This window comes from Amycolatopsis acididurans, from assembly GCF_012328925.1.
In the GTDB taxonomy this organism is placed as follows: domain Bacteria; phylum Actinomycetota; class Actinomycetes; order Mycobacteriales; family Pseudonocardiaceae; genus Amycolatopsis_E; species Amycolatopsis_E acididurans.
On the sequence record NZ_JAAXLS010000022.1, the window covers coordinates 1 to 55215 of the forward strand.

General features: G+C 69.3%; 64 protein-coding genes (1 of these 64 only partly in view). 7 read left to right on the top strand and 57 right to left on the bottom strand.

Annotated features, from left to right (window positions below; genetic code table 11):
- Window positions 1-624: 624 nt before the first annotated feature.
- From HFP15_RS25870 to glmS, 10 genes are all read right to left on the bottom strand, one after another.
- Window positions 625-1623, bottom strand: coding sequence for a zinc-dependent alcohol dehydrogenase (locus HFP15_RS25870; RefSeq protein ID WP_168519359.1), 999 nt, complete (start codon window positions 1621-1623; stop codon window positions 625-627).
- Window positions 1620-2069: a tRNA (adenosine(37)-N6)-threonylcarbamoyltransferase complex ATPase subunit type 1 TsaE gene (gene tsaE, locus HFP15_RS25875; protein WP_168519360.1), complete on the bottom strand. Its 450-nt coding sequence runs from the start codon at window positions 2067-2069 to the stop codon at window positions 1620-1622. The genes HFP15_RS25870 and tsaE overlap by 4 nt, the downstream gene beginning before the upstream one ends.
- Window positions 2054-3151 carry an alpha/beta fold hydrolase gene (locus HFP15_RS25880; RefSeq protein WP_168519361.1) on the bottom strand — a complete coding sequence of 366 codons (1098 nt, stop codon included), beginning with the start codon at window positions 3149-3151 and terminating at the stop codon, window positions 2054-2056. The genes tsaE and HFP15_RS25880 overlap by 16 nt, the downstream gene beginning before the upstream one ends.
- A 2-nt stretch (window positions 3152-3153) precedes the next feature.
- Window positions 3154-4275 carry an alanine racemase gene (alr, locus tag HFP15_RS25885; RefSeq protein WP_168519362.1) on the bottom strand — a complete coding sequence of 374 codons (1122 nt, stop codon included), beginning with the start codon at window positions 4273-4275 and terminating at the stop codon, window positions 3154-3156.
- A gap of 27 nt (window positions 4276-4302) precedes the next feature.
- Window positions 4303-5370 (bottom strand): ABC transporter ATP-binding protein, encoded by a 1068-nt coding sequence (locus HFP15_RS25890; RefSeq protein ID WP_168519363.1) that lies wholly within the window; start codon window positions 5368-5370, stop codon window positions 4303-4305.
- Window positions 5370-6788, bottom strand: a complete 1419-nt coding sequence (gene xylB / locus HFP15_RS25895) for a xylulokinase (protein ID WP_168519364.1) — start codon at window positions 6786-6788, stop codon at window positions 5370-5372. Before xylB ends, HFP15_RS25890 begins: the two co-directional genes overlap by 1 nt.
- Window positions 6785-7564 (bottom strand): DeoR/GlpR family DNA-binding transcription regulator, encoded by a 780-nt coding sequence (locus tag HFP15_RS25900; protein WP_168519365.1) that lies wholly within the window; start codon window positions 7562-7564, stop codon window positions 6785-6787. Before HFP15_RS25900 ends, xylB begins: the two co-directional genes overlap by 4 nt.
- A complete protein-coding gene (locus HFP15_RS25905) occupies window positions 7557-8564 on the bottom strand; it encodes an NAD(P)-dependent alcohol dehydrogenase (RefSeq protein WP_210717860.1) in 1008 nt (335 codons plus the stop codon). Before HFP15_RS25905 ends, HFP15_RS25900 begins: the two co-directional genes overlap by 8 nt.
- A gap of 66 nt (window positions 8565-8630) precedes the next feature.
- On the bottom strand, window positions 8631-10076 hold the full coding sequence (locus HFP15_RS25910) for an NAD(P)H-hydrate dehydratase (protein ID WP_168519367.1): 1446 nt from the start codon (window positions 10074-10076) through the stop codon (window positions 8631-8633).
- Between the two features lie 9 nt (window positions 10077-10085).
- Entirely contained in the window at window positions 10086-11948 is a 1863-nt protein-coding gene (gene glmS, locus HFP15_RS25915) for a glutamine--fructose-6-phosphate transaminase (isomerizing) (RefSeq protein WP_168519368.1), read from the bottom strand.
- Window positions 11949-12031: 83 nt separating this feature from the next.
- Here glmS and HFP15_RS25920 point away from each other — a divergent pair, with 83 nt between their 5' ends.
- Complete coding sequence (locus HFP15_RS25920; protein WP_168519369.1) at window positions 12032-12892, top strand: dienelactone hydrolase family protein; 861 nt, start codon at window positions 12032-12034, stop codon at window positions 12890-12892.
- A 3-nt stretch (window positions 12893-12895) separates the two neighbouring features.
- On the opposite strand, the gene HFP15_RS25925 is transcribed toward HFP15_RS25920, so the two are convergent.
- From HFP15_RS25925 to rplM, 6 genes are all read right to left on the bottom strand, one after another.
- Window positions 12896-13285 (bottom strand): hypothetical protein, encoded by a 390-nt coding sequence (locus HFP15_RS25925; protein WP_168519357.1) that lies wholly within the window; start codon window positions 13283-13285, stop codon window positions 12896-12898.
- A gap of 6 nt (window positions 13286-13291) precedes the next feature.
- Window positions 13292-16153 carry a hypothetical protein gene (locus HFP15_RS42250; protein WP_210717856.1) on the bottom strand — a complete coding sequence of 954 codons (2862 nt, stop codon included), beginning with the start codon at window positions 16151-16153 and terminating at the stop codon, window positions 13292-13294.
- Between the two features lie 2 nt (window positions 16154-16155).
- Window positions 16156-16461, bottom strand: a complete 306-nt coding sequence (locus HFP15_RS25935) for a hypothetical protein (RefSeq protein WP_168519370.1) — start codon at window positions 16459-16461, stop codon at window positions 16156-16158.
- A 120-nt stretch (window positions 16462-16581) separates the two neighbouring features.
- On the bottom strand, window positions 16582-17916 hold the full coding sequence (gene glmM, locus HFP15_RS25940) for a phosphoglucosamine mutase (RefSeq protein WP_168519371.1): 1335 nt from the start codon (window positions 17914-17916) through the stop codon (window positions 16582-16584).
- Window positions 17917-18072: 156 nt separating this feature from the next.
- Window positions 18073-18549, bottom strand: coding sequence for a 30S ribosomal protein S9 (rpsI, locus tag HFP15_RS25945; protein WP_168519443.1), 477 nt, complete (start codon window positions 18547-18549; stop codon window positions 18073-18075).
- Window positions 18550-18563: 14 nt separating this feature from the next.
- A complete protein-coding gene (rplM, locus tag HFP15_RS25950) occupies window positions 18564-19016 on the bottom strand; it encodes a 50S ribosomal protein L13 (protein ID WP_168519372.1) in 453 nt (150 codons plus the stop codon).
- A 182-nt stretch (window positions 19017-19198) separates the two neighbouring features.
- On the opposite strand from rplM, the gene HFP15_RS25955 reads away from it, so the two are divergent.
- Complete coding sequence (locus HFP15_RS25955) at window positions 19199-20077, top strand: hypothetical protein (RefSeq protein WP_312871745.1); 879 nt, start codon at window positions 19199-19201, stop codon at window positions 20075-20077.
- Window positions 20078-20495: 418 nt separating this feature from the next.
- On the opposite strand, the gene HFP15_RS42950 is transcribed toward HFP15_RS25955, so the two are convergent.
- Window positions 20496-20720: a hypothetical protein gene (locus tag HFP15_RS42950; protein WP_246272040.1), complete on the bottom strand. Its 225-nt coding sequence runs from the start codon at window positions 20718-20720 to the stop codon at window positions 20496-20498.
- A 345-nt stretch (window positions 20721-21065) separates the two neighbouring features.
- On the opposite strand from HFP15_RS42950, the gene HFP15_RS42955 reads away from it, so the two are divergent.
- Complete coding sequence (locus tag HFP15_RS42955; RefSeq protein WP_312871746.1) at window positions 21066-21344, top strand: DUF4333 domain-containing protein; 279 nt, start codon at window positions 21066-21068, stop codon at window positions 21342-21344.
- Between the two features lie 60 nt (window positions 21345-21404).
- On the opposite strand, the gene HFP15_RS25965 is transcribed toward HFP15_RS42955, so the two are convergent.
- The 4 genes from HFP15_RS25965 to eccCa all read right to left on the bottom strand — a co-directional run bounded on the left by HFP15_RS25965 (window position 21405) and on the right by eccCa (window position 28339).
- Window positions 21405-21701: a WXG100 family type VII secretion target gene (locus tag HFP15_RS25965; RefSeq protein ID WP_168519374.1), complete on the bottom strand. Its 297-nt coding sequence runs from the start codon at window positions 21699-21701 to the stop codon at window positions 21405-21407.
- Window positions 21702-21751: 50 nt separating this feature from the next.
- Entirely contained in the window at window positions 21752-22069 is a 318-nt protein-coding gene (locus HFP15_RS25970; RefSeq protein ID WP_168519375.1) for a WXG100 family type VII secretion target, read from the bottom strand.
- A 260-nt stretch (window positions 22070-22329) separates the two neighbouring features.
- Complete coding sequence (locus tag HFP15_RS25975; protein WP_168519376.1) at window positions 22330-24189, bottom strand: type VII secretion-associated protein; 1860 nt, start codon at window positions 24187-24189, stop codon at window positions 22330-22332.
- Between the two features lie 139 nt (window positions 24190-24328).
- Complete coding sequence (eccCa, locus tag HFP15_RS25980; protein ID WP_168519377.1) at window positions 24329-28339, bottom strand: type VII secretion protein EccCa; 4011 nt, start codon at window positions 28337-28339, stop codon at window positions 24329-24331.
- 290 nt (window positions 28340-28629) lie between these two features.
- Here eccCa and eccD point away from each other — a divergent pair, with 290 nt between their 5' ends.
- Together eccD and mycP are read left to right on the top strand one after the other, a co-directional pair.
- Window positions 28630-30024, top strand: coding sequence for a type VII secretion integral membrane protein EccD (eccD, locus tag HFP15_RS25985; protein ID WP_168519378.1), 1395 nt, complete (start codon window positions 28630-28632; stop codon window positions 30022-30024).
- A gap of 32 nt (window positions 30025-30056) precedes the next feature.
- Window positions 30057-31499, top strand: coding sequence for a type VII secretion-associated serine protease mycosin (gene mycP, locus HFP15_RS25990; protein ID WP_312871747.1), 1443 nt, complete (start codon window positions 30057-30059; stop codon window positions 31497-31499).
- 79 nt (window positions 31500-31578) lie between these two features.
- Here mycP and eccB read toward each other — a convergent pair whose 3' ends face one another.
- A complete protein-coding gene (gene eccB / locus HFP15_RS25995) occupies window positions 31579-33162 on the bottom strand; it encodes a type VII secretion protein EccB (protein ID WP_168519380.1) in 1584 nt (527 codons plus the stop codon).
- A 630-nt stretch (window positions 33163-33792) separates the two neighbouring features.
- Between eccB and eccE the strand changes: the two genes are divergently transcribed.
- Together eccE and HFP15_RS26005 are read left to right on the top strand one after the other, a co-directional pair.
- Window positions 33793-34971, top strand: coding sequence for a type VII secretion protein EccE (gene eccE, locus HFP15_RS26000; RefSeq protein WP_168519381.1), 1179 nt, complete (start codon window positions 33793-33795; stop codon window positions 34969-34971).
- Window positions 34968-35690, top strand: a complete 723-nt coding sequence (locus HFP15_RS26005; RefSeq protein WP_168519382.1) for a hypothetical protein — start codon at window positions 34968-34970, stop codon at window positions 35688-35690. The genes eccE and HFP15_RS26005 overlap by 4 nt, the downstream gene beginning before the upstream one ends.
- Before the next feature lie 107 nt (window positions 35691-35797).
- Here the strand turns inward: HFP15_RS26005 and truA are convergent, their stop codons facing one another.
- From truA to tuf, 35 genes are all read right to left on the bottom strand, one after another.
- The gene (gene truA / locus HFP15_RS26010) at window positions 35798-36634 is read right to left on the bottom strand and encodes a tRNA pseudouridine(38-40) synthase TruA (protein WP_210717865.1); all 837 of its coding nucleotides are present in this window, start codon (window positions 36632-36634) and stop codon (window positions 35798-35800) included.
- 56 nt (window positions 36635-36690) lie between these two features.
- Window positions 36691-37272, bottom strand: a complete 582-nt coding sequence (gene rplQ / locus HFP15_RS26015; protein ID WP_168519383.1) for a 50S ribosomal protein L17 — start codon at window positions 37270-37272, stop codon at window positions 36691-36693.
- Window positions 37273-37343: 71 nt separating this feature from the next.
- Window positions 37344-38408, bottom strand: coding sequence for a DNA-directed RNA polymerase subunit alpha (locus tag HFP15_RS26020; RefSeq protein WP_168519384.1), 1065 nt, complete (start codon window positions 38406-38408; stop codon window positions 37344-37346).
- Between the two features lie 91 nt (window positions 38409-38499).
- Window positions 38500-39105 carry a 30S ribosomal protein S4 gene (gene rpsD, locus HFP15_RS26025; protein WP_168519385.1) on the bottom strand — a complete coding sequence of 202 codons (606 nt, stop codon included), beginning with the start codon at window positions 39103-39105 and terminating at the stop codon, window positions 38500-38502.
- Between the two features lie 23 nt (window positions 39106-39128).
- Window positions 39129-39533, bottom strand: coding sequence for a 30S ribosomal protein S11 (gene rpsK / locus HFP15_RS26030; protein WP_144747664.1), 405 nt, complete (start codon window positions 39531-39533; stop codon window positions 39129-39131).
- 16 nt (window positions 39534-39549) lie between these two features.
- On the bottom strand, window positions 39550-39747 hold the full coding sequence (locus HFP15_RS26035; RefSeq protein WP_168519386.1) for a hypothetical protein: 198 nt from the start codon (window positions 39745-39747) through the stop codon (window positions 39550-39552).
- Window positions 39744-40124 carry a 30S ribosomal protein S13 gene (gene rpsM / locus HFP15_RS26040; RefSeq protein WP_168519387.1) on the bottom strand — a complete coding sequence of 127 codons (381 nt, stop codon included), beginning with the start codon at window positions 40122-40124 and terminating at the stop codon, window positions 39744-39746. Before rpsM ends, HFP15_RS26035 begins: the two co-directional genes overlap by 4 nt.
- Window positions 40125-40330: 206 nt before the next feature.
- On the bottom strand, window positions 40331-40444 hold the full coding sequence (rpmJ, locus tag HFP15_RS26045; RefSeq protein ID WP_004558882.1) for a 50S ribosomal protein L36: 114 nt from the start codon (window positions 40442-40444) through the stop codon (window positions 40331-40333).
- A 35-nt stretch (window positions 40445-40479) separates the two neighbouring features.
- Complete coding sequence (gene infA / locus HFP15_RS26050) at window positions 40480-40701, bottom strand: translation initiation factor IF-1 (protein WP_004558881.1); 222 nt, start codon at window positions 40699-40701, stop codon at window positions 40480-40482.
- A gap of 192 nt (window positions 40702-40893) precedes the next feature.
- Complete coding sequence (gene map / locus HFP15_RS26055; protein ID WP_168519446.1) at window positions 40894-41688, bottom strand: type I methionyl aminopeptidase; 795 nt, start codon at window positions 41686-41688, stop codon at window positions 40894-40896.
- Window positions 41689-41713: 25 nt separating this feature from the next.
- The gene (locus HFP15_RS26060; protein WP_168519388.1) at window positions 41714-42268 is read right to left on the bottom strand and encodes an adenylate kinase; all 555 of its coding nucleotides are present in this window, start codon (window positions 42266-42268) and stop codon (window positions 41714-41716) included.
- Window positions 42265-43572, bottom strand: coding sequence for a preprotein translocase subunit SecY (gene secY / locus HFP15_RS26065; RefSeq protein ID WP_168519389.1), 1308 nt, complete (start codon window positions 43570-43572; stop codon window positions 42265-42267). Before secY ends, HFP15_RS26060 begins: the two co-directional genes overlap by 4 nt.
- Before the next feature lie 176 nt (window positions 43573-43748).
- Window positions 43749-44330, bottom strand: coding sequence for a hypothetical protein (locus HFP15_RS26070; protein WP_168519390.1), 582 nt, complete (start codon window positions 44328-44330; stop codon window positions 43749-43751).
- A gap of 84 nt (window positions 44331-44414) precedes the next feature.
- On the bottom strand, window positions 44415-44858 hold the full coding sequence (gene rplO, locus HFP15_RS26075; RefSeq protein WP_168519391.1) for a 50S ribosomal protein L15: 444 nt from the start codon (window positions 44856-44858) through the stop codon (window positions 44415-44417).
- Complete coding sequence (gene rpmD, locus HFP15_RS26080; protein WP_168519392.1) at window positions 44855-45040, bottom strand: 50S ribosomal protein L30; 186 nt, start codon at window positions 45038-45040, stop codon at window positions 44855-44857. Before rpmD ends, rplO begins: the two co-directional genes overlap by 4 nt.
- Before the next feature lies 1 nt (window position 45041).
- A complete protein-coding gene (gene rpsE / locus HFP15_RS26085; protein WP_168519393.1) occupies window positions 45042-45686 on the bottom strand; it encodes a 30S ribosomal protein S5 in 645 nt (214 codons plus the stop codon).
- 35 nt (window positions 45687-45721) lie between these two features.
- On the bottom strand, window positions 45722-46132 hold the full coding sequence (gene rplR, locus HFP15_RS26090; protein WP_168519394.1) for a 50S ribosomal protein L18: 411 nt from the start codon (window positions 46130-46132) through the stop codon (window positions 45722-45724).
- Between the two features lie 3 nt (window positions 46133-46135).
- The gene (rplF, locus tag HFP15_RS26095; RefSeq protein ID WP_168519395.1) at window positions 46136-46675 is read right to left on the bottom strand and encodes a 50S ribosomal protein L6; all 540 of its coding nucleotides are present in this window, start codon (window positions 46673-46675) and stop codon (window positions 46136-46138) included.
- A gap of 16 nt (window positions 46676-46691) precedes the next feature.
- Window positions 46692-47090, bottom strand: a complete 399-nt coding sequence (rpsH, locus tag HFP15_RS26100; RefSeq protein WP_168519396.1) for a 30S ribosomal protein S8 — start codon at window positions 47088-47090, stop codon at window positions 46692-46694.
- 68 nt (window positions 47091-47158) lie between these two features.
- Entirely contained in the window at window positions 47159-47344 is a 186-nt protein-coding gene (locus HFP15_RS26105; RefSeq protein ID WP_091505019.1) for a type Z 30S ribosomal protein S14, read from the bottom strand.
- Entirely contained in the window at window positions 47344-47940 is a 597-nt protein-coding gene (gene rplE, locus HFP15_RS26110; RefSeq protein WP_168519397.1) for a 50S ribosomal protein L5, read from the bottom strand. Before rplE ends, HFP15_RS26105 begins: the two co-directional genes overlap by 1 nt.
- Window positions 47940-48254 carry a 50S ribosomal protein L24 gene (gene rplX, locus HFP15_RS26115; RefSeq protein WP_168519398.1) on the bottom strand — a complete coding sequence of 105 codons (315 nt, stop codon included), beginning with the start codon at window positions 48252-48254 and terminating at the stop codon, window positions 47940-47942. The genes rplE and rplX overlap by 1 nt, the downstream gene beginning before the upstream one ends.
- 1 nt (window position 48255) lies before the next feature.
- Window positions 48256-48624, bottom strand: a complete 369-nt coding sequence (rplN, locus tag HFP15_RS26120) for a 50S ribosomal protein L14 (RefSeq protein ID WP_027940992.1) — start codon at window positions 48622-48624, stop codon at window positions 48256-48258.
- 75 nt (window positions 48625-48699) lie between these two features.
- Entirely contained in the window at window positions 48700-49002 is a 303-nt protein-coding gene (gene rpsQ / locus HFP15_RS26125; protein WP_168519399.1) for a 30S ribosomal protein S17, read from the bottom strand.
- Window positions 48999-49247, bottom strand: a complete 249-nt coding sequence (gene rpmC, locus HFP15_RS26130) for a 50S ribosomal protein L29 (RefSeq protein ID WP_168519400.1) — start codon at window positions 49245-49247, stop codon at window positions 48999-49001. The genes rpsQ and rpmC overlap by 4 nt, the downstream gene beginning before the upstream one ends.
- Window positions 49247-49666, bottom strand: a complete 420-nt coding sequence (rplP, locus tag HFP15_RS26135; RefSeq protein ID WP_168519401.1) for a 50S ribosomal protein L16 — start codon at window positions 49664-49666, stop codon at window positions 49247-49249. Before rplP ends, rpmC begins: the two co-directional genes overlap by 1 nt.
- A gap of 3 nt (window positions 49667-49669) precedes the next feature.
- On the bottom strand, window positions 49670-50533 hold the full coding sequence (gene rpsC, locus HFP15_RS26140) for a 30S ribosomal protein S3 (RefSeq protein WP_168519402.1): 864 nt from the start codon (window positions 50531-50533) through the stop codon (window positions 49670-49672).
- The gene (rplV, locus tag HFP15_RS26145; RefSeq protein ID WP_168519403.1) at window positions 50533-50937 is read right to left on the bottom strand and encodes a 50S ribosomal protein L22; all 405 of its coding nucleotides are present in this window, start codon (window positions 50935-50937) and stop codon (window positions 50533-50535) included. Before rplV ends, rpsC begins: the two co-directional genes overlap by 1 nt.
- Before the next feature lie 28 nt (window positions 50938-50965).
- On the bottom strand, window positions 50966-51247 hold the full coding sequence (gene rpsS, locus HFP15_RS26150) for a 30S ribosomal protein S19 (protein WP_027940998.1): 282 nt from the start codon (window positions 51245-51247) through the stop codon (window positions 50966-50968).
- An 18-nt stretch (window positions 51248-51265) separates the two neighbouring features.
- Window positions 51266-52099, bottom strand: a complete 834-nt coding sequence (gene rplB, locus HFP15_RS26155; protein WP_168519404.1) for a 50S ribosomal protein L2 — start codon at window positions 52097-52099, stop codon at window positions 51266-51268.
- 15 nt (window positions 52100-52114) lie between these two features.
- Entirely contained in the window at window positions 52115-52426 is a 312-nt protein-coding gene (rplW, locus tag HFP15_RS26160; protein ID WP_168519405.1) for a 50S ribosomal protein L23, read from the bottom strand.
- Window positions 52423-53106, bottom strand: a complete 684-nt coding sequence (gene rplD, locus HFP15_RS26165; RefSeq protein WP_168519406.1) for a 50S ribosomal protein L4 — start codon at window positions 53104-53106, stop codon at window positions 52423-52425. The genes rplW and rplD overlap by 4 nt, the downstream gene beginning before the upstream one ends.
- Window positions 53103-53759 carry a 50S ribosomal protein L3 gene (rplC, locus tag HFP15_RS26170; RefSeq protein ID WP_168519407.1) on the bottom strand — a complete coding sequence of 219 codons (657 nt, stop codon included), beginning with the start codon at window positions 53757-53759 and terminating at the stop codon, window positions 53103-53105. Before rplC ends, rplD begins: the two co-directional genes overlap by 4 nt.
- A gap of 31 nt (window positions 53760-53790) precedes the next feature.
- Window positions 53791-54096 carry a 30S ribosomal protein S10 gene (gene rpsJ, locus HFP15_RS26175; protein WP_003883485.1) on the bottom strand — a complete coding sequence of 102 codons (306 nt, stop codon included), beginning with the start codon at window positions 54094-54096 and terminating at the stop codon, window positions 53791-53793.
- A 293-nt stretch (window positions 54097-54389) separates the two neighbouring features.
- Window positions 54390-55215, bottom strand: the 3' portion of a protein-coding gene (gene tuf, locus HFP15_RS26180; protein ID WP_168519408.1) for an elongation factor Tu. The gene runs 368 nt beyond the window's last position; the window shows 826 of its 1194 coding nt (coding positions 369-1194); its start codon lies off the right edge, out of view; its stop codon occupies window positions 54390-54392.

Sequence of the window (55215 nt, forward strand, 5' to 3'; positions counted from 1 at the left end):
ACCCGGCACCACCCGCCCCAGAACAAGCCCAGAGACCACGGTCGCGCGAGTCGCCCCTTCCACGCCCCCGAGTCGAGGCTTCCGGTTGCGCGAGTCGAGGTTTCCATGCGCCCGAGTCGAGCTTTCCGGTGGCGCGAGTCGAGCGTTCCGCGCGCCCGCGAGTCGGGCCATCCGCGCGCCCGCGAGTTGAGGTTTCCATGCGCCCGAGTGGGCCTTCCGCGCGCCCGAGTCGAGCTTTCCGTCTGCGTGCCCGAGCCTGCTCGTCCGGCTTCATGAGTCCCGACCAGATCGCGGACCGGTTCGCGGGTCTCGAGCCGAACTCGCGCACACGGAAGGCTCGACTCCCGCGACCACCGAGCCCGACTCGGGCACATGGAAAGCCCAACTCGCGGACGCGGAAGGCTCGTCTCGGGCGACCAGAAAGCCCGACTCGCGCACGCGCGGGCCGCCGAAAAGCCCAACTCGGGCCACCAGAAACCTCGACTCGGGCAACCGGAAGCCCCGACTCGGACGCATGGAAACCCCAACTCGCGCCACCGGAAGCCTCGACTCGGGCGACCAGAAAGCCCGACTCGCGCAACTGGAAACCCCAACTCGCGCCGCCGGGGAGCTGGGCTTGGGTGGTTAGGGGTGTAGGAGGATTTTTCCTGTTGGTGCTGCTGGGTCGGCGAGGGCTGACAGGGCTTGTGCGGCGTCCTCCAGGACGAACTCGTGCGTGATCAGCGGTGCGGTGTCCAGCAGGCCGGCCGCGAAGGCGCGTACCGCGTGCGACCACGCCCGCGAAGGTGCGCCGAACACGGTGTGCACGGTGACCGCCGACGCGACCAGGTCCGCGGGCGCCAGTGGCGTCGTCTCCGTCCCGGCAAGGCCGGTCAGCACCACGCGGCCACCCCGCCGCGCCAACCGCACCGCCAGCGCACCGGTGCCCGGCGCGCCCGCGGCCTCGACCACCACGTCGAACCGCTCCGGAGCCTGCTCGGGCGAGCACAGGCGCGCCCCGTACCGCTCGGCGAGCGCGGCTCGATCCGTGCGCGGGTCGACCACGACCAGTTCGGCGGGGCTGCTCGCGGCGAGCAACTGCGTCACCAGCATCCCCAGCGTCCCGCCACCGACGACGGCCACCCGCTCGCCGGGCACCACCGCCGCCTTCAGGCTCGCCTCCGCCATGCACGCGGCCGGTTCCAGCAGCGCCGCGGCGCGCAGGTCCGCTCCCTCGGGCAGTTCGTGCAGCAACCGGGCGGGCAGGCACAGTTCGTTCGACCAGGCGCCGGGCTGGGTGAAACCCGTTTCGTCATAGGGGGCTTCGCACAGTGTGGTTTCGCCGCGGCGGCACGCGTCGCAGTGGCCGCAGTTACGAAACCCTTCCCCCACAACGGCTTTCCCGAGCAGCGATTCGTCGGCACCCTCGCCCAGCTCGACCACCGTGCCGGACCATTCGTGCCCCGGCACCACCGGATAACGCACATACGGCTCGGCGCGCGTGCCCGCGAACAGTTCGCTGTCCGACCCGCAGATGCCCGACCACGCCACGCGCACCACGGCCTCGCCGTGCCCCGGCTGCCTCGGCGCCGCCGGCGTGATCCGCAGACTGCCGGGCTGCTCGATCAGCACCGCGCGGCTCATACCCGCGACTTCCACTCCCCGTGCGGTTCCAGCGTCGCGATCCGCACGTCGTCCGGGCGGCGTTCCAGGCGCACCACCAGGAAATCGTCCGACAGCCGCTCCGCCGAACCCTCGCCCCACTCCACGACGATCGCCGAGGACTCCAGGTCGGTGTCCAGGTCCAGATCGTCGAGCTGGGCGAGGTCCCCGCCGAGCCGGTAGGCGTCCACGTGCACCAACGGCACCCCGCGCTCGCCCGCCGGATGCACCCGGGCGAGCACGAACGTCGGGGAGCTGACCCGGCCGGACACGCCGAGCCCGGCCGCGATTCCCCTGGTCAGCACGGTCTTTCCGGCACCGAGCGGGCCGGCGAGCAACACCAGGTCACCCGCACGCAGGGTTTTCCCGAGCGACTCGCCGAAAGCGACCGTGTCCTCGGGTGTTGCCAGTATCAGTTGTTCAGCCATCGCCAGATCCGTCGCGAAGAACTCATGTCGTCCACTCCAGCACACCGTTGCAGCAAATCGATCAGGTGACTGTTGACCAGCTCGGGCTGCTCCAACTGCACCATATGTCCCGCGCCGCGCACCCGCGCCAGTTCCGCGTCCGGCAGCTCCGCCGCGATCCGCTCGGCGTGCGAGTACGGGGTGAGCCGGTCGGCGTCGCCGCCGATCACCAGCACGTGCGCGTGCTTGAGCCCGGCCAGGGCCGCGTACCGGTTGTGGCTGCCGAGCGTGTCGACGAAGTTGACCAGCCCGCGCACCGGCGTGACCGCGAGCATTTCCAGCAGGAAGTCCACGATCTTGGGGTGCACGTCACGGGAACCGAAGGCCAGCCGCCGGACCGCGGGGCGAGTGAGCTGCCCGCCCGCCGCGCGCACGAACTCGACCAGTCCCGGCTGCCAGCCCGCGAGTCCGCCGACGCTTCGGGTCAGCGGGTTGTACTTCGACAGCAGGCTGCGCGGCAGCCCCCGGCCGCCGACCTCACCCGCCGCGGTGGCGATGAACGCGACGCCGCAGACCCGCTCGGCGAACAGCTCCGGGTTCTGCTGGGCCAGCTCCATGATCACCATGCCGCCCATCGAATGTCCCATGAGGACGATGGGCCCGTCGGGCGCGACAGCACGCAGCACGGCGTCGAGATCCTGCGCCAGCTGCTCGATGGTGCTGGCGTCCTGGTTGGCGGGCCCGGAGGCGCCGTGCCCCCGGTGGTCGTAGTAGACCTGCCGCACGCGCGGCAGCCGCAGCGCCGAAAGGTGCTGCCGCTGGAAGTGCCAGCTGCGCTGCGACAGCGCGAACCCGTGCACGCCCACCACGGTGAGTTCCGGTTTGCCCTCGTCGGGCAGGATTTCCGAGACGTTGAGCGGGGTGCCGTCGTCGGCCGCGACCGTGGACACCCGGTCCGGTTTCAGCTCGCCGAGCGGTCCGTCCGTGCTCAGCCCGTCGGAGAGCCTGCGTTGCTGTGCGGTGACCGCGATGGTGGCGGCGGCCGTGCCCGTGACGAGCGCGGCGGCGCCGGCGACAACGGTGAGCAGGCGGCGTGAAGCCATGATCACGTCTCCCCCAGGTAGGCCCGCCGGACGCGGGGCCGGTACATACCGGTGACGATCTCGTAGTCGATGGTGCCGATCGTGTCCGCCCATTCCCGCGCGGTCGGCTCGCCGCGTGTGCCCGCGCCGAACAGGATCACCTCGGCGCCGACCGGCGGTTCGTCGTCCCCGCAGTCGACTACGAGCTGGTCCATGCACACGCGCCCGGCGACCGGACGCCGTTTTCCGTGCAGCCACACGTCCATCCGCCCGGACAGCGTCCTCGGCACCCCGTCGGCGTATCCGGTGGGCACCAGCGCGAGCGTGGTGTCCCTCGGCGCGGTCCAGGTGTGTCCATATGAGACGGACTCACCGGCCTCGATCCGTTTGGTGAGCACGACCGTGGACTTGAACGTCATCGCGGGCCGGAGATCTTCGGCCTGTGGCACGGGATTGAGCCCGTACATCGCGATGCCCGGCCGCACGAGGTCGAAATGCAGATCCGGCCGCGTCAACGTCGCGGCCGAGTTCGCCAGGTGCCGCAACGGCTCCAGCCCCGCCTCGCGCGCGATCTCGTACGCCGTGTGGAAACGGCCGGCCTGCATGTCGATCGAGGGATGCCCCGGTTCGTCGGCGCACGCGAGGTGTGACCACAGGGCCACCACCTCGACCGCGGATTCGGCCTTGGCGGCCTTGACCAGTGCCGGCCACGCGTAGGGCGGGCATCCGTTGCGGGACAAGCCGGTATCGATCTTCAGATGCACCCTGGCCCGCTTGCCCGCCCGGTTCGCGGCAGCCGCGACCCTGGCCAGCTCGTCCGCCGAACTGACCGAGATGTCGATGTCGGCGGCGACTCCCGGGGTGAAGTCCACATCGGGCAGATCGAGCCAGCTGAACAACCGGGCGGTGATTCCCGCGTCACGCAACGCGATCGCCTCGGCGAGCGAGCACGCACCGAGCCAGCTCGCCCCCGCCTCCAGCGCGGCACGCGCCACCGGCAGGGCGCCGTGTCCGTAACCATCGGCCTTGACCACGGCCATGGTCGAGGCACCGGACTGCGACGCCCTGCCGGCCAGCAGGCGCAGGTTGTGCCGGATCGCGTGCAGATCGACGACAACCTCGGCGCGGGAAAGATCGGGGCTCATCGAACCCCATTTTCCCACGGATAGGTCTCAGCCCAGCCGCTGCCCGGTGCTGCCGGAGAAAACGTGCAGCTCGTCGGGACGGATCCGCAGGCGGAGCGTGTCGCCCATGGTCGGCGTCTTGCGCGGATCCACCCGTGCCACGACCGAGTTCCCGTCCGCGGCCTTGCCGTAGACGTAGGCGTCCGAACCCAGTTCCTCGACCAGGTCCACGACCACCGCGAGCCCGCCGTCGTCGGACAGTTCCAGCGATTCGGGCCGGAAGCCGAGCGTGACGTCCTCGCCACCGGCCGAGGCGATCAGGTCGCGGGACAGCGGGATCGTGAGGTCGCCGAGCACGACGCCGGTGTCGGACAGCTTCGCCGGGGCGAGGTTCATCGCGGGCGAGCCGATGAACCCGGCGACGAACACGTTGGCGGGCCGCTCGTAGAGCTCGCGCGGGGTGTCGCACTGCTGCAGCAGACCGGCCTTGAGCACCGCCACCCGGTCGCCCATCGTCATGGCCTCGACCTGGTCGTGCGTCACGTACACGGTCGTGGTGCCCAGGCGCCGCTGGAGCGCGGCGATCTGGGTACGGGTCGACACCCGCAGCTTGGCGTCCAAATTGGACAGCGGCTCGTCCATCAGGAAGACGCTGGGCTCACGCACGATCGCGCGGCCCATCGCGACCCGCTGCCGCTGGCCACCGGAGAGCGCCTTCGGCTTGCGGTCGAGGAAGTCCTCCAGGTCGAGCAGCTTCGCGGCCTCGGCGACCTTGCGCTTGATCTCGTCCTTGGGCGTGCCCGCGATCTTCAGCGCGAAGCCCATGTTCTGCCCGACGGTCATGTGCGGGTACAGCGCGTAGTTCTGGAACACCATCGCGATGTCACGCGACCGCGGCGGCAGCTGCGTCACGTCGCGGTCGCCGATCCACACCGCGCCCTCGTCCACGTCCTCCAGCCCGGCGAGCATCCGCAGGCTGGTCGACTTCCCGCAACCGGAAGGACCCACCAGCACCAGGAACTCACCGTCCGCGATCTCCAGGTCGAGCGCGTCGACGGCGGCGCGATCGGAGCCGGGATAACGGCGGGTGGCCTTGTCATAGGTGATCGTCGCCATCAGCTGTCCTCTCCTGTTGTGGTTGAAAGATCGTGCACAAGCTCGCGGACGTCGAGGTGGCGCTGCCGCAGCTCGGCGCCGAGCGCGGCGTCGCCGGCGGGCAGGTTGAGCGCGGCGTCCTCGGACCAGGCGGGCGGGCGCGCCGCGCCGGACAATGCCCACGCGGCCTGCCGCGCCGCGCCCCGCGCCACGTGCTCCGCCGGTTCGGGGACGGTGACGGGAACGCCGAACACGATCGGCGCGATCGCGCGGACCGCCTCGGACTGCGCGGCCCCACCGATCAGCAGCACCCGGCGGACGGTGATCCCGTGTTCCCGGACCGCGTCCAGGCCCGCGGCCAGCCCGCACAACATGCCCTCGACGGCGGCGCGAGCCAGGTTCTCCGGCGTCATGTTGGTGCGCCGCAAACCGTGCAGCGATCCGGCCGCGTCCGGCAGGTTCGGCGTGCGCTCGCCATCCAGGTAGGGCAACAGGGCGAGCCCGCCGGCACCCGGTTCCGCGGCCAGCGCGAGCCGGTCCAGCCCGGCGAGGTCGACGTCCAGCATGGCCGCGGTGGCGGTCAGCACGCGGGCGGCATTGAGCGTGCAGGCCAGCGGCAGGAAACGGCCGGTCGCGTCGGCGAACCCGGCGACGATGCCGGTCGGATCGGCGGCCGCGGTCTCGGAGACCCCGAACACCGTGCCGCTGGTGCCCAGTGACACCACGACGTCGCCCTCGTCCAGCCCGAGCGCGAGCGCGGCGGCCATGTTGTCGCCCGTACCCGCCGACACCAGCACCCCGTCCGGCGTGCGGCCGGCGGCCTCGGCGGGCGCCAGCACACGGGGCAGCTTCGGCGTGCGGCCGCCGAAGGCCAGGCCCAGCAGGTCCTGGCGGTATTTGCCCTCGGCGGGCGAGAAGTAGCCGGTGCCGGAGGCGTCACCGCGGTCGGTCACGGGTTCGCCGCCGCCGAGCAGTCGCCAGGTCAGCCAGTCGTGCGGCAGCAGCACGCGGGCGACCCGGTCGGCCAGTCCGGGCTCGTTGTCGGCGAACCAGCGCAGCTTGGTGACGGTGAAACTCGCCACCGGCACCGAACCGACCGCCTCCGCCCACGCGCGCGGCCCGCCCAGCTCGCCCACCAGCTGTTCGGCGGCCTTGCCCGAGCGGGTGTCGTTCCACAGCAACGCCGGCCGCACGACCTCGCCGGCGGAGTCGAGCGCGACCATGCCGTGCTGCTGACCGCCGATCCCGATGGCCCGCACGTCGTCCAGCAGCCCGGCGGTGGCCTCGGTGAACGCGTCCCACCACACCCGCGGGTCGACCTCGGTGGTGTCGGGATGCGCGGCGCGGCCGGTGCGCACGACCGCACCCGTGTCCGCGTCGACCACCACGACCTTCGTGGACTGTGTCGACGAATCGACTCCGGCGACCAGTTCCGTCATACCTGCTCCTTCGCGGGCTTGCTCAGCCGGACTTTCGTGTCGATGGCCGCGAGCTCGTCGCCGGGTGTCTCGTGGTCGGTGATCACCAGGTCGTAGTCGCTCACGTCGCCGTAGGCGTAGGTCGCGGTGCGGCCGAACTTCGAGTGGTCGGCGACGAGGATGTTGCGGTCGGCCACCTGCAGCGCGGCGGTCTTCAGCTCCGCGTACTCGCGCACCGGGTGGTACAGCCGCCCGAACGCGATCGCCGTCGCCGACACGAACCCGATGTCGGCGCGCATCCGGCTCAGCGCGCCGACGGTGTCCGGGCCGATGCACGAGTCGAACTCGGTGTAGCGGCCGCCGAGCATGAGCACCTCGATGTCCGGCTTGGGGCCGAGAATCCGCGCCGCCTCGAGGGAATTCGTGATCACGACCAACGGCCCGGCAAGCCGCTGCGCGAACGGGAACAGGCTGGTCGAGTCGTCCAGGAACAGCGTCTGGCCGGGCTCGACCTCCGCGATCGCGACCTCGGCGAGCGCGTCCTTGTAGTCCTGGTTGAGCGTCTCGCGGAACCGTTTCGCGGTCTCCACGGTGAGCGCCGGGTACGCCTCGACCTTGCCGCGCAGCTTGCGGACGAGCCGGCGTTCGGCCAGGTCGTCCAGGTCGCGGTGCATCGTCATCAGGCTCACGCCGAACCGCCCGGTGAGCTCGTCGATGCGGACCTCGCCGTGGTCGATCACGTGCCGCAGCACATCCTGGCGGCGCTGCTCGACCTCGGCGTCGGACGGCCTAGCCATGGCTGGGCAGCACCACTGCCTTGATCACGGAGTCGTCGGTGGCGGCGATGGTGAGCGCCCGTTCCACCTCGTCCAGCGAAAACCGGTGCGTGACCAGCCGGTCCAGGTCGACGGTGGCGTCCGCGGCGAGTTCGATCGCGGTGGGCCAGGTGTTGGCGTAGCGGAAGGTGCCGGTCACCTCGATCTCGAAGTTCTGGATGTGCGCCAGCGGCAACGGGATCTCGTCGCCGCCCATCCCGACCAGCACGATCCGGCCCGCGCGGCCGACCTTGCGCATGGCCTGCTTCGCCGCGGCGGGGACGCCGGAGCATTCGAGGAGCACGTCCGGTTCGAAGTCGATGTCGTGCTGGGACACATCGACGGTCGCGCTCGCACCGAGTTCCTTCGCGACCTCGAGGCGCCGTGGGTTGACGTCGGTGACCACGACCTCGGTGGCGCCGAACGCGCGCGCCGTCTGCGTCGCGACGAGCCCGATCGGGCCCGCGCCGGTGATCAGCACGCGGCTGCCGGTGCGGACGCGGCCCTTCGTGCAGGCCCACACGCCGACCGACAGCGGTTCGAGCAGGCCGGCGGCCTCGTCGCTGAGCGCGTCCGGGATGGGGTGGGCGAAGTCCTCGCGGAGCACGACGTACTCGGCGAAGGCCCCGTCGATGGGCGGGGTGCCGAAGAACCGCATGCGGGGGCACAGGTTGTAGCGGCCGGCCTTGCACTGCGCGCAGGTGGAGCACGGCACGCCCGGTTCGAGCGCGACCCGCTGCCCGATCTCGTGACGGTCCGCGTCGCGGCCTTTCGCCACGATCACGCCGCTGGGCTCGTGTCCCAGGACGAGAGGCTGTTCGACCACGAAGTCGCCGATGCGGCCGTGCTCGTAATAGTGCACGTCGGAGCCGCAGGTGCCCACCGCGCGCACCTGGATGAGCACCTCACCCGGCCCCGGCTGCGGTACCGGACGTTCCTCGGTTCTGACGTCATGGACCCCGTACAGCACCGAAGACTTCATGGTCTGGCTCACATCTCATGTTCTTACCAGAGAAGCCAGAGCTTGTTAACAGGTAATTCGAGATATTTACGATAAGAGCCCGCGCAGCTGCCGGATCGCGTCCGGGATCGCCGCGACCACGCCCGACGCCGACACCGGCACGTTCCGCGCCGCGAGGTCGCCCGCGAGGGAGTGCACGTAAGCCGCCATCCCCGCCGCGAGCCACGGGTCCAGCCCGCTGGCCAGCAGCGATCCCAGCAGGCCCGAGAGCACGTCCCCGGAACCGGCCGTCGCCAGCCACGAACCACGCGCCACGTTCGCCAGCACCCGGCCGTCGGGCGCGGCGACCAGCGTCGTGTTGCCCTTGAGCAGCACCACCGCGTCGTACTTGCGCGCCGCCGCACGCACGGCACCGATCCGGTCCTCCCCCGGCTCATCCCCCATCAGCCGCGCGAACTCGCCCGCGTGCGGCGTCAGCACCAGCGGCGTGCCGGGGTCGCGCGCGTCGAGCACGTCCGGATAGTGCGCGAGCAACGTCGTCGCGTCGGCGTCGGCGCACACCGGCACGCCCGCCTCCAGCACTTGCCGCAGCACGCCGCGCCCCTCCTGGCCGGTGCCGATCCCGGGCCCGACGACCCAGGCCTGCACCCGCCCGGCGTCGGTGACCGAACCCGTCGCGATCACCTCCGGCCACCGCGCCCGCACGGCGTCGGCCGCCGGACCGGCGTAGCGCACCATGCCCGACGTGCTCAGCACCGACGCCCCGGTCGCCAGCACGGCCGCACCCGGGTACGTCGCCGAGCCCGCCGCGATACCCGTCACGCCCTGGCTGTACTTGTTGTCCTCCGGACCCGGCACCGGCCACGCGACCCCCACGTCCACGGCGTCGAGCCGGCGCAGATCCGGCTCACCCAGCTCCGGTCGCAGTCCGATGTCGACCAGCACCACCTCGCCGCACCGCGCCGGATTCAGCGCGTGCACCGGCTTGAGCGCACCGAACGTCACGGTGCTCGTGGCAGTGATCGCCGGGCCGTGCACCATCCCGGTGTCCGGATCGACCCCGCTGGGCAGATCGACCGCCAGCACGGGACCGCTGATGTGCGGCAGCAGCGAGGCCGCGTCTTCGCGCAGCGCACCGCGCGCCGCCAGGCCGATGATCCCGTCGATCACCAGGTCGGCTTCTTCCAGCCGGCGCGGTGCGTCCTCGAGCCCGACGACGCGCCCACCCGCCTTACGCAGCGCGGCCAGTCCGGCGGGATGCGCCTTCTCCGGTTTGAGCAGCACCGCGGTCACGCCGACCCCGCGCTTCCGCAGGAAACTGCCCGCCCACAAGGCATCCCCGCCGTTGTTGCCCGCGCCGACCAGCAGCGCGACGCGCGTGCCCGCGGTGTGCCCGGCGTGCGCGTTCAGCATCCGCGCGGCGTGCACCGCGACGCCGAACGCCGCGCGCTGCATGAGCGCGCCCTCGGGTGTCGCGGCGAGCAGCCGCTCTTCGGCGCTGCGGATATGTTCTGTGGTCCAGATTCCTCGCACGCGGCCTGTCTACTCGACTGTCACCGACTTCGCCAGGTTCCGCGGCTTGTCCACGTCATAACCACGCGCACGAGCGATCTCCGCGGCAAGCACCTGCAACGGCACGCTCGACACCAACGGCTGCAACAAGGTCGGCACCGCGGGCACTTCCACCAGTTCGTCGGCGAACGGGCGCACCGTGTCGTCGCCCTCCTCGGCGATCACGATCGTGCGCGCGCCGCGAGCCTGGATCTCGCTGATGTTGGACACGAGCTTCGCGTGCAGCACCGCGCGTCCCTTGGGCGAGGGCATCACCACGACGACCGGCAGCCCGCTCTCGATCAGCGCGATCGGCCCGTGCTTGAGCTCCCCCGCCGCGAAGCCCTCGGCGTGCATGTACGCCAGTTCCTTGAGCTTGAGCGCACCTTCCAAAGCGACCGGGAAACCCACATGCCTGCCAAGGAAAAGCACCGCCTTGGAGTCGGCCAGCTCGCGGCCCAGCGAACGCACCTGCTCCACAGTGGACAGTACCTTGTGGACGGCGGCGGGCATCGCCTCGAGCTCGGCGAACTCGCGGGCCACCTCGTCCGGGTACTTCGTGCCGCGCGCCTGCGCGAGCGCGAGGCCGACCAGGTAGTTCGCCGCGATCTGCGCGGTGAACGTCTTGGTGGCCGCGACCCCGACCTCGGGCCCGGCGTGGGTGTAGAGCACCGCGTCGGACTCGCGCGGGATCTGCGCGCCGTTGGTGTTGCAGATCGCCAGCACCCGCGCCTTCTGCCCGCGCGCGTGCCGCACGGCCTCCAGCGTGTCCGCGGTCTCGCCGGACTGCGAGATGGCCACGACGAGCGTGTCGCGGTCGAGAACCGGGTCCCGGTAACGGAATTCGCTCGCCAGCTCCACCTCGACGGGCAGCCGGGTCCAGTGCTCGATGGCGTACTTCGCGATCAGCCCCGAGTGATACGCCGTGCCGCACGCGACCACGAAGACCTTGTCCACGTCACGCAGATCCTGATCGGACAGGCGCTGCTCGTCGAGCACGATCCGGCCCGAGTCGAAGTGCCCGCGCAGCGTGTTCGCGAGCGCCTCCGGCTGCTCCTCGATCTCCTTGAGCATGAAGTAGTCGTGGCCGCCCTTCTCGGCGGCGGAAAGATCCCAGGCGACCGTGAACGGCTTGGCCTGCGCGGGCTCGCCCGCGAAGTCGGTCACCTCGTAGCCGTCGCGGGAGATCACCACGAGCTGGTCCTGGCCGAGTTCCACGGCCTCGCGGGTGTGCTCGATGAACGCCGAGACGTCGGAGGCGACGAACGTCTCACCCTCGCCGACGCCGACCACCAGCGGCGAGGACCGGCGGGCGGCGACGATCATGTCCGGCTGGTCCGCGTGCGTCACTACCAGCGTGAACGCCCCCTCCAGGCGGCGGCACACCGCGCGCACGCTGGCGGCGAGGTCGCCGGCGGTGGGCCCGCCGTCGTAGGCGCGGGCGATCAGGTGCGCAGCGGTTTCGGTGTCGGTGTCGCTGCCCAGCTCGACACCCTCGGCCTCGAGCTCGGCACGCAGCGCGGCGAAGTTCTCGATGATCCCGTTGTGCACCACCGCGACCCGCTCGGAGCTGTCACGATGCGGGTGCGAGTTGCGGTCGACCGGGGCGCCGTGCGTAGCCCAGCGCGTGTGCCCCATGCCGGCGGTACCGCCGAACCGGTGCCTGCCCGCCTCCTCGAGGCGGTTTTCCAGGTTGGCGAGCCTGCCCGCCTTGCGCTCGACGGTCAGCGCTCCGGCGCCGTCCAGCACGGCGACACCGGCCGAGTCGTAGCCCCGGTACTCCATTCGGCGGAGCCCGCCGAGCACGACGTCAAGTGCCTGCCGATGGCCGACGTATCCCACGATTCCGCACACGCCACCACCCTAACGAGGACACTCCGGGGCCCTTCTCCGGCTCATCTCCGCTTCCTTCGTCACACTTGGCTACGCTCTTGCGCATGGCCAGCAAGCCCAAGGACCTGCTCGAGGAGCTGTCCCACCCCGGACCGCACGACGTGCTGCGCGGCAACCTGGCGCTCGCCGGACTGCCCGGCGCGGTGTTCACCCCGCGCGAGGGACTCGGTCTGCCGGGTATCGCGTTCGGGCACGGGTGGTTGCAGCCGCCGGGGCGTTACCGGGGGCTGCTGCATCATCTGGCCAGCTGGGGCATCGTCGCCGGGGCGCCCGCGACCCAGCGTGGGCCGCTGCCTTCGCACCGGCTCTTCGCCGCCGACCTGCTCTCGACCCTGGAGGTGTTGACCGGTGTTCGCCTCGGGCCGGGGCAGCTCAGCGTCGACCCGGAGAAGCTCGGTCTCGCGGGCCATTCCGTCGGTGGTGGTGCGGCGGTGCTGGCCGCGGCCGGCGGGGCCGCGCCGACGGCCGGTGTCGAGGGGCCGGCGGTGCCCAGCAAGGTGGAACCGCGGGTCAAGGCGGTCGCCACGTTCGCGGCGGCGCAGACGATGCCCCCGGCCACCGAGGCCGCGCGCAGGTTGACGATCCCCGGGCTGCACCTGGCCGCCGACGGCGACCTGGTCGCCCCGGCGATCGGCAACGCCGAGGCGATCGCCAAGGCCTGGGGCGGGCCGGTGCAGCTGCGGATCCTCGACAAGTCCTCGCATCTGGCCGTGACCGAGGGCAGTCACTGGAGCCAGCGCCTGCTGCACGGCAAACCGCACCACGGGACGCAGCGGCTGGTGCGGGCGCTGTTCACGGCGTTCTTCCTGACACACCTCACCGGCACCAAGAAGTACCTGCCGCTGCTTGATGCCGACGTCAAGCGGGCCCCGATCGACTTCGACCCGAGCCGCGAAGCCGCCTGAGCGTCACTTCATCCAGCTGTTGTTGGAGAAGTCGTCGTCGTCGAAGTCCTGACGAGCGTGCCGTCCGCGACGTTCCGGCGCGGGCGGCGGTTCGCTCACCGTGGTGTGGCGCTCCTCGTTCTCGCCGAACTGGAACGTGTTGTCCTGCGGGGCAGAGTCGCGTTTGAGCCACTCGTTCTTCGCGGTGGGGTCGTCCTTGGCCGCAGCCCTGGCGGCGCTGCGCTCGTCGAGTTCCTTGGACAGGCGCTCGTTCTGCTCGCGCATCAGCCGCGACTCTTCGGCGATGCGCTGTTTCGTGGCCTCGACCTGGTCGCTGATGTCGGCCGCCTTCGCCCTCGTGCCGGCGAGGATCTGCGCGAACCTTTCCTCGATGGCGCGGTCGATACCGGTCATGCCCGCCTACCTCTCGTAGCTGACGGAACGGTCGCCCTCGTCGTCCAGCGATCCACTGATGCGGCCGCCGCTGCCGTTCGTGTTGAAGATGCCGCCGTCGATGCGGTACGCGGTGGAGCTGCGTTCCTGGTCGCCGCCCCCGCCGCCGGCGCCACCCATACCGCCCATTCCGCCCATCATGCCGAGGCTGCCCATGCCGCCGCCGGACTGCTGCCCCTGGTGAGCGGCCGCATCGCCCACCCCGCCCGGTGCCACGCCGAGGCTGGGCTGGCCGGGCTGGCCGGGCTGCGGCATGGCCGTGCCGGTGTGCGGGCCCTGGCCGAGCGAGCCATGGTCACCGAGGGAGCTCGGGTCGCCGAGTGAGCCGCTGACGCCGCCCATCGCGGCCGAGGCACCGCCCCCGGCGTCGGCGCCTCCGGCAACCGCCCCGGCGGCGATGGCGTCGGTGGCGGCGTTCGCGGGCGCCGTCTGCTGGGCGGGGTCTGTGTGCTGGACGGGGTCGGAGTGCTGGACGGGGTCGGAGTGCTGGGCGGGGTCTGGGGCGCTGCTTGCGCCGTCGACGTCCACACCGCCCGGTGCGGTGAAGCCGCCCATGCCGGTTCCGCCGGCCGCTCCGCTCGCTGCTCCGGCGGCGCCTTCGGTGCCTGCAGCACCATGGGTAGCCCCTGGTGAGCCTGCAGCGCCATCGGCACTGCCTGCACCAGCGGCACCGGCAGCAGTCCCGGCCGCACTGTCGCCACCGGCCGCCCCAGCCGCGCCGGCGGCACCACCCGCCGCCCCAGCGGTCCCAGGTGTCCCAGCGGCGGCCCCAGCCGCACCACCGGAGCCATCAGCGCCACCTGCCCCGGCGGCCCCACCGGCGCCCTCGCCCTTCTCCTCGCCGAGGGTGTAGGTCGTCGGGGTGCCGGAGCCGTCGTCGACGGTCACGACCGTCGGGCCGTTCGGGCCCTCGGGGCGTTCGGCGGTGATCTTGAGGTTGCCGTCCTCGATGTGGATCTTGCCGTCCGGGCCTGGCGTGTAAGCCTTCTCGCCCGCGGCGCCGTGCGCACCCGCCGCGCCATCGGCACCGGCGCCCGCAGCCCCCGCACCGGCGGCACCTGCCGCGTCACCGGCCGCACCAGCACCCCCGGCACCAGTAGCCGCCGCACCGCCGGCACCACCAGCGCCCGCGGCGCCACCGGCGCCGGCCTTGTCGTCGCCCCAGTCGAGCTTGTAGTCCTTCGCGTGCCCGGCGCCGTCGTCGACCTTGATGTCCATCTTGCCGTCCTTGCCCGGCTCGGACATCTCGATCGTGTTGTTGCCCTTCTTGACGGTCACGGTGTCCTGATCGTCACCGGCGTCCTTGATCGCCTCGCCCGTTTTGGGGTCGATCGGGTACGGCTGGCCGGTTGACGGGTCGACCTCCAGCGGCTTGCCGGTGATCGGGTTGACGCCCTGCTCGGCTTCCTTCTTCGCCGCCTCGGCCACCTGCGCCGGATCACTCGGGGTGCTGGCCTCGGGCGTCGTCGCGGCCGGAGTGCCACCGGCGCCCGTGCCGCCGGGTGCGGGCCCCGTCCCGCCGGAACCGTTGCCGTTACCGGAACCATCGCCGGTCCCGCCCGTGCCGCCGGTTCCCTTGCCCGGCGAACCGACCTGGGCGAACGGGTCCTGCTCCAGGCCCTTGCCCATCCCCTGGATCATCGCGTCGTAGGACTGCTGCACACCCTGCTTGGCGTTGTCCGCCTGCTGGTGCACGGAGTTCGCCTTCGTCGCGTACTCCTGGGTGAACTGCTGCAGCTTCGCCTCGGCGCTGGAGAGTGCCTGCTTGTACTTCTGGGTCTCTTCCCGGATGTTGTCCTCGGTGATCTCATGCGCGAGGGTGACCCCGATGATCGCGTTGATCGGGCCGATGAACGGAAAGGCGATGACCCCGAGCACGCCGCCCACGATCTTGTCGAACGTGCTGCGGCTGTTCAGCTCCTGGATCTTCTGCTCCAGCTGCTGAATGACCCCGGGCAGCTGTTCCTTGCTCTGCAACAGGGTGTCGACGTCCTCCGGCGTCATTTGCGCGATCTTGCCGTCGCCGTACTGATTGTGTACCTGCTTGGCGAAATCGGTGACCTGCTTCTCGATGGTGCCGATGCCCTGGGTGATCGTCGGCGGCGCGTTGTTCAGCGCCTGCGCGAGCGCGGCCGAACCGGCGTCCAATTTGGCCTTGAACTGGCTCGCGGCCGTGGCGCCGGAACCCTTCCAGCTCGACATGTTGTTGGCCCACGCGCCGGACAGCTGCTGGTTCGCGTCCCCGACGCTCTTGCCCGCCGCGGTCAGCGCGTCGGCGTCGGTCTTGAACGCGCTGAAATCGATGCCACGGAACTGTTTCGTGGTCGCGCGCAGGCTTTGCGGGTCGAGTCCGGCGCCCGGCGCGTCCGCACCACCGCCCATAGTGGACTGACCGCCGGCCTTGGTGTAGCGCGGATAGAAGTCGTCGAAGATCTTCAGCCCGACGTCACCCTGGTCGATGATCTCGTCGGAGTTCTTGAAGTTTCCTTCGTCCAGCCGCTTCTGGCTGTCGTCGAGCTGCTTCTTCGCCTGCCCCAGCCGCTGCTGTTCCCGCGCCGCGGGCAGCGATGCCTTGGCGTTGGCGATGTTCTCCAGCGGCGCCTGGCCACCGCTTTTGATGTCGTCGGCGTTCGCGCCGATCTTGCCCGCGTACTGGTCGATCTCGGAGTCGCTGATCGCGCCCATGTTCGACAGCGCGTACAGCATGTTCTGCTTGAGGTCGTTGGACACGTTCGGGTCATCAAGCATTCCCCGCATCTGCTTGATGTCGTCCGGGCTGAACTCCTTCTCCCCGGCTTCCTTCGCGAACTCCTCGAAGAGGTTGCCCATGATCAGCCCTGCCCCGGAATCGAACGCTGCTGCGTCTGCTCGTTCGCCGAGTACTTCTGCGACGCCGAGCCGAGCGACCCACCGAATTCGCCGGCCTTACTGCCGAACGCGGCCACGCCGTTCTTGAACTTGGTGAAGGCCTCGGTGTATTTACCCGCGACGTCCGAGAACGCCTCGCCGACCTGACCCGCCGCGACGGTGGGCGTGAGTTTCGAGGCCGCCTGGCTGAGCGCGTCGCCTTCCTGGGTGTAGGCGTTCGCACCCGCGCTCAGCTGGCCGGTATCGGCCTGGTAACCCCCGTTTGGCATGGTCTCCCCCTGCTCGCGTGGTCCGGATCGGCACTGCCGCACCTACGACGCATCCGCGCGTCGCGCGGTGCCGTCGCATATGCACAGAATGTACAGACCGGCGCAAACTCGGGAAACGGGTTACGAAGCCGAGGACACCACGCCCGCGAGCCGGTCGGCGGCGGCCTGCGCCGTGTCGTGTGCGGGGGCCTCGACCATCACGCGGACGAGTTGTTCGGTGCCCGAAGGGCGGAGCAGGACACGGCCCTCGCCGCCCAGTTCGGCCTCGACGGCGCGGACGGCGTCCCGCACGGCCTCCGAAGCCGCGACCGCGGCCTTGTCCGCCACCGGCACGTTGACCAGGACCTGCGGCAGCCGCCGCATCACACCGGCCAGCTCCCCCAGCGGTTTGCCCGTCGCGGCGACCCGGCTCATCACGCGCAACGCGGTCAGCAGGCCGTCACCGGTGGTCGCGGTGTCGGGAAGCACGACGTGTCCCGATTGTTCGCCGCCCAGCGCGTACCCACCGGTCCGCAATTCCTCCAGCACGTAGCGGTCCCCGACGGCGGTCGTGCGGATCTCGACGCCGTGCTCGCGCATGGCCAGGTGCAGGCCGAGGTTGCTCATCACGGTGGCGACGAGCGTGTTGTGCGTGAGCTCGCCGGACTCCGCCATGCCGAGCGCCAGTATCGCCATGATCTGGTCGCCGTCGACCAGTTGGCCGGACGCGTCCACGGCAAGGCAGCGGTCCGCGTCGCCGTCGTGTGCGATGCCGAGGTCGGCGGCGTGCTCGCGGACGGCGGACTGCAGCTGCTCCATGTGGGTGGAACCGCAGTTGTCGTTGATGTTGATGCCGTCGGGTCCGGCGTGGATGGCGATCACCTCGGCGCCCGCCTTCCGGTAGACGTCCGGGGCGGCGACCGAGGCCGCGCCGTTCGCGCAGTCCACGACGACGCGCAGGCCGGTCAGCGGATGCGGGAGCGCGGTGAGCAGGTGCGCGGAGTAGCGGTCGATCGCGTCGGCCACGTCGGTGACCCTGCCGATCTCCGCACCGGTCGGGCGGGTGCCGTTGCCCGGCAGTCCGGCCTCGATCTCGTCCTCGATGCCGTCGGGCAGCTTGTGCCCGCCGGCCGCGAACAGCTTGATGCCGTTGTCCGGCATCGGATTGTGCGACGCGGAGATCATGACGCCGAGGTCGGCTTCGAGCGCACCGACGAGGTGCGCCACGGCGGGTGTGGGCTGCACGCCGACGCGCAGCACGTCGGCGCCGGCCGAGGCGAGCCCGGCGACGACGGCGGACTCCAGCATCTCGCCACTGGCCCGCGGATCCCGGCCGACCACCGCCACCGGACGGTGCGAGCGATCGTGGGCGGCGAGCACGCGCGCGGCGCTGGCCGCGACCGCGAGCGCGAGTTCAGGTGTCAGGTCCCCGTTCGCGAGACCGCGAACGCCGTCGGTGCCGAACAGGCGAGCCATCTGATCCTCTCCTCGAACCTCTGCGACCCGGACAACCTAGCGTCCCTCGATCGAAGGTAAACCCCGGCTCGGGGTTGCGAAACGGGAAGCCGCCCGCTAACGAAGAAGGCGTCCACCCGGTGCCGGATGGACGCCTTCGACGAAAACCGCGCTCGATCAGCGCTTGCTGTACTGCGGAGCCTTGCGGGCCTTCTTGAGGCCGTACTTCTTGCGCTCGGTGGCACGCGCGTCACGGGTGAGGAAGCCGGCCTTCTTCAGCGCCGGGCGGTCCTCCGCGTCGACCTCGACGAGCGCACGGGCGATCGCCAGGCGCAGCGCACCGGCCTGGCCGGAGATGCCGCCGCCGGTGAGGTTGCCGAAGACGTCGAACGACTCGGGCTTGTCGACCGTGACCAGCGGCTCGCGGATGAGCTGCTGGTGCACCTTGTTGGGGAAGTACTGCTCGAGGCTCTTGCCGTTGAGCTTGAACTCGCCGGTGCCGGGAACGAGCCGCACGCGGACGACGGCCTCCTTGCGGCGGCCGACGGTCTGCGCGGAGCCGCCGGCGGCGCGCGTCGGACGCGGGGCGGCGGGCGTCTCGCTGGTCACGACCGCCTCGGTGCCCTCGGCGGCCTCGGTCTCGGTGCTGGTCACGAACGTTTCCTCACTCATTTGGCGACCTGCGCGATCTTGGTGATCTGGAACGGCTGCGGCTGCTGGGCGCCGTGCGGGTGCTCCGGGCCTGCGTAGACCTTCAGCTTCTTCGCCTGGGCGCGGCCGAGCTTGTTCTTCGGGAGCATGCCCTTGACGACCTTCTCGAGCAGGCGCTCGGGCCGGGTGTCGAGCAGCTCGCCGAACGAGCGCTTGCGCAGACCACCCGGGTAACCGCTGTGGCGGTACGCGAACTTCTGGTCGCGCTTGTTACCGGTGAGCGCGACCTTCTCGGCGTTCACGATGATGACGAAGTCACCGGTGTCCACATGGGGAGCGAAGGTCGGCTTGTGCTTGCCGCGCAGCAGCGTAGCGACCTCGGTCGCGAGCCGGCCGAGCACGACATCTTCGGCATCGATCACGTGCCAGGCACGGGTCACATCGCCGGGCTTGGGGCTGTACGTGGGCAAGGGTCTACCTCGTCGTCAACTTGCGTGTGGGGTCGAGTGCGGGCCGAGCGCCGTGGGCGCCGCAACGCACAACGACATATGAAGATACCCCCTCGATTCCGTGGTCTGTGAAGCGGGGGTACCCGAGGACCACATACTAGTCTGGCGCCGGGTCGGACGGCTATGACACGAGGGGGCGGCCCGTGAAGGCTCGGAGGTTGGGCGTCGCGCTGGCGTGCGTGGCGTTGGTCACGACGGCCTGCGGGAGCGCGAAGGCGGGGACGCCGGTGCCGAACGGCGACGAGGCGGCCACCTACGTCAGTACCAAGTTCGCCAAGACCCTGGAGACGCTGTCCAAGCAGCTCGGCGGCAACGACAGCCGCAAGAGCGTGCTGGACATCTTCGCGCGGTTCGACGCGCGCAAGATGAACGCGACCCACACCGCCGTGCAGCTGGGCCATCCGCCCGCGCGGCTGGTCAAGAACCACTCCAACACCGACTCGAACGAGTACCTGGACACCTTCCATCCGGCGAACAGCCCGGTCGAGTACATGCTGCTCGGGCCCGTGTACGCGAGCCTCGCGCCGACACCGTGGGTGTCGATGCCCTACACGGCGGGTGATCTGAACGAATGCTTCTGGGGCGGCGGGCAGGACGTGTGCAAGATGCTCGGGGCGGTGTCCGATTCGGTGGACCAGAACAAGGGGGCGAAGACGGCGAACAGCCGCGCCGACGGGAGCGTCGAGCTGACGGCCGACGTGACGCTGGCGGCGTTTTTGGACAACCGGGTGGTCGTGTTCCCGGACTCGATCGCGAACCAGATCACGGACGCGATGAAGAAGCAGACGCTGCGGGCGCGGATCGTCCTGGACGCGCGGTCGAAGCTGACCGAGCTGGAGATGAGCGGCAAGATCCCGGGCGACGGGCACGAGCTGGAGATCGAGATGCACTACCGGCTCGACGGCACGCCGACGGACAACGACCTGCCGAAGGTGCCCGACCCGGCACAGGTCACGGCCCTGACCGACAGCGCCGCGGTGCGCGACTTCTACGCCCGCATGGGCGAAATCCAGGGCAGGTGACGTGATGGGTGATCAGCAGCGAAGCGAGTGGGAGGTGCCCAGGGCCGGCGGGACGGCCGGGACGGGTGGGACGGCCGGAGCCGCCGGTGGCTGGAATGGACAGTCGTGGCTGCCGGGGGCTGGGGCGCCGGATGTGGAGGCGTTGAAGTCTGGCTCGGCCCAGGAAGGGGCTTCGCAGGGCGGGGCGCAGCAGGATGGCTCGACCCAGACTGGCTCGGCCCAGGGCGGGACGCCGCAGTTATGGGCGCCGCAAAGCGGGGCGCCGCAGAACGGGGCACCCCAGGCCGGGTCGCCCCAGTCCGGGGCGTCGCAGCAGTGGGCGCCGGAAAGCGAGGCAGCCCAGGCGGGGTCGCCCCAGGGCGGGACGACCCAGGCCGGGTCGCCCCAGTCCGGGGCGTCGCAGGCGGGTGCGCAGTGGTCAGCGCAGCCTGGCGGCCAGGCCCAGCAGTGGACCGGGCAGGCAGCCGCCGGTCACACGCCACAGTGGACCGGGCAGGCGCCGCAGTGGCAGCCTGGCCAGGCTTGGCCGCAGGGGCCCTCCGACGCCACCGCGTCGGTGCAGGGCGCGGCACCGTGGCAACCGCAGCCGGTGCAGGGGCAGCAGGCGTCGCAGTCCTGGCAACAGCAGGCGCAGTGGTGGCAACCCGGGAGCGGACCCCAACCCCAGCCGCCGACGGCCGGGCCTCAGTCACAACAGCAATGGCAACCCAGCACGGGACCCCAGCCTCAGCAATGGCAACCCACCGCCGCGCCCGAGCCACAGCGATGGCAACCCACCACGGGTCCGCAGCCGCAGCAGCATCCGGCGCCCGCGAGCGGGCCCCAGCCCCAGCAGTATTGGCAACCCGCCACTGGGCCGCAGCCGGAACAACCGCCAGCGGCCGGGGAAGCTCCCTCTCAAGGCAGTTCTTACGGCGGGCTCGGGGTTTTCTCCGACGCGGCACCGAAAAAGCAGCGCTCCAAGAAGCCGTGGCTGATCGGGGCCGGAGTGGTCGTCGTGTTGGCGTCCGGTGGCGTCGCGGGGTGGCTGCTCGGGCTGTTCCAGGGTGACACGCTCGATCAGCAGGCCGTACAGGGCAGTGTCCAAAAAGTACTGCGCGAGGACTTCGGCGAGGGCGATCTCCGCGACGTCAGCTGCCCCGCCGACCAGCCGGCCAAGACCGGCACCACCTTCGACTGCTCGGTAACCGTTGCGGGGCAACCGAAAAAGGTCACCGTGCGGGTGCTCAACGAGGACGCACAGTTCGAGGTCGGTGCTCCTAAGTAGACAGAAAAGCAAGAAGGCCCCAGCGATGAAGCCGGGGCCTTCTTGCTGCGAGGCTGGTGATCAGCCGCCGAACATCTTGGTGATGCCGGAGTCGGTCGACTGGTAGCCGTCCGCGATCTGCGGCAGCGCGGTGGCAATGCGAGCCAGCAGGCTCTTCATGTCCTCGAGCGCGCGGTTCCACTCCTCCTGGCGCTGGTGCCACGCGTCCTGCGCGTCACCGGTCCAGCTCTGCGTCAGCGGCGAGATGTCGCTCTTGAGCTGGTCGAACAGCGACTCGATCTCACCACCGGTCTTCTTGCAGTCGTCCGAAGCCTGGTGAATGGTCGCGTAATCAACCTTCATTGCGCCGTCAGGCATTTTTTCCCTCCGATTTGGCTAGAAAGTTCAGGTGAAAGGTGAATGAAGACTTACAGGCCCTCAAGGGCGGCCTGCAGCGAGCTGACCTGCGACTGCACGTCCTGGTCCTGGGTCTCGTACTGAACACCCGAGGACTTCAGCATCTCGGCGATGTGCTCGAGCGCCTCGTTCAGCTTCATCGACTTCTGGCCGAAGGCATCCATGACTTCCTGGAAGACCTTCGCGGCCGGACCGGACCAACCGGCCTGAGTGGCCTCGATCGCGCTGGCCAGCTGCTTCAGGTTCTGGTCCATCGCCAGCTTGGTCTCGTTCACCTTCTGGTGGGCCGCCGCAAAGTCTGCCGGGTCCCCGGTAAAACCGCCTGCCATCAGAGGTTACCCCCTTCGTTAGTGGTGTTGTCCGCACTGCCGTTGTGGTACGGACCTACGACGAAGACCTTGCCATGGTTGGTTCCACCTTGTCGCGCTTTGCCTGGAAACAGTTGCGAGAGTGAATGCCCGACCGTGGAACCGAACTCGAAAATGGGCGCCAACCTCGGGAAATGTGCGGGATTCGCGCATGCGAAATCCTCGCCACGATCACACTTGTGGGGCTGGGCGGCGACACGAATCGGTTTCGGCGCGGAACCTCAGCCGGTGACCACAACCGTGCGCACCACCTGATCGCAGGCGGACGCGACACGATCGTGGCCTGCCTGCGTCGCGTATTGGCACGCGACATTCACCTGAACAGTGCCCTTCGCGACCACATACCAGTCGATCGGGCCGAAATCCCCGTTCTGCCGGTAGTAGACGACCTTCCGGCCCGCGAACGTCGCATCCGGATTGAAACCCGTGTACGCGGGACCCGCCTTCGCGGCCTGCGCGTTGAGATTGTCCGCCAGCTGCCGGGGATTCGCGGACGCGTCGAAGTCCAGTGGGAACTCCTGTACCGAGATCGCGTCGTTTTCCTTCACCGCGTTCTCCGGTTTGATCAGCGTCTCGCGCGTCTGCGGGTTACCACCGGTCTGCGTCCAGTCCTGCGGGAACGAGAACTGGTAGTGATACTGCGCGACGACTTTCCCCGGGGGCGAGTCGTCCTGGTTGAGCAGCACCACCAGGCCGACCACGACCGCGGCGATCACGACCACCGCGCCGCCGATCAGCCACGGGAGCTTGCGCCGCTTGCGAGGAGACGGTTCCGCGGCGGGCATGCCGTGGGGCGCTGAGACCGGCGGCGGAGCGGGCGGCCGGGGCGGTCCGCCCGAGGGACGTCCCGCGAACTGCTGATGCGGCACCGGCGCCGGACGCGCGGGTGGGCGGACGATTTCCGTGCGCTGATCGGGAACCGGCCGGCGCACGGGCGGGCGGGGCGGCGCCGTGCGCTCCAGCTCGGTGCGCACCGCGAGCAGGGCACCCCGCGCCACCACGGTTTCCGGCTGGTCCAAAGTGGTCGGTACGACGCCGGTGCGTTCGTGGATCAGCCGGGAGATCATCGGGATCCGGCTGGAGCCCCCGACGAGGAAGATCGCGCTCAGCTGCTTCGGCCGCAGCCCCGCCTCCTCGATCGCGGCGCGCGTCAGTTCGACGGCGCGGCTCAGCGGCGCCTCGATGAGCTTCTCGAGATCGTCGCGCGTGACGTGTGCGTCGGCGAACGGCTCGGGCATCGGCACGTCGGTGTAGGCGTGCCGGGACAACGTTTCCTTGGCCCCGCGTACGTCCTGCCGCAGCACCCGGCGCCGTCGCCGATCGGCCAGCTCGCGGCCCTCGACCAGTTCGCGCCAGGCATCAGGGGCCGCGGAGGACACCAGACCGCCGACGTGCTCCAGCAGCGCCTGGTCCACGTCGGCGCCACCGAAACTGGGATCGCCACGCGTGGCGAGCACCTGGAAACCGCCGCGCCGCCCCGGATTCGCGGGCGGCCTGCTCACCACGCTCACGTCGACGGTGCCACCGCCGAGGTCGAGCACGGCGAGGTTCTCCCCCGGCCTGCGGCTCACCTCGACGGTCCGGTCGCGGTTCACCTCGGCCGGCGCGAACGTGGCGGCGTGGAACACCGCGGCCGCGACCGGTTCGGGCACCAGCGTCACCTCGCGGGCCAGCCCGCCCGCGGCCTGGCGCAGCAGCCGGGTGCGGACCGCACCCCAGTCCGCGGGGTGGGTCAGCACGAGAAGGTTCACTTCGGCGCCACCGGCGAGCCGCCGCGCCTCGGACACGGCACGCAGCAGGACGGCATGGACGACGTCGGTGACCCGCAGGACACTGTCGCCGAGCAGCAGTTCGCCCTCGTCGATCCGCCGCTTCGGGTTGGGCTCGTAACGAGACGGGTCCATCGCCGCCTGACGCTCGGCCTCCTGGCCGACGAACAACGTGCCGTCGGCGGCGGCGTACACGGCCGAGGACATCAACGGCTGGCCGTCGATCACCACCACCTGGGGATCGCGGCCGTTGACCGACACGACGACGCACGTGCTCGACGTGCCGAAGTCCACCGCGACCCGCACCGTCACTGGCGGCCCCCGAGGTGGGCGGGAGCGCTGTTGGACATGGCGGGGCCGGGTACGGGCGACGCCGCAGCCCGCGCGCGGCCCCGGGCGGCGGAAGCGGCGCGGGGTACGCGCCGTCCGCCGTCCGCGGACCGGCGTGAGGTCACTCGGGCTGGGTCCACGACACCTGCATGAGCTGCTTGCCGACCTTGCGGCTCACGAGCGTGCCTCGGCCGGGTGGCATGGGGCCGGGTTTGACGTTGCCCAGCAGTTGTCCTTCGTCCTTGCTGCCGTTCATCACGATGCCGGGTGCGGCGATTTCCTTGAGCTTGCCGATGATCGGGTCGTAGGAGGCCCGGGACGCGCCACCGGTGCGGCGCGCCACGATCACGTGCAGGCCGACGTCCTTGGCCTGGGCCAGGAATTCCGACAGGGGTTTGAGCGGGTTGGAGGACTGGGTGGCGACCAGGTCGTAGTCGTCGACGATGACGAACAGTTCCGGGCCCTTCCACCAGGACCGGTTACGCAGCTGGTCCTGGGTGACGTCGGGGCCGGGCAGCCGACGGGTCATGGACCCGTGGATGTCCTTGATCATGCCGTCGAGCTGGTTGGACGACACGGCGTAGCCGAGCAGGTGCGCGCCCTCGACGAAGCCGAGCATGGTGCGCCGGTAGTCGACCAGCACGATGACGGCTTCCTTGGCGGTGTAGCGCTCGGTGATGCCGCGCGCGATCTGCCGCAGCAGGTTCGTCTTGCCGGACTCGCCGTCGGCGAAGGCGATGAAGTGCGGGTCGGCTTCGAAATCGAGGTACACCGGCGCCAGCTCGTCCTCGTTGATACCGATCGGGACGAGCTTGGTGTGGCGCTGTTTGTCCATCGACAGCACCTCGTCATAGCCGACCATCTCGGGCAGCAGCCGCACCTGCGGCGCGATCCGGCCCTGCCACGCGGCCTTGACCTTGGCGACCGCGTCGGCGACCCCGGCGGCGACGTCCTCGGTGCTGCTCGATCCGTCGATACGGGGCAGACCGGTCAGCATGTGCAGCCGGTCACGGGTCAACCCGCGACCGGGGCGGCCTTCAGGCACGTTGACCGCGGTACGACGGTCGATATCGGACTCACTCGGGTCACCCAGGCGCAGCTCGAACCGGGTACCCAGCATGTCCTTGATCGCCGGGCGGATGTCCGCCCACCGGCTGGCCGAGATGATCACGTGCACGCCGTAGGCGAGACCGCGCTGCGCCAGTGCCGTGATCTGTGGCTCCAGCTCCTCGAAGTCGTCGCGGATCGCCCGCCACCCGTCCACGATCAGGAAGGCGTCCCCGAACGGGTCCTGCTCGGCGGTGATTTCACCGCGCCGCTTGCGGTTGCGGAAGTCGGCCATCGAGTCGATGCCCATCGCCCCGAACCGGCCTTCCCGCTCGTTGGCGAGGGTGTTGAGCTCGGCCACGATCCGCCGCGCCTTGTCCGGCTCGCGGCGGGCCACCGCGACACCACCGACGTGCGGCAGCTCCGACAGCCCGGCCAGGGTGCCACCACCGAGGTCGATGCAGTAGAACTGCGCCTCCTCCGGGGTGTTGGACAACGCCATCGACATGATCAACGTGCGCAGCAGCGTCGACTTACCCGACTGCGGGCCACCGACGACGACACCGTGCCCGGCCGCACCGGAGAAGTCCGCCCACAGCGGGTCGCGGCGCTGCTCGAAGGGCCGGTCCACGATCCCGATCGGCACCTGCAGCTTGCCGTTGCCGAAGAACCCGACCGGCGAGAGACCGCGGTCCTCGGTGGGGTTGAGGTTGGGCAGCAGGGTGTCCAGCGAGTTCGGCTCGTCCAGCGGCGGCAGCCACACCTCGTGCGCCGGCGGGCCCTGCCCGATCAACCGGTCGACGATCACCTCGAGCTCGGTCGGTTCGGTGCCCTCCTCCTCGTCCTTGGCGGGCGCCGCGGCCACGGGCTCGGGTTCGGGCGCCGGTTCGGGCGGCAGTTCCACGAAGTCCGGCACGAACAGCTGCGGCCGCTTGTCCGCCCGGACCACGTTGGCCACCGGCCCGGCGGCCTTCATCCCCGCCGGACGGTAGGGACCGGACACATAGGAGGCCTTGAACCGGACCAGGCCCGCGCCCTGGGTCGAGAGATACCCCGAACCCGGGATCGGCGGCAGTTCGAACGCGTCCGGCACCCCGATCGCCGCCCGCGATTCCGCCGCGGAGAACGTCTTCAACCCGATCCGGTAGGACAGGAACGTGTCCAGACCACGCAGCTTGCCCTCTTCCAGCCGCTGCGACGCGAGCAGCATGTGCATCTGCAGCGACCGGCCGACACGGCCGATCTGCAGGAAGATGTCGATGAAGTCCGGCTTGGCCGTGAGCATCTCGGAGAACTCGTCGATGCAGATGAACAACGCGGGCAGCGGGTCGAGGTCGGCCCCGTTCTCCCGCGCCTTCTCGTAGTCCCACACGTTCTTGTAGTTGCCCTTGGCCAGGACTTCCTGGCGGCGGGCCACCTCACCGGCGATGGCGTCCTTCATCCGGTCGACCAGCGTCAGGTCCCCGGCCAGGTTGGTGATCGTGGCCGCGACGTGCGGCGCCTTGTCCAGCCCGAGGAACGTCGCACCACCCTTGAAGTCCACCAGGATCATGTTCAGCGCGGTCGACGAGTGCGTGGCCAGAAGGCCCAGCACCAGCGTGCGCAGGAACTCCGACTTACCGGAACCGGTGGCGCCGATGCACAGCCCGTGCGGGCCCATGCCCTCCGCCGCGGCTTCCTTGATGTCCAGCTCCACCGCCTGCCCGTACTCGCCCACCCCGAACGGCACCCGGTAGCGGTCCCGGATCGGGCGCGGCCGCCACGCCTGCTGCACGTCGAAGGTCATCGGATCGCCCGGGATGCCCAGCAGCTCCAGCAGCGTCGGGTTGGACAGCAGAGGTTCGTCCTCGGTGGCCTCCTGCGCCGCCGACCCCACCCGGAACGGCGAGATCTTGCGGGACAGCGCCTCGGCCTCCACAACGGACAGGAAGTCCGGCTTGCCGAACCACTCGATACCGCCACCGCTGCGCGCACCGACCCGGTCCGGCTCGACCACCAGCCGCAGACCGCGGCGGGCGGCCAGGTTGCCCAGCGAGTCGGACAGGTCGATCAGCGTGACGCCGACCAGACCCTCCTCCAGGATAATCTGCTCTTCCCGGGTGACCTCCGCGTCATCGATGATGATCACGACATGCGGCTGGTCCGGGCTCGGCGTCGCGTTACGCGAGAACCGTGGCCGGTCCCGCAGCTCGGCATCCAGCCAGTTCTCGATCTGCTGCAGCGAACCCGCCATCATCCGCAACTGCCCGATACCGTCGGCCAGCTCCGGATGCTGCACGTGCGGCAGCCACTTCGCCCATTCCCACTCGGCCTTCGCCCGGCCCGCCGTCGCCACCGCGATCAGCACGTCGTCACAGCTGTGGAACGTGACCAGCTGCGCCAGCATCGCCCGGGTCAGACCACGCGTCAGCTCACGCTCACCCTGCAGGCTGACCGCGGCGAACCCGCGCAGCGTGATCTGCGTGGGCAGATCCGGCACGATCGAGTGCGCCCGCACGAACCGGCGCAGCGCCAGCGTCGCGATCGGCTCCAGCTCGTCGACCGGGCCGGTCTGCGGCGGCACGAGTCGCGTTGCCAGCCGGTGCGAGCTGCGGCCGACCCGCAGGTGGAGGAAGTCCTGATCGTTCTGGCGGCGCTCCCACATCCGGCGGCTCGCCGCCAGCGACCACAACGCCTGGGGATCGGGGTGCACCCACTCCAGCGCGGCCCGCTGATCGGCCATCGCCTCACGGGCCCGTTCACGCATCTGACCCAGGTACCGCAGGTAGTCCTTGCGGTCCTCGTTCATCTCCGCTTTCTTCTGCCCGCCGCCGCGGCCGCCACCGGCGAACATGCCGCCCATGGACATGAGCATCATCAGCGGGAACATCATCGTGAGCGGGTTGCGCGCCGCCGAACCGCCGCTGGTGAACATCACGGTGACCATGCCGAGCGTGGCCACGATCATGACCACGGGCATCATCTTCTGCACGATGCTGCCGGGGATCGTGCGCGGGACCTCGGGCGGCGGCTCGAGATGCACCTCTCCACCCGGTGGGCGCGGTGCGGCCAGTCGCGGCGTTTTCTTGAACTGCAGCGTGCTCAAGCGTGGGACCCCTCTTCGACTCGACGCCCGGACCGACTGGCTGGCCCAGGGCCGCCCCCACGTTAGCGAATCACCGCCTGTCCGCGAGGCAAGACCGGACAACCCGCACGCGTTCTGCGGCGAAACCACCCCATGGCGACCCCAGGTTCGTTAATACTAGGGCGGCCCACCGACACTTTCGGACAGTTTCGGACAACCTCGGCGGGCGCGAACGATGGGCAGGCGATGCCGCGGGGCCGCTGATTAGGTATAAGTAGCCCGCAGCATTTTCTTACTTAGGGGGCACGCAGGTGGCAACCGGCACGACGGTATTCAGCAGGGTGACCGTGGTGGCCCCGCGCACCAGAATCGACGTCGCTCTGCCGGCGGACATCGCGGTCGCGGATCTGCTGCCGATGCTGCTGGACATGGCGAACGAGGCGTCGCCGGACGGCGGCGCACGGCACGGCGGCTGGTCGCTGGCCAAACTCGGCGACTCGCCGCTGGACCCGAGCCGCACGCTGGCCTCGCTCGGCGTCGTCGACGGCGAGCTGCTGCAGCTGCGCCGGCGCAACGAGAACCCGCCACCCCCGCTGTACGACGACGTCGTGGACGCCATCGCCGACGCCGACCCGGACAGCTTCCGGCCGTGGACCAAGGAGACGGCCAACCGGATCGGGCACATCGCGGGCGGGCTCGGGCTGTTCGTCGCCGCGGTCGCGCTGTTCACGGGCGGTCCGCTGTTCGGAGGCAACGGGCTGGCCGCGGCGCTGACCGCCGGTGTCGCCGCGATCGCGTGCGTCGCCGTCGGCGCCACCCTCGTCAAGGGCTACCAGGCCGAGGCCACCGGTGTGGTGATCGCCGCCGCGGGCGGGCTGCCGTTCGCGTTCGTCGCGGGCTTCTACGCCGTGCCCGGCCTGACGGTGCGCGCCAACCTGCTGCTCGGCAGCGGCCTCGTGGTTATCGTCGCCGCCGCGGCGATCATGATCATGGGCTCGGGTATCACGACGTTCATCGCGGCGGCCACCGCCGGCGTGATCGGCGTGCTCGCCTTCACCGTCGCCACCCTGATCGCGCACCCGGCAGCGGGCATCGCGGCGGGCACCGTGGCGTTCTCCCTCGCCGCGATCTCGATGCTGCCGAGGGCGACGATCTGGCTGGCGAAACTGCCGCTGCCGAACGTGCCGGGCACCGCGGAGGAGCTCAAAGAGGACACGTCCTATCCGGACTACGCGGTCATCGAGCGCCGCACCGCCGTCGCGCACAACTACATGACGGGCCTGCTGATCGGCTGCGGCAGCGCCACCGCGATCGCCGCCATCATCACGGCCACCGCGCCGGGTGCGTTCGGAATCATCACCGGCGTCGTCGCCACGCTCGTGCTGCTGTTGCGCGCCCGTTCCTACGCCAACGGCGCGCAGGCGGTCGCGCTGCTGACCACCGGCATGGTCGCCGGTGGCGGAATCCTGATCGGCTGGCTGTCCTCGCAGGGCACGACGGGCCGTCTGCTGTGGGTGTTCGCGGCACTGGTCATCGTCGCCGCCGGATCGCTCGTGGTCGGCGTGGTGTTCCCGAACCAGCGCTTCTCGCCGCCGTTGCGCCGCACCGTGGAGATCTTCGAGGCCGTCTGCATCGCGACGGTGCTGCCGCTCGCGCTGGCCGTGATGGACCTGTACGGCACGCTGCGCCACATCTCGTTCGGCTGATGGGCCCGGTATCCGGAAGAAAGGGCGCACACGTGCGCAAGCTGGGGGTTCCCGGGAGGACAGCGGTCGTCGTGCTCGCCGCGGCGCTGGGCACCATGAGCCCGGCAGGCGCGTGGGCGCAGACGACCGACGACGACTCCGGTCTCTACTACGCCTACCCGCCGCCGTCGTCGGGATCGCCGCCCTCCGATGACGGGCAGCCGGACCAGGCGTACAAGAAGAACACCGAATGCGTTCAGCGCGACCTGAACAACAACCTCGTCCTCCGGGACAAGCCGTGGGGCCAGACCTACCTCCAGATCGAGGAGGCACAACGGCTGGCACTGGCCAAAACCGGCACGATCGGCGGCAACAAGACCGTCGCCGTGATCGACACCGGCGTCACCAACCACCCGTACTTCAAGCATCCCGTGATCGGCGGCGGGGACTACGTCAACCCGCCCAACAACGGCCTCGAGGACTGTGACGGGCACGGCACCGAGGTCGCGGGCATCATCGCGGCGAACACCCCGGCCGACATCGGGTTCAAGGGCGTCGCACCGGACACCCAGATCGTGTCGATCCGGCAGTCCAGCCAGAACTACGGGCCCGCCAACGGCGGTTCCTCCAGCCAGAGCGGCAAGGGCAGCAGGCAGCAGGGCGACGGCGCCGGGAACCTGACGACGCTGGCGAAGGCCGTGCGCCGGGCCGCCGACCGCGGCGACGTCAGCGTGATCAACATGTCGGTCGACAACTGCCGCCAGTCGACCGGCACGATCAGCCCGCAGGAACAGGCCCTGCAGGCGGCGATCCACTACGCGGTGCACGTGAAGAACATCGTGGTCGTGGCCGCCGCGGGCAACGTGTCCGACAGTTGCAAGCAGAACGACCAGCCCAACCCGAACAAGCCGCAGTCGATCGTGAGCCCGCCGTGGTTCTCCGACGACGTGCTCTCGGTCGCCGCCGTCGACGAGACGGGCGGGGTCGCGAACTTCAGCGTGCACGGCCCGTGGGTGAGCGTCGCGGCGCCGGGCACCAACATCACGTCGCTGGACCCGTCGCAGCCGGCGAGCACGGCGCTGGCCAACCAGGTCGTCGAGGGCGGGAACCTGCAGCCCATCCAGGGCACCAGCTTCGCCGCGCCGTACGTGACCGGTCTGGTCGCGCTGGTGCGGGCACAGTTCCCGGGCCTGAACGCGCAGCAGGTGATGCACCGCATCGAAGCCACGGCCCAGCACCCCGGTGCGCCCGGCGGGCGGGACAACTACATCGGCCACGGCGTGGTCAACCCCGTCGCGGCCCTGTCGGCCATCGTGCCGGAGGAAGAAGGCATCCCCGCCGCGAAGGACGAGCAGCTCCCGTCGGGCCTGCCGCCCGCGGCGCACCGCGACTGGGCGCCGGTCATCGTGGCTCTCGGCGGCACCGGTGGCGGGCTGCTGGTCCTGCTGATCACGCTGTTCGTGATGCACACGATCCGCCGGAACCGGCACGCCTGAGCCGAGGATCTCGGTCCGAAGTAGACACCGCAAAGGCGAACGCCCCGGGATCTCCCGGGGCGTTCTCCTTTGTGACGCTTCAGTTGCCCGACGAACCGGCCTGAGCCGAGGGCTGGACCGAGGGGTAGGTCCCCGCCCTCGGGTCCACCGGGATGTCGTCGTAGCTCCTGCGGGCATCGGTCGGGTTCAGCGACGTGCCTGTCGGCAGCAGCGAGATGATCTCGGTCGGCGCGGGCCGCATGTTGTCCAGTCCCAGCGCCTTGGCCGTGTTCGCGTCCGGGATGCCGTACCGCAGCCCGCTGTCGGACACGAGGCTGATCGGGCCCTTGCCGAAGGAGTCGGCCGAGGTGGCGGACTGCACGACCGCCCCGTGCCCCGGCGGCATGTAGAAGTGATCGATCTTCAGCCCGTCCGGACCGGCCTTGCCGATGTCGATGAGCTTGGCGTCCTTCGGCGTGGGCAGCGCCGAGCCGACCGAGACGACCGTGTGCGGCTTGTTGTCCACAATGTTCCAGCCCAGGCACATCGTCGGGAAGTTGAGCGGGTCCAGGATCGTCGGCACGATCGAGGGCATCGTGCTCACCGGCAGCGCGTCCGCGTCGTTCGGCTGGATCTGCCGGATGTTGTTGATCTCGTTCGGGCTCACCTGCGGGATCTGCTTGCTGCCCGACTGCGCGGCACGGATCAGGTCACCGACGGCGGGCGCGACCTTCTGAATCCCGTTCGGCAGCACCACGAAGACGTCCCGGCTGCCGGTCACGCTGTTCACCGCGAACACCGAACCGTTCTTCAGGCCCTCGCCCTGCAGGGCCTGGAAGCCCGACGTGCCACCGAAGTTGGGCAGCGTCGGCGGCGCCAGCGGGGCCACCTGCGGGATCGCGTTGAGCAGGCCGATCGAGATGTGCCACTGTGGCGCGCCGTTGAGCCCGAAGGTCGAGGCCACGGCCTGCTCGTTCGGGTCCACTTCGGCCCGCACGGTGTTGGCGTTGGGGTTGTTCGGGTTACTGGCGAGCCGGTAGATCAGGTAGTACTTGCCGTTGTCGGCCCGCGCGAGCACGGCCGAGTTCAGCCCGAGCTCGGCCCCGAGGTCTGGCACGCCCGCGAACACCGTCGTCTCGGTCGCGGCCGAAGCCAGCTGCGACGCGGTCGGCAGGTTCTTGTTGATCATCAGCTGGTCGCAGACACCCCAGTCGTCCGAGATTCGCTGGCTCGCCGTGGGCAGCAGCTGCGGACCGTCCACAATGCCCGTTCGCCGGTTGTGCGGAATGCCCTTGAGCGCGTCGTCCGGCACGACGGTCGGCTCCGCGACACCCTGTTGTCCGCCGGCGCCGCCGTTCTGCATGAGCATCAGCCTCGCGGAGGCGAGATTGAACGTCGGCGTCAGCGATTTGGGATTGCCCGAGACGACGTAGATGGTCCCGGACTCCTTCCCGATCACGATCCCGGAATCCGGAACCGACGGCGACGGGCTGATCAGGCCGTAAATGACGAACCCGAGCAGGCCCAGCACTCCGAGGATCACACCGACGGCCGTGGCCCGGCCATGGGTGCGCATTGGATCGTGCAGCATGACCGAATCGCGCCGGACCAGCGCGGATTGCATGCGGCGCAGCACGAACCGATACGCCTGCACCTGAGATTTGGTTGTCGGTGTTGACGGCATTCTGGACCTACAGCTCCCCGAGTCGCGGTACGGTTCCGCAGGATAACCGTACGAGAACCGTACTGGTGCGGGTTTCGACCAACTGGGGCCGGGCCGTCCGCACGCAGCACGTCCGTTGAGGGCGGTGATGGGCTGACGGGTGGGCTAGGGTCAGGTCCTCGCTAACCGGCTTTCGGTAGAGCAGCACGACGAGGGGAAGAGAGAGCGCGGATGTCCGTCACCACGCCTCCACGACCGGGCGGGCCACCCGGCTCGCCGCCACCCAGGCGCCCGGCGGGTCCGCCATCTCGGCAAGGACAACCGGGCGGCAACCCGCCGCCGATGCCGCCACGCGCACCCGGCGTGCCGGGTGGTCCCGGTGGGCCGGTGGGCCCGGGTGGGCCCGGTGGTCCCGGTGGCCCCAATCGTGGCGGCCCCGGTGGCCCCGCGGGCGGCGGACCTGGGGGTCCCGGAGGACCTGGGGGTCCTGGCGGTGGCGGTCCGGGTGGACCCGGTGGTCCCGGTGGCGGTGGTCCCGGCGGTCCGGGTGGACCCGGTGGACCCGCCGCGCAGCCTTCCGGTGCGGCGCCCGCACCGATCGCTCCCCCGGCACGTCGTCGCACGCTCGGGTCGAGTCTCGGTCCGCTGCCCGTGGTCAACCTGGTCGTACTCGAGGTCGGCCTCGCGATCGGGTTGATCCTCCTCGCGATCAACCAGTCCAAGGTGATGCTCTACGTAGGCATCGGCGTTCTGGTCATCGCGTTACTGATCGCGATCATCCGCTGGCGTGGCAAGTGGTTCACCCAATGGGTTGGACTTACCCTGCGCTACTCGACCCGGTCACACGATCGCGTGGTCTCTCCGCCGCCGCCCAGCGCGGAGCCGCCTGCCGACGAGTCCGTCACCGGGCCCGAGGACGCACGCGTCAGCCTGCTGCGTCTTGTCGTGCCGGACCTCGTCGTCGCGCACAGCATCGATCACGAGCGGCAGCAGGTCGGCCTGGCCTGGCACGACGGAACCTGGACCGCGGTCCTGCTGGTCGAGCCCACGCCGGCACTGATCACGCAGGCCGGCGGCGCGCCCAGCCTTCCGCTGTCCGCGCTGGGGCCGTGCCTCGAGGACCGCGGCGTGGTGCTCGACTCGATCCAGGTCATCTGGCACACCTACCCCGGCAGCGCGGCACTTCCGGCGGAATCGCCCGCGCTCAGCTCGTACATGGAGGTGCTCGGTCCGCTGCCCGCCGCGGCGCGCCGCACCACGTGGGTCGCGATCAGGCTGGACCCGCGCCGCTGCCCGACGGCCGTCCGGGAGCGTGGCGGCGGTGTCGTCGGCGCGCACCGTGCGCTGATCGGCGCGCTGTCCCGGGTGCGCAACGCGCTCGAATCCCGTGGCGTGCCGACGCGTCCGCTGTCCCCGGACGAGCTGCTGCGCGCCGGGCTCTCGGCCGCCGAGCTGACCGCGGTCGCCGGCAACAGCCAGCGGGTGAGCATGAAGGAGCACTGGACGAGCGTCACCGCCGCCGGCATCGGGCACGCCAGCTACGCGATCACCAGCTGGCCGAAGGGCAAGATCACCAGCAGCCTGAACGCGCTCACGAGTGTGCGGGCGCTGTCGGCCACGATCGCGCTGTCGATCTCCCCGTCCGACGACGAGGGCCAGATCGGGCTGCGCGGTGTGGTGCGGATGAGCGCGCGCAACCCGCGTGAGCTGGACGCCGCCGACGAGCGACTGTCCAATCTGGCCGATCGGGTGAACGTGTCGCTGACCCCGCTGCGGGGCCTGCAGATCGACGGGCTCGCCGCGACCTTGCCGATGGGAGGGACGGCATGAGCCTGCGTCTGAGGGATCCCGGCCAGAACAACGGGGTCGCGCCGGAGTTCACAGTGGACCCGGCGCTGCTGGACGCGATCAGCCCGTCCGGGGACCGCGGCGGGATCGTGGTGGGTTCCGGCCTCAAGGGCGAACCGCTGACGATCTCCGCGCTGCGCTCGATGCCCACCAGGATCGTGCTCGTGGGCGGGCTCTTCCTGGCTCGCCAGGTGGCGCTGCGGGCGATGGCGGTCGGCGCGTGGGTCGTCATCGCGACCGGGCGCCCCGCCGCGTGGCAGGTGCTGCCGAGGGCCGCGGGCACGCAGCCCGACGGCCGTCCCTCGCCGCTGGTGCAGATCCGCCGCCTGTCGCCGGTGGAGCTGCCGCGGCCGTCGGAGGACGCGCCGCTGCTCGTCGTCACCGACGGTGGCCCGACCCCGCAGGACCTGTTCCCGCCGCGGTCGCCGTGGCAGACGACGGTGTACGTGCTGCCCTACCTGCACCCGCAGGCCACGACCATCGCCAACGCCGCGGACATCGTGCTGATGCAGCGGCTGCCGGTCGGGCAGGCCGAGCTGGCCGCGCGGATCTGGCGGTTGCCGCCGCAGATGATGCGGCAGCTGACCACACTCAAGGACGATCAGGTGGTCGCGCTGGGCGCGAACCTGTGGCGCCCACTGCGCCTGGTCACCACCCAGAAGGAACAGCAGCTGCTGGGCCCGGTACGCCGCGGGGACTGACCTGTGGACAACTCGAAGACCCCCGGGTGGCTCTCACCTGGGGGTTTTTGAGTTATCCACAGGCTTTCGAGTTATCCCCAATTTGTGGACATATCGCTGAGGCGATTTCAGGACGGGCTCTGGCGTACCGCGCGGGTCTGCTCGGCGCGCTGTGCGAGCTCCTCGTCGGCGGGATAGTCGACCGCCGTCAGAGTCAGGCCATGAGCCGGGGCGACCGCACCGTCGCGAATCCCGGAGCGCAGCACCTCGGCGGGCCACCCGACCGGTTGGCGCCCGTCCCCCACGAGCAGCACGGCACCCACGAGACTGCGCACCATCGAGTGACAGAACGCATCCGCCGACACGCGCGCCTCCACCACGTGTTCCGACAAGCGGTGCCAGGTGAAGCGCTGCAGTTCGCGGATCGTCGTGCTGCCCTCGCGTTGCTTGCAGAACGCGGCGAAGTCCTTCAGCCCCAGCAGTCGCGCGGACGCCTCGTTCATCGCCTCCACCGCCAGCGGGCGGGCCCAGCCGAGAACATCCCTGCGCAGCAACGGATCCACACCCCACGGCGCGTCCGAGACCCGGTACGAATAGTGCCGCCGCACGGCGGAGAACCGCGCGTCGAACCCGGGCGGCGCGATCCGCGCGCGCAGCACCCGCACGTCGCCCGGGAGGAACCGGTTCCAGCGACGGCACATGCGCTCGAGATCCGGGATGCCGTGCTCGTCCACCGGCATCCGCCCGCGCGGCACCGACAGCGGGACGACGTCGACGTGCACGACCTGCCCGGTGGCGTGCACCCCGGCGTCGGTGCGCCCCGCCACTACCACCGAAGCCGGCACCGAGGCGCCGGGCGGCTGTTTCGCGAGCGCGTCCTCCAGCAGGCCCTGCACCGTGCGCCGGTCCGGCTGGCGCGCCCAGCCGGAGAAGTCCGTGCCGTCGTAGCTGACGTCGAGGCGCAGACGAATGAGCCCGCCCTCCCGAGCGGGAGAAGCGGGCTCATTCGGCGAATCGACCGTCAGGACTCGTCCTTCTTGGACTCGTCGGCGGTGGCCTCGTCAGCACCCTCCGCGGGGGCCTCGGCGGCTTCCGTGGTCGCCGACTCGGGCGCCTCGGTGTCCTGGTCCTCGGCAGCCTCCTCGGCGGCCTCGGCCTTGGTCTCCTCGGCCGTGGTGTCGGCGGCGGGCGCGGAGTCCTTCGCGAACTTCGTGCCACGAGCCTTCTCGGCCTCGGAGGTCACCGTCTTCTCCGCCACCAGCTCGATGACCGCCATCGGGGCGTTGTCGCCCTTGCGCGGCAGCGTCTTGGTGATCCGGACGTAGCCGCCGTTACGGTCGGCGAAGTGCGGGCCGATCTCGGCGATCAGCTTGTGCACCACGTCCTTGTCACGGATGACGCGCTGGATCTGGCGCCGGTTGTGCAGGTCGCCGCGCTTGGCCTTGGTGATCAGCTTCTCGGCGAGCGGGCGCATCCGGCGGGCCTTGGCCTCGGTGGTGGTGATCTTGCCGTGCTCGAACAGCGACGTGGCCAGGTTCGCCAGCATCAACCGCTCGTGGGCCGGCGATCCACCGAGACGGGGGCCCTTCGTGGGGGTGGGCATTGCTACTCCTCGTTCAGCTTCACAGCCGACGACCGCGGTCCACTATGGAATATCCACAGTGGACATCCGGCCTACAGCTGCTCCGTCTCTGCGTAGTCCTGGCCGTCGTCGTGGCCAGCGTCCGAAATACCGTCGACACTCTCCGAGGACCAGCCCTCGCCGTCGTAGCTGGCGGCGGCGGCCGTCGGGTCGAACCCGGGCGGGCTGTCCTTCAGCGCAAGGCCGAGCCCGACCAGCTTCAGCTTGACCTCGTCGATCGACTTGGCGCCGAAGTTGCGGATGTCGAGCAGGTCCGCCTCGCTGCGCGAAACGAGTTCGCCAACGGTGTGGATGCCTTCGCGCTTGAGGCAGTTGTACGACCGGACGGTGAGGTCCAGGTCCTCGATCGGCATCGCGTAGGCGGCGATGGTGTCCGCCTCCTGCGGCGAGGGGCCGATCTCGATGCCCTCGGCGTCGACGTTCAGCTCGCGAGCGAGACCGAACAGCTCCACCAGCGTCTTACCGGCCGACGCGACCGCGTCACGCGGCGTGATCGACGGCTTGGTCTCGACGTCCAGGATCAGCTTGTCGAAGTCGGTGCGCTGCTCGACACGGGTCGCCTCGACCTTGTAGGTGACCTTGAGCACCGGCGAGTAGATCGAGTCGACCGGGATCCGGCCGATCTCGGCGCCGGCCTGCTTGTTCTGCAGCGCGGGCACGTAACCACGGCCACGCTCGACGACCAGCTCGATCTCCAGCTTGCCCTTGCCGTTCAGCGAGGCGATGTGCAGATCCGGGTTGTGCACGGTGACACCGGCCGGCGGCACGATGTCCGCCGCGGTGACCTCACCAGGGCCCTGCTTGCGCAGGTACATGGTGACCGGCTCGTCCTCCTCCGAGGACACGACCAGTTCCTTGAGGTTGAGGATGATGTCGGTGACGTCTTCCTTCACCCCGGGGACGGTGGTGAACTCGTGCAGGACACCGTCGATGCGGATGCTCGTGACCGCCGCGCCCGGAATGGACGACAGCAGCGTGCGCCGCAGCGAGTTGCCGAGCGTGTAGCCGAAGCCGGGCTCCAGCGGCTCGATCGTGAACCGGGACCGGGTCTCGTTGATCGGCTCCTCGCCGAGGGCCGGTCGCTGGGAAATCAGCACTTTCTTTCTTCCTTTCCTGCCGGCGCCCGCCATATGACGCCGAAAGGGGTGGCGATGCGGCGGCGCGCATGGGACGCGCCGCCGCCGTCGATCACTTCGAGTAGAACTCGACGATCAGTTGTTCCTGGACCGGAACCTCGATCTGGGCCCGCTCGGGGAGCTGGTGCACCAGAACCCGCAGGTTCGACGGAACGACCTGCAGCCAGGCCGGGATCGGGCGGTCGCCGAACGCCTCCTTGGCGGCGACGAACGGCAGCATGCCCGACGACTTGGGGCGCACGTCGACGATGTCCCACTTGGACACCTGGTAGCTGGGGATGTTCACCTTCTGGCCGTTGACCAGGAAGTGCCCGTGGCTGACCAGCTGACGAGCCTGGCGGCGGGTACGCGCGATACCGGCGCGGTAGATCACGTTGTCCAGCCGGGACTCGAGGATCTGCAGCAGGTTCTCACCGGTCTTGCCCTGACGGCGCGCGGCTTCCTTGTAGTAGCGGCTGAACTGCCGCTCGAGGATGCCGTAGGTGTGGCGAGCCTTCTGCTTCTCCTGCAGCTGGAGCAGGTATTCGCTCTCCTTGACCCGGCCACGGCCGTGCTGGCCGGGCGGGTAGGGGCGGCGCTCGAAAGCCTGGTCGCCCCCGATGAGGTCGGTCTTGAGACGCCGCGAGATACGAGTCGCGGGGCCGGTGTAGCGAGCCATGTGTTCTTACTCCTCCCCGTTCCTCAGACCCGGCGCCGCTTGGGCGGGCGGCAACCGTTGTGCGGCTGCGGGGTCACGTCCTGGATGGTGCCGACCTCGAGACCGGCGGCCTGCAGCGAGCGGATCGCCGTTTCGCGACCCGAACCCGGGCCCTTCACGAACACGTCGACCTTCTTCATGCCGTGCTCGGCGGCCTTGCGGGCGGCGTTCTCGGCGGCCATCTGGGCGGCGAACGGGGTGGACTTACGGGAGCCCTTGAACCCGACGTGACCCGAGGACGCCCACGAGATCACCGCACCGGTCGGGTCGGTGATGGACACGATCGTGTTGTTGAACGTGCTCTTGATGTGGGCGTGGCCGTGGGCCACGTTCTTCTTTTCCTTCCTCCGGACCTTCTTGGCCCCGGAGGTACGAGACTTGGGTGGCATGTGGGGGTGATTCTCCTTAGCGCGAGTTCTCGGACTGCTCGGCGGCCGCGTTGCGCGCTTCCTCGTTGCCGCGCCGGATCAGCGAACCGGCGTCGGTGTAGAGCTGGCGCAGGGCCATCGGGCGGGCATACAGAGCCTTCGGGGATACGCACGTGTTGCGGACGAGGCGCTGACCGCCGCCCATCCGCACGACCTTCTTGCCCTGGACGCTCACTTCTTGCCAGCCTTCTTCTTGCCGGCGACCGTCTTCTTCGGGCCCTTGCGGGTACGGGCGTTGGTCTTGGTCCGCTGACCGCGGACGGGCAGACCGCGGCGCCACCGCAGGCCCTCGTAGCAGCCGATCTCGATCTTGCGCCGGATGTCGGCGTTCACCTCGCGGCGGAGGTCACCCTCGACCTTGAAGTTCTCTTCGATGTATTCACGCAGCTTGGCGACGTCCTCGTCGGACAGGTCGCGAACCCGGGTGTCCGGGTTGAGACCGGTCGCCGCGATGCTCTCCTTGGAGCGGGTACGGCCGACGCCGTAGATGTAAGTAAGCGCGATCTCCAACCGCTTCTCGCGGGGGAGATCCACGCCCAAGAGTCGTGCCATGACGGCTTCAAGCTCCTTCGTCGTGTATGTCGCTCCAGGTTTGCTCCCCGCCCGGTCCCGGGACCGACTCTTCGATCCCGTCCGCTTGCACGGACGGTGTCCCGGCCCCGGCCTGGAGTCCGGGGGTGGGTCCGGGCCGCGTGAACGACCCGGCAGGTGCGGGGAGGTTTGTCGCTGTCAATCCGCTCTGCGCGGAGTGCAGGCGATCAGCCCTGACGCTGCTTGTGACGCAGGTTCTCGCAGATCACCATGATCCGGCCGTGACGGCGGATCACCTTGCACTTGTCGCAGATCTTCTTGACGCTCGGCTGAACCTTCACGTCATCCTGCTTCCGTTATGCGCTACTCGCCGTGATCACTTGTAACGGTAGACAATGCGACCGCGGGACAGGTCGTAGGGCGAAAGCTCCACGACGACCCGGTCTTCCGGCAGGATGCGGATGTAGTGCTGCCGCATCTTGCCACTGATGTGTGCCAGGACCTTGTGGCCGTTCTCCAACTCGACTCGGAACATCGCGTTGGGGAGTGGCTCGACCACGCGACCCTCGACCTCGATGGCCCCGTCCTTCTTAGCCATGTCCTCCGCGTTTCGTGATCTGGTTGAGCACCGTTATGCCTGCCTTGGTGGTGCCGGCACACGCGTCACCCCGGCTCCAAAACTCACAAATGCATGCTGGACCCGGCGTGCCACATACGCCGACTAGACAGTTTACGCACGCCGTGTCGTGCCCTGCACACCGGGGGGACGTGTGGTAAACGAACGAGCGACTCAGGCCGTTCCCGGGTCGGTGAGGACCCGAGGGCCGTCCGCGGTGATGGCGACGGTGTGCTCCCAGTGCGCGGCCCGCGAGCCGTCCGCGGTGACCACTGTCCAGCCGTCCTCCAGCTCGACGGTCTCGCCGGAACCGCTGGTCAGCATGGGTTCGATGGCCAGTGCCATGCCGACCTCCAGCCGGGGGCCCTTGCCCGGCTTGCCGACGTTGGGCAGGAACGGATCCATGTGCATCTCGCGCCCGATGCCGTGCCCGCCGTACTCGACGATCTGCCCGTAGGTGATGCCGTCGGCGTTGCCGGCGGCCTCGGCGGCGCACTGCACCGCGTAGGAGATGTCGGTGAGCCTCGCACCGGGCACGGCGGCCTCGATGCCGGCCCACATCGCGGCCTTCGTCGCCGCCGACAGCGCGAGATCGCCGTCGGACACGGCGCCGATGGCCAGCGTGACCGCCGAATCGCCGTGCCAGCCGTCGAGGATCGCGCCGCAGTCGACGGAGATCAGGTCGCCGTCGGCGAGGACCGTCGTCCTGGCGGGGATGCCGTGGACGATCTGATCGTTGACCGACGCGCAGATCGACGCCGGGAAACCGTGGTAGCCCTTGAACGAGGGCACCGCCCCGGCGTCCCGGATCGTCTGCTCCGCCACCTCGTCGAGGTCCGCGGTACTCACACCCGGCTTGGCCGTCTCGCGGACCATCGCGAGCGCGCGGGCCACGACGAGGCCGGCCTCGCGCATCGCATCGAACTCGACCGGCGTCTTGAGCTCGATCGAGTTACGCCGTCGCAGCAGCTTCAAACCTTCGACGCCTTCGGCTTCAGCGGCGCTCGCGCAGCGCGGTCAGCACCCGCGAGGACACCTCGTCGACATCGCCGACACCGTCGACGGTGATCAGGATGTCGCGGTAGTACTCCAGCAGCGGCGCCGTCTCGGACACGTACACCTGCTGGCGGGTGCGGATGACGTCCTCGGTGTCGTCGTCGCGGCCACGCGAGAGGAGCCTGCCGACGACGACGTCCTCGGGCACCTCCAGCTGGATCACCGCGTCGAGCTTGGTGCCCGACTCGGCCAGCAGGCCGCCCAGCACCTCGGCCTGCTTGGTGTTGCGCGGGAAACCGTCGAGCAGGAAGCCGTCCTTGGTGTCGCTCTCGGCGAGCCGCTCACGCACCATCTCGTTGGTGACGGTGTCCGGGACCAGGTTGCCCGAGTCGAGGTAGCGCTTGGCCTCCTCGCCGAGCGGCGTGCGCTCGGCGGCGTGGGCACGGAACAGGTCGCCGGTCGAGATGTGCGGAATGGAGAGTTTCTCCGACAGCGCCTTCGCCTGCGTACCTTTCCCCGCTCCGGGCGGGCCGACAAGAACCAGGCGCGTCATCGCAAGAACCCTTCATAGTTGCGCTGCATGAGCTGACTTTCGATCTGCTTGACGGTGTCCAGTCCGACACCGACCATGATCAGCACGGCGGTACCGCCGAACGGGAAGCTCTGGTTGTTCCCTTGCTGGGTGATCGAAAGGAAGAAGTTCGGCAGAATCGCCACGATACCGAGGTAGATCGACCCCGGCAGCGTGATCCGGCCGAGTACGAAGCTCAGGTACTCCGCGGTGGGGCGTCCCGGACGGATGCCCGGGATGAAGCCACCGAACTTCTTCATCTCCTCCGCACGCTCGTCCACGTTGAACGTGATCGTGATGTAGAAGTACGTGAAGAAGATGATCAGGGCGAAGTACAGCAGGATGTGCACCCAGCTGCCCTGGTTCACCACGTAGTTCTGCAGGAACACGTACCAACCGGAGTTGGAGCCCGAGCTGTTGACCAGCTGGCTGATCAACTGCGGGAGGTACAGCAGTGAGGAACCGAAGATGACCGGGATGACGCCGGCCTGGTTCACCTTGATCGGCAGATAGGTCGAGGTGCCGCCGTACATCCGGCGCCCGATCATGCGCTTGGCGTACTGCACCGGGATCCGGCGCTGGCCCTGTTCGACGAAGATGACGCTGGCGATGATCACCAGCCCGAACACGCAGACGAGCGCGAAGACCAGGCCACCCTGGCCCTTGAGGATGTTCATGCCCTCGGCCGGGATGCGCGCCGCGATGTTCAGGAAGATCAGGATGGACATGCCGTTGCCGATGCCGCGCTCGGTGATCAGCTCACCCATCCACATCATCACGGCGGTACCGGCGGTCATCGTGATGACGATGATGGCCAGCGACCAGATGCTGTTGTCCGGGATGATCGACACGCTGCAGCCGGGGAACAGCTGGTCGCGGTCGGCCAGCGCCACCACACCGGTGGCCTGCAGGATCGCCAGCGCGATCGTCAGGTACCGGGTGTACTGGGTCAGCTTGTTCTGACCGGCCTGGCCCTCTTTCTTCAGTTCCTCGAAACGAGGGATCACCACGGTGAGCAGCTGCACGATGATGCTGGCCGTGATGTAGGGCATGATGCCGGTCGAGAAGATCGACAGCTGCAGGAGCGCACCGCCGCTGAACAGGTTCAGCAGCGAATAGATGCCCGAAGAGTCAGCCTGCGACCCACACGTCTGGACGTTGGGATATGAGACCCCTGGCGCCGGCGTGACCGCACCGATCCGGTACACCGCCACGATCATCAGCGTGAACAGGATCTTCTTGCGCAGGTCCGGCGTAGCAAGAGCCGAGCGGAAGGCGCTGAGCACGCGGGGGACCTCCTCGGCGTCGCCGGCGGGTGGCGCCGACGATCGGCTTGGCCGGCAGTTACCGGCATGAACACATCATTCTGGCGCAAGCCAGGAGCGCCTCGAGACAGAGTTGTCCCGAAGCGTGTTGCCGACTCTAACAGCCGCCCATGGTCGGGCCGCACCGCAGGCTACCTTTACCGCTCCGGGGAGTCACCGGGCGGACCTGGGAGGCGATTTCCGCGCACCGGCAACGCGATCAGCACGACGGCGGCCGACGCGAGCACGCCCGCGGCGAGCACGAGCCAGAATCCGGCACCGAGGGCCGCGCTCGCCCCGTCGGCGGCCTGGATCGTGCCGCGCAGGTTCACCACCTGCACCGCGACCGTGGCCAGCACACCGACCAGGAACGCCGCGGCGACCGAACCGGCCAGCAGAGCCGCGAAGCCCACGGCGGCGGGCGCGGCTCGCTGCGCCGCGGCGATGATCATCAGGACGGCGATGCCGAGCAGGGCCGCCGCGATGGTGAGCGGGATGCCGTTCTCGGCGACGTGTCCGGCCGAGGGCGTCGCGCCACCGGCCGTGACCTCCCAGCCGGTCACCGAGATCCGGGCCGCCGGGCCGCCCATGAGACTCAGCTCACCCGAGACCAGCGGCAGGAACGAGCCGACGACGGCGAGGACGGCGGCGGCCAGCGCGGCCGCCGCACCGAACAGCCGCGTGCGCACCACCGGCGACTGGCTCCGGCGCTCGGTTACCGCGGTCTCCCCCTCCGTCATCCTCCGATCGTGGCACCCGGGCGCGAACACGACAACGGCCCGCCGGGCGAACCCGGCGGGCCGTTGTGGCACCCGTGCGAAAACTCAGGCCTTGGTGATCGAGCCGCCCGCGGCCTCCACCTTCTCCTTGGCGGAGTTGGAGAACGCGTCGGCGGTGATGTCCAGCTTGACGCTGACGTCACCGTTGCCGAGCACCTTGACGAGCTTGCCCTTGCGGACCAGACCGCGAGCGGCCAGGTCCTCCTTCGATACCGTGCCACCGTCGCTGAACACGCGGGCGATGTCGCCGACGTTCACCGGCTGGTACTCGGTGCGGAAACGGTTCTTGAAGCCACGCAGCTTCGGCAGCCGCATGTGGATGGGCATCTGCCCACCCTCGAAACCGGCGGGCACGTTCTTGCGGGCCTTGGTGCCCTTCGTGCCGCGACCGGCGGTCTTGCCCTTCGAACCCTCACCACGGCCGACGCGGATCTTGTCGCGCTTGGCGCCGGGCGCGGGACGCAGGTTGTGGATCTTGATGGCGGTCATGCCTTGACCTCCTCAACGGTCACGAGGTGACGCACCGTGTGGATCAGGCCACGCACCTCGGGAGTGTCCTCCCGAACCACGGACTGCCGGATCTTGTGCAGCCCGAGGGTCCGCAGCGAGTCCCGGTGGTTCTGCTTGGTGCCGATCTTGCTCTTGACCTGGGTGACCTTGAGCTGAGCCACGTCAGACCCCCTGTCCCGCACGCTGGCGCAGCATCCGGGCCGGGGCCACGTCTTCGAGGGGCAGGCCACGGCGAGCGGCCACCTCCTCCGGACGCTGCAGGCCCTTGAGAGCCGCCACGGTCGCGTGCACGATGTTGATCGCGTTGTCGCTACCGAGCGACTTCGACAGCACGTCGTGCACGCCCGCGCACTCCAGCACCGCACGCACCGGGCCACCGGCGATGACACCGGTACCGGCGCTGGCCGGACGCAGCAGCACCACACCGGCGGCGTCCTCACCCTGGATCGGGTGCGGGATGGTGCCGGCGATCCGAGGCACGCGGAAGAAGTTCTTCTTCGCCTCCTCGACGCCCTTGGCGATCGCCGCGGGCACCTCCTTGGCCTTGCCGTAGCCGACGCCGACCTGACCGTCACCGTCGCCGACGACGACGAGCGCGGTGAAGCTGAAGCGACGACCACCCTTGACGACCTTGGCGACGCGGTTGATCGCGACGACGCGCTCGAGGTGCGGGGTCTTCTCCTGGCCGGCCCCGCCACGGCCACCGTCGCGGCGGTCCCTGCGGTCGCGACGGTCGCCGCGGTCGTTACCGCCCTGGCCGCCTTGACCGCCCTGCCCGCCGCCGAATTGCCGTGTACGTCCCGGCATCAGGCGTTCCTTCCGTTCTCGCGAATGTGCATCTTCTAGAACTCCAACCCGCCCTCACGGGCGGCGTCGGCCAGGGCCGCGATACGACCGTGGTAGCCGTTGCCACCGTGGTCGAAAACGACCCCGGAAATGCCCGCGTTCTTCGCACGGGCCGCCACCAGCTCGCCGACCTTGGCGGCCTTGGCCTTCTTGTCGCCCTCGATGGCACGCACATCGGCCTCCATGGTCGACGCCGCGGCCAGCGTGTGGCCGGACAGGTCGTCGATCACCTGGACGTAGATGTGCCGCGAGGACCGCTTCACCGACAGGCGCGGACGCTCCGCGCTGCCCTGGATCTTCTTGCGGAGCCGGAAGTGACGGCGCGTCTTCGCGACGCGGCGCCGGGTGGAAACGTCCTTGCCGATCGGCTTCCGCTTCTGCGTCAAAGTTGTGCGCGTTTCGCTCATCGCTTACTTACCCGTCTTTCCGACCTTGCGACGGATGCGCTCACCCTCGTACCGCAGCCCCTTGCCCTTGTAGGGGTCCGGGCGGCGAAGCTTGCGGATCACCGCTGCCGTCTGGCCGACCTTCTGCTTGTCGATACCCGAGACCGAGAACCGGGTCGGGGACTCCACCTTGAAGGTGATGCCCTCGGGCGCCTCGATCAGCACCGGGTGGCTGTAGCCGAGGGCGAACTCGAGGTTGCTGCCCTTGGCCTGGACGCGGTAACCGACGCCGTGGATCTCGAGCTTCTTCTCGTAGCCCTCGGTCACCCCGACGACGAGGTTGTTCACCAGCGTCCGGGTAAGGCCGTGCAGCGCGCGGTTCTCCCGCTCGTCGTCAGGCCGCTTGACCTCGAGCGTGCCGTCCTCGGCGCGCTCGACGGTGATCGGCTCGATGATGGTGTGCGACAGGGTGCCCTTGGGCCCCTTGACCGTGACGTCCTGGCCGTCGATGGTCACCTCGACCCCGGAAGGGACGGCGATCGGCCGCTTTCCGATGCGTGACATGCCTAAACTCCCTTCCTCACCAGACGTAGGCGAGGACTTCCCCGCCCACCCCGTTGCGCTTGGCCTGCCGGTCGGTCTGCAGACCGCCGGAGGTGGAGATGATCGCGATGCCGAGGCCGCCCAGCACGCTGGGGAGCTCCGTCGACTTCGCGTACACCCGCAGACCCGGCTTGGACACCCGGCGCAGACCCGCGATGCTGCGCTCGCGGTTGCGGCCGTACTTGAGCTCCACGACCAGGTTCTTGTGCTTCTCGCCCGGCTCCGAGCGGTAACCCGCGATGTAACCCTCGCGCTTGAGGATGTCCGCGATGTTCTGCTTGAGCTTCGAGTGGGGCAGCACGACCTCGTCGTGGTACGCCGAGTTGGCGTTGCGCAGACGAGTCAAGAAGTCTGCGATCGGGTCGGTCATCGTCATGGTGACCTGTCAACCTTTCTCGCCTGGTTCCCTCGCCCCTGCGAGGGCCTGTGGCGAAGTGGGAGTTTTTACCAGCTGGACTTGGACACGCCCGGCAGCTCGCCCGCGTGCGCCATCTCGCGGAGGCACACCCGGCACAGCCCGAACTTGCGGAAGACCGAGTGCGGCCGGCCGCAGCGGTTGCAGCGGGTGTACGCGCGCACCTTGAACTTGGGCTTGCGGGCCGCCTTGGCGATCAGAGCCTTCTTGGCCATCAGTTCTCCTTGAACGGGAAGCCGAGCTTGCGAAGCAGCGCCCGGCCCTCGTCATCGGTGGTAGCGGTGGTGACGACGGTGATGTCCATGCCGCGCGGGCGGTCGATGGAGTCCGGGTTGATCTCGTGGAACATCGACTGCTCGTTGAGCCCGAACGTGTAGTTGCCGTTGCCGTCGAACTGCTTGCCCGAAAGGCCGCGGAAGTCACGGATACGCGGCAGCGCGATGGTCAGCAGCCGGTCGAGGAACTCCCACATCCGGTCGCCGCGCAGCGTCACGCGCGCACCGATCGGCTGGCCCTCGCGCAGCTTGAACTGCGCGATGGACTTGCGGGCCCTGCGCACCTCGGGCTTCTGCCCGGTGATCGTGGCGAGGTCGCGGATCGCGCCCTCGATCAGCTTCGAGTCCCTGGCCGCGTCGCCGACACCCATGTTGACGACGACCTTCACGACACCCGGGATCTGGTGCACGTTCGCGTAGCTGAACTCCTTCTGGAGCTCGCCCTTGATCTCTTCGCGGTACCGGGTCTTCAACCGCGGCACCGTGCCTGTGCCTCCAGTGCCGGCGGGCACGGTCTTCTCCACCGTTTCCGTCATCAGATGTCCTTACCGGTCCTGCGCGAGATACGAACCTTCTTGCCGTCCTCACCGACGCGGTAGCCGATGCGGGTCGGCTTGCCGTCGGAGTCGACGACCATCACGTTCGAGACGTGGATCGGCGCCTCCTGGGTGACGATCCCGCCCGACTGCGCGCCACGCTGGGTCTGGGTGATCCGGGTGTGCTTCTTGATCCGGTTCACGCCCTCGACCAGCACGCGCTGGCGGCTCGGGTAGGCCTGGATGACCTTGCCCTTGGCGCCCTTGTCCTTGCCGGCGATAACGACGACCGTGTCGCCCTTCTTCACCTTCATGTCAGAGCACCTCCGGAGCCAGCGAGATGATCTTCATGAACTTCCGGTCGCGCAGTTCGCGGCCAACCGGACCGAAGATGCGGGTCCCGCGCGGCTCGTTGTCGTTCTTGATGAGCACGGCGGCGTTCTCGTCGAACCGGATGTAGGAGCCGTCCGGGCGACGCCGCTCCTTGGTCGTGCGGACGACGACGGCCTTGACCACGTCACCCTTCTTCACCCCGGCAGCCGGGATGGCGTCCTTCACGGTGGCGACGATGATGTCGCCGATACCCGCGTAGCGCCGCCCCGAACCGCCGAGCACGCGGATGCAAAGGATCTCCTTGGCGCCCGTGTTGTCGGCGACTCGTAGCCGCGACTCCTGCTGGATCACGTCAACTCCTGTATGTCTCGCCGGTTCTCGCTCTCGCGAGCCTGGCGGAACGGAAGGGACCCATCTGGCCCCTGCTTACTTGGCCTTCTCCACGATCCGCACGAGCCGCCACCGCTTGGTGGCCGACAGCGGGCGGGTCTCCATGAGAACCACGCGGTCACCCTTGCCGGCGATGTTCTCCTCGTCGTGCGCCTTCACCTTGCTGGTGGTGCGGACGACCTTCGGGTACTTGGGGTGCTTCTTGCGGTCCTCGAGCTGAACCACGATCGTCTTGTCCATCTTGTCGGACACGACGTAGCCCTCACGAACCTTGCGGTAGTTACGACCCGAGTCGGCCTTCTGTACCGGCAGAGCCGCGAGCTCCTCGGCCTCGCTCATGCCGCACCTTCCTCATCTTCAGCTTCGGGGGAAACGGACAGGCCGAGCTCCCGCTCGCGCATGATCGTGTAGATCCGCGCGATGTCGGTGCGCACGGTGCGCAGCCTGCGGTTGTTGTCCAGCTGCCCGGTGGCCATCTGGAAGCGGAGGTTGAACAGCTCCTCCTTGGCCTCCTTCAGGCGCAGCACGAGCTCCTCGGCCGTGAGCTCACGAAGCTCTGACGGTGCGGTACCGGCTTTCGCCATCAGAACTCACCACCTTCACGGGTCACGATTCGGCACTTCATCGGCAGCTTGTGGATCGCGCGGCGTAGCGCCTCGCGGGCGGTCTGCTCGTTCGGGAAGCTCATCTCGAACATCACGCGGCCCGGCTTCACGTTGGCGATCCACCACTCCGGTGAACCCTTACCGGAACCCATGCGGGTTTCGGCCGGCTTCTTGGTGAGCGGGCGATCCGGGAAGATGTTGATCCAGATCTTGCCGCCACGCTTGATGTGCCGGGTCATGGCGATACGAGCGGACTCGATCTGCCGGTTGGTCACGTACGAGTGCTCAAGCGCCTGGATGCCGTACTCACCGAAGGTCACCTTGGTGCCGCCCGTGGCCATGCCGGTGCGCTTCGGGTGGTGCTGCTTGCGGTGCTTGACCTTGCGTGGGACGAGCACGCCTCAGCCCTCCGTCTTCTCGGCCGCGTCCGGCGAGCCCTGCGCGGGAGCCTCGCTGGTCGCGACGTCGCTGTCAGTCTTGGCGCCGCCGCTGCGTTCGGCGGCCGCGGCCCGGCCGGCCTCGGTGGAGGTCGGCGTGGTGCCCGAGGCACCGGAACGGCGCGGACGGGACGGACGGTCGCGGCGCGGGGCACGCTCGGCGGCGGCCGCGGCGTCACGCTCGTTCTTGGCCTTGAGCCCACCGACGATGTCGCCCTTGTAGATCCACACCTTGACGCCGATGCGCCCGAAGGTGGTGCGGGCCTCGAAGAAGCCGTAGTCGATGTCGGCGCGCAGCGTGTGCAGCGGGACCCGGCCATCGCGGTAGTGCTCGGACCGGGACATCTCGGCACCGCCGAGCCGGCCGCTGCACTGCACGCGGATGCCCTTGACCTGCGGCGAGCGCATCGTGCTCTGGATCGCCTTGCGCATCGCGCGGCGGAACGCCACGCGGTTGGACAGCTGCTCGGCGACGGCCTGCGCGACGAGCTGCGCATCGGTCTCGGGGTTCTTGACCTCGAGGATGTTCAGCTGCACCTGCTTGCCGGTCAGCTTCTCCAGCGCGCCACGGATCCGGTCGGCCTCCGCACCGCGGCGGCCGATGACGATGCCGGGACGCGCGGTGTGGATGTCGACGCGGACGCGGTCACGGGTGCGCTCGATCTCGACCTTGGAGATACCGGCGCGCTCCATGCCCGTGGAGAGCAGCTTGCGGATCTTGACGTCCTCGGCCACGTACTCCGCGTACTGCTTGTCGGCGTACCAGCGGGACTTCCAGTCCGTGGTGATCCCGAGCCGGAAGCCGTGCGGGTTGATCTTCTGGCCCACTACCGGCCACCCTTCCTCTTACCGCTCTTCTTCTCCGGACGGGACTCCACCTCAACCGTGATGTGGCTGGTCCGCTTGCGGATCCGGTAGGCACGCCCCTGGGCGCGCGGCCGGATGCGCTTGAGCGTCGGGCCCTCGTCGGCGTAGGCGTTCTTCACCCACAGCGTGTCCGGGTCAAGATCCAGGTTGTTCTCGGCGTTCGCCATGGCGCTCGCGAGCACCTTGGCGACCGGCTGGCTCGCGGCCTGCGGCGCGAACCGCAGGATGGCCAGCGCCTCCTGGGCGTTACGACCCTTGATCAGCTCGATCACCCGGCGCACCTTCATCGGCGAGTCCCGGACGAAGCGAGCCCGCGCGTAGGCCGTGGGAAGCTCCTCGGCCGTAGCGTCTGTCTGGGCACTCATTCGCTAGTTCCTCTTCTCGGTGCGCCCGTCAGCGACGGCGCGACTTACGGTCGTCCTTGATGTGGCCCTTGAAGGTCCGCGTCGGGGCGAACTCGCCCAGCTTGTGACCCACCATCGCCTCGGTGACGAACACCGGGACGTGCTTGCGGCCGTCGTGCACGGCGATCGTGTGCCCGAGCATGTCGGGGATGATCGTGGACCGGCGGGACCACGTCTTGATCACCGTCTTCTTGCCCGACTCGTTGAGCGCGTCCACCTTCTTGAGCAGGTGGTCGTCCACGAACGGGCCCTTTTTGAGGCTGCGCGGCATGTTCTTCTACCTCCCTGCTCAGCGCTTCTTGCCGGTACGCCGGCGGCGGACGATCAGTTGGTCGGACGGCTTGCGGCGACGCGTGCGGCCCTCGGGCTTACCGTTCGGGTTCACCGGGTGGCGACCACCGGACGTCTTGCCCTCACCACCACCGTGCGGGTGGTCGACCGGGTTCATCACGACACCACGGACAGTCGGGCGCTTGCCGCGCCAGCGGTTGCGGCCCGCCTTGCCCCAGTTGATGTTCGAGTGCTCGGAGTTGCCGACCTCGCCGACCGTGGCGCGGTTGCGCACGTCCACGTTGCGGATTTCGCCCGAGGGCATCCGCAGCTGGGCGTACGGGCCGTCCTTCGCGACGAGCTGCACGCGGGCACCGGCCGAACGCGCGATCTTGGCGCCGCCACCGGGGCGGAGCTCGATCGCGTGCACCACGGTGCCGACCGGGATGTTGCGCAGCGGCAGGTTGTTGCCCGGCTTGATGTCGGCGCGCGGGCCGCTCTCCACCGTGTCGCCCTGCTGAAGCTTCGCCGGGGCGATGATGTAGCGCTTCTCCCCGTCGGCGTAGTGCAGCAGCGCGATCCGGGCGGAGCGGTTCGGGTCGTACTCGATGTGCGCGACCTTGGCGGGCACGCCGTCCTTGTCGTTGCGCCGGAAGTCGATGATCCGGTAGGCCCGCTTGTGGCCGCCGCCCTTGTGCCGGGTGGTGATCTTGCCCGACGAGTTGCGGCCGCCGCTCTTGCTCAGCGGGCGCAGCAGCGACTTCTCCGGCGTGGACCGGGTGATCTCGGCGAAGTCCGAGACGCTCGAGCCACGACGGCCCGGCGTCGTCGGCTTGTACTTGCGAATACCCATTGTCTGCTCAGTCCCTTACGCGGCGGGTCCGCCGAAGATCTCGATCGGCTTGCTCTCGGCGGACAGGGTCACGATGGCGCGCTTGGTGTCCTTGCGCTGGCCGTAGCCGTAACGGGTCCGCTTGCGCTTGCCCGGCCGGTTCAGCGTGTTGACGCTGACCACCTTGACCCCGAAGACCTGCTCGACGGCGATCTTGATCTGGGTCTTGTTGGCGTCCGGGCGCACGATGAACGTGTACTTGTGGTCCTCGAGCAGTCCGTAGGACTTCTCGGAGATCACCGGCGCGAGCAGGATGTCGCGCGGGTCGGGAATCGCCACGCTGCTCACTGGTCACTCCCTTCCAGCTCGGCCGACGTCGCCGAGGCCTTGACGGCCTTGCCCTTCGCCGGGCCCGCGACGAACGTGTCGTACGCGGCCTTGGTGAAGACCACGTCGTCGTTGACCAGCACGTCGTAGGTGTTGAGCTGGTCCGGGTGGATCAGGTGCACGTACGACAGGTTGCGCGCGGACAGCCACGCCTGCTCCTCGTCGCGGTGCAGCACCACGAGCAGCCGCTTGGCCTGGGAAACCGCGGCCAGCGCCTTCTTGGCGTCCTTTGTGGACGGCTTCTCACCGTTCACCAGCTCGGTCAGCACGTGGACCTGGCCCGCGCGCGCCCGGTCGGAGAGGGCACCGCGCAGCGCGGCGGCCTTCATCTTCTTCGGGGTGCGCTGGGTGTAGTCACGCGGCGTGGGGCCGTGGACGGTGCCACCACCGGTGAACTGCGGCGCACGGGTCGAACCCTGGCGCGCGCGGCCGGTGCCCTTCTGCCGGTACGGCTTCTTGCCGCCACCGGAGACCTCACCGCGGGTCTTCGTGTCGTGCGTGCCCTGGCGGGCGGCGGCCTGCTGGGCCACCACGACCTGGTGCAGCAGCGGCACGTTGGCCTGCACGTCGAAGATCTCAGCGGGGAGCTCGACGCTGCCCTCGGCGCTACCCGCCGGGGTCTTCAGCTCGACGCTGGTCATGCGGTCGCACCACCCTTCGCGGCGGTCTTGACGAACACGAGGCTGCCGTTGGGGCCGGGAACGGCACCCTTGATCAGCAGCAGGCCGTCTTCGGCGCGGACGTCGTGCACGGTCAGGCCCTGCGTGGTGACACGCACGTTGCCCATCCGGCCGGCCATGCGCAGACCCTTGAACACACGGCCCGGGGTGGCGCAGCCACCGATCGAACCCGGGGCGCGGTGCTTGGCCTGGTTACCGTGGCTGGCGCCCTGGCCCTTGAAGCCGTGCCGCTTCATGACACCGGCGTAGCCCTTGCCCTTGCTGGTACCGGTGACGTCGACGCGCGAGCCGGCGGGGAACACCTCGGCGGTGATCTCCTGGCCGACCTCGTACGAACCGGCGTCGTTGGTGCGCAGCTCGACCAGGTGACGGCGCGGGGTCACGCCGGCCTTGTCGAAGTGACCGGTGCGCGGCTTGTTCACCTTGCGCGGGTCGACGGCGCCGAACGCCAGCTGCACGGCCTCGTAGCCGTCCTTGTCCTTGGTGCGCACCTGGGTGACGACATTCGGCCCGGCCTGCACGACGGTCACCGGGACGATCCGGTTGCCCTCGCCGAAGACCTGGGTCATGCCGAGCTTGGTGCCCAGGATGCCCTTCACTTCCCTGTCAGACATGAGTCTCTTATCTCCGCCGCTCGCCCAACGCTTACTGGATGTTGACGTCGACGCTCGCCGGAAGGTCGATGCGCATGAGCGCGTCGACCGTCTTCGGCGTCGGGTCGAGGATGTCGATCAGACGCTTGTGCGTGCGCATCTCGAAGTGCTCGCGCGAGTCCTTGTACTTGTGCGGCGAGCGGATGACGCAGTAAACGTTCTTCTCGGTGGGCAGCGGCACAGGTCCGACGACCGAGGCTCCGGTGCGCGTCACCGTCTCCACGATCTTGCGCGCGCTGGCGTCGATCGCCTCGTGGTCGTAGGCCTTGAGCCTGATGCGGATCTTCTGTCCCGCCATGGTTGCAGCTCGTCCTTACCGTCTTGTGCCGCTATTTCCGCACGTCAACTGACTTTCGTCCGGCCCACGCGGTCGGGCGTGTCGCGCCCGGTACGCAGACTGATTCGCAAGGGATCGTTGTCGTGCAGGTTGGTCTGAATCTGCCGGAGGTACCGGCCCCAGGCCGCTCACGTCAGGGCGGCCGAATCTGCAACGAGAATCGGCCGCCCCGCGACGAGCAACCCAAATAGTGTCGCACACGTGATTTCACAACCCAGCCCCGGGGTCGATTCGACCCCGGGGCTGGGTGGAAATCACTTGATGATCTTGGTGACCTGGCCCGCGCCCACGGTCCGGCCACCCTCACGGATGGCGAACCGCAGACCCTCGTCCATCGCCACCGGCTGGATGAGCTGCACCGAGATTTCGGTGTTGTCACCCGGCATGACCATCTCGGTGCCCTCGGGGAGGGTCACCACACCGGTCACGTCGGTGGTGCGGAAGTAGAACTGCGGGCGGTAGTTGTTGAAGAACGGCGTGTGCCGGCCACCCTCGTCCTTGGACAGGATGTAGACCGAGCCCTCGAACTCCGTGTGCGGAGTCGTGGTGCCGGGCTTCACGACAACCTGGCCGCGCTCGACGTCCTCGCGCTTGATACCACGCAGCAGCAGACCGACGTTGTCACCGGCCTGGCCCGAGTCCAGCAGCTTGCGGAACATCTCGACACCGGTGACAGTCGTCTTCTGCGACTTCTCCTTGATGCCGACGATCTCGACCTCTTCGTTGACGTTGACCTGGCCGCGCTCCACACGACCGGTCACGACGGTGCCGCGGCCGGTGATGGTGAAGACGTCCTCGATCGGCATCAGGAACGGGCGGTCGAGGTCGCGCACCGGGTCCGGCACGTTGTCGTCGACGGCCTGCATGAGCTCCAGCACCGACTCCGCCCACTTCGGGTCACCCTCGAGGGCCTTGAGGCCGGAGACCTTGACCACCGGGGCGTCGTCGCCGGGGAACTCCTGCGAGGACAGCAGCTCACGAACCTCGAGCTCGACGAGCTCCAGGATCTCCTCGTCGTCGACCATGTCGGCCTTGTTCAGCGCCACGACGATGTAGGGCACACCGACCTGACGGGCGAGC

Coding starts and splice junctions, on each gene's coding strand:
- HFP15_RS25970 (WP_168519375.1), bottom strand. CDS start 22,069: ATGGCAGGCGGTTTTACCGGGGACCCGGCAGACTTTGCGGCGGCCCAC.
- HFP15_RS25965 (WP_168519374.1), bottom strand. CDS start 21,701: ATGCCTGACGGCGCAATGAAGGTTGATTACGCGACCATTCACCAGGCT.
- HFP15_RS25870 (WP_168519359.1), bottom strand. CDS start 1,623: ATGAGCCGCGCGGTGCTGATCGAGCAGCCCGGCAGTCTGCGGATCACG.
- HFP15_RS25890 (WP_168519363.1), bottom strand. CDS start 5,370: ATGGCGACGATCACCTATGACAAGGCCACCCGCCGTTATCCCGGCTCC.
- HFP15_RS25925 (WP_168519357.1), bottom strand. CDS start 13,285: ATGACCGGTATCGACCGCGCCATCGAGGAAAGGTTCGCGCAGATCCTC.
- rplR (WP_168519394.1), bottom strand. CDS start 46,132: ATGAGCGAAACGCGCACAACTTTGACGCAGAAGCGGAAGCCGATCGGC.
- HFP15_RS26005 (WP_168519382.1), top strand. CDS start 34,968: ATGAGCCTGCGTCTGAGGGATCCCGGCCAGAACAACGGGGTCGCGCCG.
- rpsE (WP_168519393.1), bottom strand. CDS start 45,686: ATGCCGGGACGTACACGGCAATTCGGCGGCGGGCAGGGCGGTCAAGGC.
- rplX (WP_168519398.1), bottom strand. CDS start 48,254: ATGAAGGTGAAGAAGGGCGACACGGTCGTCGTTATCGCCGGCAAGGAC.
- rplQ (WP_168519383.1), bottom strand. CDS start 37,272: ATGCCCACCCCCACGAAGGGCCCCCGTCTCGGTGGATCGCCGGCCCAC.
- rpsJ (WP_003883485.1), bottom strand. CDS start 54,096: ATGGCGGGACAGAAGATCCGCATCAGGCTCAAGGCCTACGACCACGAG.
- rpsM (WP_168519387.1), bottom strand. CDS start 40,124: ATGGCACGACTCTTGGGCGTGGATCTCCCCCGCGAGAAGCGGTTGGAG.
- rpmC (WP_168519400.1), bottom strand. CDS start 49,247: ATGGCGAAAGCCGGTACCGCACCGTCAGAGCTTCGTGAGCTCACGGCC.
- HFP15_RS25880 (WP_168519361.1), bottom strand. CDS start 3,151: ATGGCTTCACGCCGCCTGCTCACCGTTGTCGCCGGCGCCGCCGCGCTC.
- rpsS (WP_027940998.1), bottom strand. CDS start 51,247: ATGCCGCGCAGCCTCAAAAAGGGCCCGTTCGTGGACGACCACCTGCTC.
- HFP15_RS25935 (WP_168519370.1), bottom strand. CDS start 16,461: ATGCCAAACGGGGGTTACCAGGCCGATACCGGCCAGCTGAGCGCGGGT.
- rpsQ (WP_168519399.1), bottom strand. CDS start 49,002: ATGAGCGAGGCCGAGGAGCTCGCGGCTCTGCCGGTACAGAAGGCCGAC.
- HFP15_RS26105 (WP_091505019.1), bottom strand. CDS start 47,344: ATGGCCAAGAAGGCTCTGATCGCCAAGGCGGCCCGCAAGCCCAAGTTC.
- rplC (WP_168519407.1), bottom strand. CDS start 53,759: ATGTCTGACAGGGAAGTGAAGGGCATCCTGGGCACCAAGCTCGGCATG.
- rplD (WP_168519406.1), bottom strand. CDS start 53,106: ATGACCAGCGTCGAGCTGAAGACCCCGGCGGGTAGCGCCGAGGGCAGC.
- rplE (WP_168519397.1), bottom strand. CDS start 47,940: ATGACGGAAACGGTGGAGAAGACCGTGCCCGCCGGCACTGGAGGCACA.
- xylB (WP_168519364.1), bottom strand. CDS start 6,788: ATGACGGAACTGGTCGCCGGAGTCGATTCGTCGACACAGTCCACGAAG.
- tsaE (WP_168519360.1), bottom strand. CDS start 2,069: ATGGCTGAACAACTGATACTGGCAACACCCGAGGACACGGTCGCTTTC.
- HFP15_RS26060 (WP_168519388.1), bottom strand. CDS start 42,268: ATGACGCGCCTGGTTCTTGTCGGCCCGCCCGGAGCGGGGAAAGGTACG.
- rplF (WP_168519395.1), bottom strand. CDS start 46,675: ATGTCACGCATCGGAAAGCGGCCGATCGCCGTCCCTTCCGGGGTCGAG.
- rpsK (WP_144747664.1), bottom strand. CDS start 39,533: ATGCCACCCAAGTCTCGTACCTCCGGGGCCAAGAAGGTCCGGAGGAAG.
- alr (WP_168519362.1), bottom strand. CDS start 4,275: ATGAGCCCCGATCTTTCCCGCGCCGAGGTTGTCGTCGATCTGCACGCG.
- HFP15_RS25900 (WP_168519365.1), bottom strand. CDS start 7,564: ATGGCTAGGCCGTCCGACGCCGAGGTCGAGCAGCGCCGCCAGGATGTG.
- rplV (WP_168519403.1), bottom strand. CDS start 50,937: ATGAGTGCCCAGACAGACGCTACGGCCGAGGAGCTTCCCACGGCCTAC.
- infA (WP_004558881.1), bottom strand. CDS start 40,701: ATGGCTAAGAAGGACGGGGCCATCGAGGTCGAGGGTCGCGTGGTCGAG.
- eccB (WP_168519380.1), bottom strand. CDS start 33,162: ATGCCGTCAACACCGACAACCAAATCTCAGGTGCAGGCGTATCGGTTC.
- rpsD (WP_168519385.1), bottom strand. CDS start 39,105: ATGGCTCGCTACACCGGCCCCGCGACTCGTATCTCGCGGCGTCTCAAG.
- HFP15_RS25905 (WP_210717860.1), bottom strand. CDS start 8,564: ATGAAGTCTTCGGTGCTGTACGGGGTCCATGACGTCAGAACCGAGGAA.
- HFP15_RS25920 (WP_168519369.1), top strand. CDS start 12,032: ATGGCCAGCAAGCCCAAGGACCTGCTCGAGGAGCTGTCCCACCCCGGA.
- rplB (WP_168519404.1), bottom strand. CDS start 52,099: ATGGGTATTCGCAAGTACAAGCCGACGACGCCGGGCCGTCGTGGCTCG.
- rplO (WP_168519391.1), bottom strand. CDS start 44,858: ATGACCGCCATCAAGATCCACAACCTGCGTCCCGCGCCCGGCGCCAAG.
- rpsH (WP_168519396.1), bottom strand. CDS start 47,090: ATGACGATGACCGACCCGATCGCAGACTTCTTGACTCGTCTGCGCAAC.
- HFP15_RS42250 (WP_210717856.1), bottom strand. CDS start 16,153: ATGGGCAACCTCTTCGAGGAGTTCGCGAAGGAAGCCGGGGAGAAGGAG.
- glmM (WP_168519371.1), bottom strand. CDS start 17,916: ATGGCTCGCCTGTTCGGCACCGACGGCGTTCGCGGTCTCGCGAACGGG.
- HFP15_RS26070 (WP_168519390.1), bottom strand. CDS start 44,330: ATGACGGAGGGGGAGACCGCGGTAACCGAGCGCCGGAGCCAGTCGCCG.